A 55,161-nucleotide genomic window follows, 5' to 3' on the forward strand; every position below is an offset into this window, starting at 1 on the left:
GCCGGTCGCGCCGCCAGTCGCGGTCCCAGCGCGCGCGATCGTCGCGGCCGGCCCAGCCTCCGTCATAGCCGCGGTCGGCGCCGCCGCCCCAGGCATAAGCGCCGCGGTCGCGCCGCTGGCCCACGCCCTCGTCGCGCTCGCGCCGCTCCCAGGCGCCGTCGCGGCGCGCGCTGCGCCAGTCGCCGTCGGCGCGGGTGCGCTCGTCGTCGCGGCGATCCCAGCCCGGCGAACGGTCGCGCCCGCTGCGCCACTCCGCGCGCGACCGCTCGCCGTCGCCGCGGACCCGGCCCGGCACCGCGCCATAGCCCCAGCCGCCCGGTCGCGCGTCGGGGCGCGGCGCCGGCGGGGGTGGCGCGGGGACGCCGCGGTCGCCGCGGTCGCCGCGGTCGCCGCGGTCGGCGCGGTCGGCGCCGCGCCCGCCGTCGCCTCGATCACGTCGTGCCCATCCGCTCGTGTCGACATGCTCGGGCCGGTCGGGACGGTTCCAATCGCCGCGCGGCGGCTGCCCCGGCGCCGGGGCGGCCGGCGCGCGCGGTGCCTCACTGCGCGCCTCGACCCGCGCCTGCAGACGCGCGCGCATCGCGTCGCCCAGCGTGCCCTGCTGCGCCGACGCCGCCGGCACCAGCCCGGCGCCCGCCAGCAGTCCCACCACCAACGCCTTGATCATGACCATCACTCTCGCTCGCCGGCGCACCAGCCGGCCCCATCATGCGCACGGTCTAGCGCTGGATGGTAGAACGATCGCTGAACCGGCGAGTCAGCCGCGGGACAGCTCGGCGGGGGCGAGCAGCGCGGCGAGCCGCTCGATCAGCTGCGCGCGCGTGTACGGCTTGCGGATCACCTGCGGCGCGGGCACGCCGGCCAGCTCCTCGGCATCGGCATAGCCCGTCACGAACAGCACCGCCAGTCGCGGCCGGCGCTGGCGCGCGCGCCGCGCGAACTCCACCCCGGTCATCAGCGGCATCGCCACGTCCGCCACCACCGCCTCGATCGCGGGGTCGGCGTCGAGCGCCTCGAGCGCGGCGGCGCCGTCCGCCGCCTCGACCACGCGGCAGCCCGCGTCGCGCAGCGCGTCGGCGGTGATCTCGCGCACGCGGTCCTCGTCGTCGAGCACGAGCACGCGCCGCCCCGCGACCGAGCCGCCCCCGCCGCGCTCCTCGCCCTCCGCCGCCACGCTCGGCGCCGCCTCGGCGCGCGGGAGATAGACCGAGACCCGCGTCCCCTCGTTGGGCGCGGTGTCGATCCGCACGCCGCCGCCCGACTGTTTGGCGAAGCCGAACACCTGCGCCAGCCCCAGCCCCGAGCCCTTGCCCACCTCCTTGGTGGTGAAGAAGGGTTCGAACGCGCGCGCCAGCACCTCGGCGGTCATCCCCGTGCCGGTGTCGCTCACCGCGACTCGGACATAGTCGCCCGCGGACGGCTCCTCGGGCCGCACCGGCGCGCCGAGCGTGACGTTGGCGGTGCTCACCCGCAGCGTGCCGCCGCCGGGCATCGCGTCACGCGCGTTGATCGCCAGGTTGAGCAGGATGAGCTCGAGCTGGGTGGGATCGACCATCGCCGGCCAGGGCTGGTCGCACACCGCCGCCTCGATCGCGATCGAGCGCCCGAGCGTGCTCTCGAGCAGCGGGACCAGCCCGGTCACCGCGGCGTTGAGATCGACCACCTTGGCCTCGAGCCGCTGGCGGCGCGAGAAGGCCAGCAGCTGCGCGGTCAGCGTCGCGCCGCGCTCGGCCGCGGCGCGGACATGGTCGAGCTGCTCGAGCGCGCGCGGCGTCATCGCACCGCGCGCGGCGGCGCGCGACACCATCTCGACGTTGCCGAGCACCACGGTGAGCAGGTTGTTGAAGTCGTGCGCCACGCCCGAGGTGAGCTGGCCGATCGCCTCGAGCCGCTGGAGCTGGTGGAGCGTCTGCTCCACCTTCTCGCGCTCGGCGATCTGGCGGGTGAGCTCGGCGGTGCGCTCCTCCACCCGCGCCTCCAGCCGCTCGCCGGCGAGATGCGCCTCGGTGACGTCGATCGCGCAGCCGACATAGCCGAGGAACGTCTCGCCGAGGAAGCGCGGGCGCGCCTCGGCATGGACCCAGCGCTCGCCGCCCGCGCGCGTCAGCAGGCGATAGTCGCCGCTGAGCGGGTCGCGCGCGCGCTGCCGCTCGACCAGCCGCCGCGCGGCCGCCGCGCGCAGCTCGCTCGGCAGCAGCGAGAGCCAGCCCCCCGCCACCACGTCCTCGGGCGCGACGCCGAGGATCGCGCGGAAGCCCTCGCTGGCGAACGTCAGGTTCAGCTCCCCGTCGGTCAGCCACACCAGGGCGGGCAGGCTATCGGCGAGCATGCGGAAGCGCGCCTCGCTCTCGCGCAGCGCGTCGGCCTCGCGCTTCCTCGCGGTGACGTCGATCACCGTGCCGATCGCGCGGACGCAGCGCTCGCCCTCGAACAGTCCGCGCCCGCGCACCGCGAGCCAGCGCACCGAGCCGTCCGACGCGGGACAGGTGCGATACTCGATGTCGTAGCGCGCGCGCCGCGCCGGATCGATCGTCGCGAGGAAGGCCTGGCGCACCCGCGGCCGGTCTTCCGGGTGGAGCAGCGCGGCGAACTCGTTGAGCGACTGCGCCGGGCCGGGCGCGATCCCGTACATGCCCCAGGTCCGCGGCGAGCACGAGAAGCGGTCGGCGGCCAGGTCATAGTCCCAGGTGCCGATCTCGCCCGCCTCGGTGGCCAGCTCGAGCGAGTCGCGGCTCAGCGCCAGCGCGCTCTCGGCGCGGTGGCGCTCGGTGACGTCGGTGCCCTCGACGAACACCGCGGTGACCAGGCCGGCGGCGTCGGTGACCGGCTGGAGGATGAAGTCGAGGCGACGTTCCTCCATCATGCCGTCGTCGCGCGGCAGCAGCAGCGGCACCTCGGTGCCGCGATAGGGCCGGCCGGTCGCGACCACGCCGTCGAGCTTGTCGATCAGCCCGCGCTGCGCCACCTCGGGCACCGCCTCGGCGAGCGCGTGGCCGACCACGTCGCGCCCGCCGACCAGCCGGTGATACGAGGCGTTGGCGAGCTCGACGACATGGCCGGGCTGGCGCAGCACCGCGATGAAGCCGGGTGCCTGGTCGAACATCTCGCGCAGCCGCTCGCGGTCCTCCGCCATGGCGCGCGCGGCGCGAACCCGCGCGGTGGTGTCGGAGACGATGCACAGCACCCCGCCGACGCTGCCGTCGGCCAGCGGCACCGGCGAGTAGCTGACGTCGAAATAGACCGTCTCGCCCTGCCCGCCGCGCTCGATGTAGAAAGGACGGTCCTTCGCGGCGAAGGTCTCGCCGGTGGTGCGCACATGCGCCAGCAGCGGCTCGAGATCGTCCCACATCTCGCTCCACGCCACGCGACCGGGCTGGCCGAGCGCGCGCGGATGCTTGATGCCGATCGTCGGCGCATAAGCGTCGTTGTAGAGCGCGACATAGTCGGGCCCCCAGAACAGCACGATCTCGACCCGCGCGGGCAGCGCCAGCGCGAGCGCGTTGCGCAGCTCGGCGGGCCAGCCCGCGATCGCGCCGAGCGGCGAGGCCGACCAGTCGTGCGCCAGGATCCGCTGCCCCATCTCGCCGCCGTGGGCGAACAATAGCGTCGGGTCGCTCGCCGAGGTTAGCGGTGGGTTCATCGCGAGCGCCAGCCTAGCGCGCCGCGGCGACGGAGAGAAGTTACGATACGCCGGGTGGTGGCGCGGCGCGCGGGCGGCTAGTCCTGGGGCATGAACCCGGCCTTCCGCTCGATCCACCACCACGGCCTGCTGCGCGTCGCCGCGGCCACCCCGCCCGCCAGCGTCGGCGACCCGGCCTTCAACGCCGCGGCGGCGGTCGCGCTGGCGCGTCGCGCGCACGAGGGCGCGGTCGACCTCGTCGTCTTCCCCGAACTGAACCTCAGCAGCTACGCGATCGACGACCTCCACCTCCAGTCCGCGTCCCGCGGTGCCACGCTCGACGCGGTGGCGGCGGTGACCGCGGCCTCGGCCGAGCTGCGCCCGGTGCTGCTGGTCGGCGCCGCGCTGGAGCGCGCGGGGCGGCTCTACAATTGCGCGCTGGCGATCGCACGCGGCCGCGTGCTCGGCGTCGTGCCCAAGACCTTCCTGCCCAACTACCGCGAATATTACGAGAAGCGCTGGTTCGCCAGCGGCGCGGGTCTCGCCGGGCTGACGATCCGACTGGGCGACGCGGACGTGCCGTTCGGCACCGACCTGATCTTCGCCGCGGCCGACCTGCCGCGCTTCGTCTTCCACGCCGAGATCTGCGAGGATTACTGGTCCCCCACCCCGCCCTCGACGCTCGGCGCGCTCGCCGGCGCGCTGGTGTGCACCAACCTGTCCGCGTCGAACGTGGTGATCGGCAAGTCGCGCGAGCGGATGATGCTCTCGGCGTCGCAGTCGGCGCGCGCGATGTGCGCCTATGTCTATTCCGCCGCCGGCGCCGGCGAGAGCACCACCGACCTCGCCTGGGACGGCCAGGGCACGGTCCACGAGCTCGGCGAGCTGCTCGCCGAGTCGACGCGCTTCGCGCACGAGCCCGAGCTGGCGATCGCCGACGTCGACCTTGAGCGGCTCGCGCAGGAGCGGCTGCGCAACGGCACGTTCAACGACAGTGCGGCGCTTCTCGGACATCCGGAGACGCGCTTCCGCCGGGTCGCCTTCGAGCATCGGCCCGATCATGCCGACGTCGGACTGAGGCGCGAGCTGCGCCGCTTCCCGTTCGTCCCCAACGATCCCGCCAAGCTCGACGCCGACTGCTACGAGGCGTTCAATATCCAGGTCGAGGGCATCGCCAAGCGCCTCGTCGCGGCGAGAGCGAGGCGGCTGGTGATCGGCGTCTCGGGCGGGCTGGACAGCACGCACGCGCTGATCGTCGCGGCCAAGGCGCTGGACCGGCTCGGTCGCCCCCGCACCGACATCCTCGGCATCACGCTCCCCGGCTTCGCCACGAGCGAGGGCACCAGGAGCAATGCCTGGAAGCTGATGGACGCGCTCGGCGTCACCGCGGAGGAGATCGACATCCGGCCCGCCGCGACGCGCATGCTCGAGGACATGGGCCATCCGTTCGGACGCGGCGAGGAAGTGTATGACGTCACCTTCGAGAACGTCCAGGCGGGGCTGCGCACCGACTATCTGTTCCGCATCGCCAACCAGCGCGACGGGCTGGTCGTCGGCACCGGCGACCTGAGCGAGCTGGCGCTGGGCTGGTGCACCTACGGCGTCGGCGACCAGATGAGCCATTATGCCGTCAACGCCGGCGTGCCCAAGACGCTGATCCAGTTCCTGATCCGCTGGGCGATCGCGACCGACCAATATGACGCCGCGACCGACGCCGTGCTCGAGTCCGTCCTGGGGCAGGAGATCTCGCCCGAGCTGGTCCCGGGCGAGGAACTGCAGAGCACCGAGAGCCGGATCGGGCCATACGCGCTCAACGACTTCTTCGCGCATTACGTCATCCGCCACGGGCTGGCGCCCTCCAAGATCGCCTTCCTGGCGTGGCATGCCTGGAGCGACGCGGCACGCGGGCGCTGGCCGCTCGGCTATCCGGAGGCGGCACGCGCCGCCTACGACCTGGAGACGGTGCGGCTGTGGCTCGAGCGCTTCCTGGTGCGCTTCTTCCAGACGAGCCAGTTCAAGCGCTCGGCGATCCCCAACGGGCCGAAGGTGTCGGCGGGCGGCGCGCTGTCGCCCCGCGGCGACTGGCGCGCGCCGTCGGACGGGACGGCCGCGGCGTGGCTCGCGGAGCTGGCGGCGAACGGGCCGTGAGGGGTGAAAGCTAGGCCGGGCCGCCCCCGAGATCCTCCCCGCGGGCGGGGAGAGGGACCGCGTCGCGTAGCGGCGTGGTGGAGGGGGCTCTCCACGCAGCGCAGCGTCCGCCGAAGCCCCCCTCCACCACCGGCTTCGCCGGCGGTCCCCTCCCCGCCCGCGGGGAGGATCCGAGTCTGTCCTACACCGCGGTCGTCGCTCTATGCCGGCACGCTCTTTGACATGGTCGACCTCTCACCCATGCGGTCGCCCCCAGCTTCCTCAACGTTCGCGCCAGCGACTCAACATTCGCAACATTCGCGCCCGTCGTTCCCGCCAACCCATTGATCGCCCGTCACCAGCGCCTCACGCCCGGCCAGGCCGAGCCCGCGACCGACTCAACATTCGCGGGGTCCCGCCGCGCTCCCGCGCACGCAGCTCACTGAACCTCCGCCCATCTCACCCGTTCGGCGCGAATACCCTACGGAGATCAGCGACATGGACGATCAGGGCACGACGCGCCGCACCATCCTGGGCGGCGCCGCCGCCGGCCTCGCCTTCACCGCCACCGGCGCGGCGGCACAGGGCGCCGCCGGCGCGCCCGCCGGCCCGGTCAAGCTGAGCGACCCGCGTAGCAAATATACCAGCCAGCCTTTCCCCGAGCAGCGCCAGCCCTGGCCGGCGCTCCAGTCCAAGATGAACCCGCGCCCCGACAGCGGCGAGACCAGCTACCGCGGCTCGGGCCGGCTCACCGGGCGCAAGGCGCTGCTCACCGGCGCGGACAGCGGGATCGGGCGCGCCGCCGCGATCGCCTTCGCGCGCGAGGGCGCCGACGTCGCGATCAACTATCATCCGAGCGAGGAGCCCGACGCGCAGGAGGTCAAGGCGCTGATCGAGCAGGCCGGGCGCAGGGCGGTGCTGCTCCCCGCCGACATCCGCACCGAGCGCGCCTGCACCAAGCTGGTCGCCGACGCGGTGCGCGGGCTCGGCGGCCTTGACCTGCTCGTCAACAACGCCGCCTATCAGCAGAGCAAGGCGGACATCTCCGAGATCAGCGACGAGCAGATGGTGCGCACCTTCGAGACCAACATCTTCGCGATGTTCCGGATCGCCAGGGCCGCGATCCCGTCGATGCCGCCGGGCTCGGTGATCATCAACACCGGCTCGGTCAACAGCTACGACCCCGGCGAGGAGCTGCTCGACTATGCCTCCACCAAGGGCGCGATCCTCATCTTCACCAAGGGGCTAGCCAAGCAGCTCGCCAAGAAGGGCATCCGCGTCAACATGGTGGCGCCGGGGCCGATCTGGACCCCGCTCCAGGTCGCCGGCGGGCAGCTGCCCGGCAAGATGGGCGAGTTCGGCCAGGACACGCCGATGGGCCGCGCCGGCCAGCCGGCCGAGCTGGCGCCGCTCTACGTCGCGCTGGCGGAGGACGGGACCAGCTTCTCCACGGGCACCGCGGTGGGCGCGCACGGCGGCAAGGGGAGCCCGTGACAGAAGCCCATTGAGCCAGATTAAGCCGTTGATTTTGGCGAGGAACGGAAAGCGGTAGCGCGCGCTTGGTGGGGCAGTAGACAAGAAGGAGCCCGTGATGGCCGACCAGCCGCTCCACCAGCAGCACGACGACGCCCCTCTCGCCGCCTCCAAGCGGCGCGACTCGGTCCAGCGCGCCAAGGCCTCGATCCCCGAGGCGAGCGGCACGCAGATCACCGCGCGCGCGGTGACGATCAACCGGCCGGTCGCGGAGGTCTATGCCTACTTCCGCGACTTCGCCAACTTCCCCAGCTTCATGGAGAATGTCGAGCGGATCGAGGTGCTCGACCGGCAGCGCTCGCACTGGGTGGTGAAGGCGCCGGCGGGGGGCACGGTCGAGTGGGACGCGCGGCTCACCGCGGAAGAGGAGAACCGCCTCCTCGCCTGGACCAGCGAGGACGGCACCGAGGTGCCCAACTCGGGCCGGGTCGAGTTCCACGACGGCGGAGCGCGCGGCACCGTGCTGATCGCGACGATCCTCTACGACCCGCCCGGCGGGGTAGTCGGCAAGCTGATCGCCAAGATGTTCCAGCGTGAGCCCGCGATCCAGGCGCGCCGCGACCTGCGCCGGCTCAAGCAGCTGCTCGAGACCGGCGAGATCGCCACCCCCGCGATGAACCGCCAGCAATATGAGGAGATGGGGCTGTGAAGGCGATCGCCTGGCATGGCAAGCACGACGTCCGCGTCGACACGGTCGACGATCCTGGCATCGTCAACCCGCGCGACTGCGTGATCAAGGTGACCTCCACCGCGATCTGCGGCTCGGACCTCCACCTCTATGACGGCTATATCCCGACGATGCAGTCGGGCGATATCCTCGGTCATGAGTTCATGGGCGAGGTGGTCGAGGTCGGTCCCAAGTCGACGCTCGAGAAGGGGCAGCGCGTGGTGGTCCCCTTCACCATCTCGTGCGGCAGCTGCTATCACTGCTCGAAGCACCAATATTCCGCCTGCGACAACGGGCTGCCCGCCGACAACCAGGACATCGCGCAGGAGCTGTACGGCCAGCCGATGGCGGGGCTGTTCGGCTACAGCCACATGACCGGTGGTTATGCCGGCGGACAGGCGGAATATGTCCGCGTGCCGTTCAGCGACGTCGGCCCGATCGTCATCCCCGACGGCATCGAGGACGACAAGGTGCTGTTCCTCTCGGACATCCTCCCCACCGGCTGGATGGCCGCCGAGAACGCCGACATCGAGCCGGGCGACACGGTGGCGGTCTGGGGCTGCGGCCCGGTCGGGCTGTTCGCGGTGCAGTCGGCTTTCCTGATGGGGGCCGAGCGCGTGATCGCGATCGACCATTTCCCCAACCGCCTCGCGCTCGCCAAGCGCTTCGGCGCGGAGACGATCAACTTCGAGGAGACCGCGGTCTACGAGGCGCTGATGGTGATGACCGGCGGGATCGGCCCCGACGCGGTGATCGACTCCGTCGGGCTGGAGGCGCACGGTTTCTTCGTCGACAACGTGCTCGACCAGATCAAGGCCTCGACCTTCCTCGGCACCGACCGCGCCCACGCCAACCGCCAGGCGATCATCGCCTGCCGCAAGGGCGGTCGCGTGTCGATGCCGGCGGTCTACGGCGGGTTCGTCGACAAATGGCCGCTCGGCGCCTTCATGGAGAAGGGTCTGACGCTCAAGACCGGGCAGACCCATGTCCAGCATTACATGCCCGCGCTGCTCCAGGCGATCCTCGAGGACAAGATCGACACCGAGTTCCTCATCTCGCACCGCCTGCCGCTGAGCGAGGGGCCGAAGGGCTACAAGATGTTCCACGACCAGCAGAACGAGGTCACCAAGATCGTGCTCAAGCCCGGTCTGGACTGAGGAGAGAACGGACATGGCAGAGAAATTCGCGATCATCACCGGTGCCTCGACCGGGATCGGCTTCGAGCTGGCGACGCTCGCCGCGCGGAACGGCTATGACATCCTCGTCGTCGCCGACGAGCCGCTGATCGACGCGGCCGCGGCCGACTTCGAGCAGTTCGGCACGCAGGTCAGCTCGGTCGAGGCCGATCTCGCCACGATCGACGGCGTCGACCAGCTGCTCGCCGCGGCGGAGGGGCGCTCTATCGATTTGCTCTGCGCCAACGCGGGCGTCGGGCTCGGTCGCGCCTTCCTCGACCAGGACGTCGCCGACTGGCGCCGTGTGATCGACACCAACGTCACCGGCACCACCTACCTGCTCCATCAGGTGTTGCGCCAGATGGCCGCGCGCGGGGACGGCAAGGTGCTGGTCACCGGCTCGATCGCGGGCTTCATCCCCGGCAGCTTCCAGGCGGTCTACAACGGCACCAAGGCGTTCGTCGACCATTTCACCGACGCGCTGCGCGACGAACTCAAGGACCATGAGGGGATCACGCTCACCACGCTGATGCCGGGGCCGGTCGACACCGAGTTCTTCGACCGCGCCGACATGATGGACACCGCCGTCGGCACCTCGGACAGCAAGTCCGACCCTGCCAAGGTGGCGCGCGACGGCTGGGACGCGCTGATGGCGGGCAAACACTCGATCGTGTCGGGCTGGAAGAACAAGCTCCAGGCCGCGGCCGCTCACGTCCTCCCCGCCGAGGTGACTGCGCATATGCACCGCAACATGGCCGAGCCAGGCACGGCCAAGGAGTGAAGGGGTCCGGCGACCGCGGCGCGCGATCGCTGATCCTCATCGACCCGTCGCGTTTTGGGTCAGTTCAGAATTGCCTTTGCGGTCGCAGCATGGAAGACGGGCCGCTCCTCCCGGGGAGATTAGTAATGAAGCTTGGTAAGTATCTGGTCGCGGCCGCTGCCGCCTCGCTCTCGGTCGCTCCGGCGGTCGCGGCGCCGGCGAATCCGGCCGCCAGCCTGTCGGTCGCCAAGTCGTCGCGCGCCAGCGCGGCGACCGCGAAGGACAGCAAGGCGATCGCGGGTGGCGGGCTGATCGTGGCGGCCGTGGCTGCCGCGGCGGTCGTCGCCGGCATCATCATCATCGCCGACGACGGCAACGACGATTCGGACAGCAACTGAGCTGACCGATCATGCGTGTTGAGGAAGGGGGAGTGTCCATCCGGACGCTCCCCTTTTTCTTGGCGGGTCAGGCACCCCGATCGGTGACGCCGGTGAGGATCGGCAGTGGCTGCGGCTCGGGCACGCCGGCGTCGGTGAGGAACAGCCGACCTCCTGCGGCGCGCCGACCCCAGCGCTCGCTCGCCGTCCACTGCACGATCAGCGGCGACAGCAGCAGCCCGAGCGTCACCGGCGCGAGCCACAGGGCGGTGAGCGGCATCAGCGGCGTCAACGCGAGCAGCAGCACGCCCATCGCGAGATGCCAGCGGTAACGCGGGAGGATCGCCGCCATCGCCAATGAGTCACCGTGCCGGTTCTGCGGCTGCCACTCGGCACGGCGCTGCCGCGCGATGCCGATCAGGTCGATCGTCTGGGTCAGCGCGATCGCGGGCGCCGCGAGCGTCGACAGCGGCACGTCGAGCGCGACCGAGCGCAGGATCGCGCCCGTCCCGCCCATCGACCGGCGCAGCCGCACGTCCGCGACCGCGTTGAGCACGCCGAGCAACTTGGGCCCGAACAGCAGCGCCAGCGTGACGAACAGCACCGTGCCGGTCGAGTCACCCGACATCAGCCCGCGCTCGCCGCGCACCGCCTGCACCACGCTGACGGTGATCAGCAGCAGCCATAAAGGTGACGCGAGATAGCCCGCCGCGCCGAGCAGCAGTTGGAGCCGGTTGATCCAGTGGAAGCCCGAGGCGTGGAGGAGCGCGAGATGCTGGAGGTTGCCCTGCGCCCAGCGCCGGTCGCGCACCGCGGCGTCGATCAGCGTCGGCGGATATTCCTCGAACGTGTCCTCGGTCATCACCATGTGGACGCGCCAGCCGCGCCGCCGCAGCAGCGCCGCCTCGACCACGTCGTGGCTCATGATCGTGCCGCCGAACGGCGGCCTGCCGGGCAGCACCGGCAGACCGCAGCTCTCGGCGAAGGCGCGCACGCGGATCAGCGCGTTATGGCCCCAGAAGGTCGCCTCGGGCCCGGACCACCACACCAGCCCCGCGGTGGCGATCGGCCCGTAGATGCGGCTGGCGAACTGCATCCAGCGCTGGAACAGCGTTCGCGCGCCGATCACCTGCGGCACGGTCTGGAGCAGCCCCACCGCGGGGCGGCGGTCCATGATCTGCGCCATGCCCAGGATCGTCTCGCCGCCCATCAGGCTGTCGGCGTCCAGCATCAGCATGTAATCGTAGCCCGCGCCGAAGCGCCGCAGCCACTCCGCGACGTTGCCCGGCTTGCGCCCGACGTTCTCGGTGCGGCGGCGATAATAGATCGCGCAGGCGCTGCGGCGCGAGAGGATCTCCCAGGCGGCGAGCTCCTCACCCTCGTTGTCGGCGGCGGAGTCGCTCAGCACGAAGAAGTCGAACGATGCCGCCGCCCCGACGCGCTCGAGTGCCTCCGCCATATGCGCGAGCCGACCGAACACGTCGGCCACGTCCTCGTTGTGGACCGGCATCAGCACCGCGGTGCGGCCCTGCAGCGGCTCGGACCAGCGCGGCACCGGGCGGAAGCCGGGGTGCAGCCCGGTCGTGAGCACGACATAACCGACCGTCGCGTTGATGAAGCCGAAGGCGAGCAGCGCGAAGAGCGGGAAGAAGATCACCAGCAGCAACGCGTCGGTCACGCCGATACCGTCGCTCAGCACCGATTCCTTGAGCGAGGTGGAGGCGAACAGCGCCAGTACCAGCGTCAGCAGCACCAGGATGGCGCGGCGCGCGAGGATGTCGGTCGGCGAACCGATCGCGCCGACGATCGGCGGTGGCGCGGAGGGCAGCGGCGGGGGTCCGTCGAACCGCTGCTCGGGCATCGCGATCGGGGCCTCGGGGGGCAGCCGCGGCGGCAGCTCGCTCACGCGGGATAGATCGGCACGAGCAGCGTCTCGCTCAGCGCCGCCTCGCTGCGCTTGAGATACAGCCGTACGTCGATCGGCGCCGTGTTACCGCCCGCCGCCTCGGGGCGGATGTCGGCGGTGACCCGCCAGTGGTTCTGCTGACCGACGACCGGATAGACCGCGCTGCTCAACAGCGTGCCGCGCGTCACGCCGATCTCCGCGGTCACCTTGCTCTCTCGATCCAGGCCGGCGAGCGACTCGCCGACGAAGTCGACGACCAGCTTGCTCGCTCCCGCCAGCGCGGGCAGCCCCGGCCGACCGGCGGCACCGACCCAGACGTCGATCGCGTGCGCGGCGCGATCGAGGCTCGGATCGTCCGAGGTCCAGGTGAGGCGATAGTCGAACTGCAGCCGCTGCCCCGCGCGCACCGGTGCGCCCGGAGTCCAGAAGGCGACGACATTGTCGACGGTCTCGCTGTCGGTCGGGAAGGCGTAGAGCATCACCCGCCCCTTCCCCCAGGCACCGCGGGGCTCGACCCAGAGGTTGGGCCGCTTGTCGTAGAAGGCGCCGTCGTCCTGATAATGGTCGAAGCGGCGATCGCGCTGGAGCAGGCCGAAGCCGCGGACGTCGTCGGCGGCGAAGCTGTCGGTCGCGGGCTGCGGCGGGTTGCGCAGCGGGCGCCACACGCGCTCGCCCTCGCGGCTGATCAGCGCGAGCCCGTCCGAGTCATGGATCTCGGGGCGCCAGTCCGTCGCGCCGCGGCGCGTGCGGTCGTCGTACCAGAACATGCTGGTCACCGGCGCCACGCCGAGCCGCTCGACCGCGCGGCGCAGGAACAGCACCGAGGACACGTCCTGCACCACCGCCTTGGGATGGCGGCTGACGAAGCGATAGGCGCCGGTGAGGCTCTCGCCATCCATCAGCGCGTAGATGACGTAGCTCTGGTCGCCCTCGCGCTCGACCCAGAACTCGGTGAAATTGGGGAATTGCTCGCGCGCCAGGCCGGTGTCGACCGCGATGCCGCGCGCCGACAGGCCATATTGGTCCTGCGAACCGGCGCTGCGGAAATAGGACGCACCGAGGAAGGCGAGCCAGTCGCTCTCCCGCCCGGTTTCCATCGCGCGGAAGCCGGCGAAGCCCGGCGGGGGCGAGACCTTGCCGCCCTCGAACAGCTCGGGCGAGAAGACGATCGGGCGCGCGCGGCCGTTCTCGACGAGGTTGATCGCGACCGGGGTGACCGCGCCGTTGCCGAGGGGGAATAGCCGGATGCCGCCCGCCACGGTGCGGTCGGGCCTGAAGCGGATGTTGCCGACCGCGTCGAAGTCGAGCGCCTTGGCCGCGGCGCTCTCGCGCGGCGGCTGGTAGCGGCGCTTCGCCAGCGCGGCGGCGCGCTGCTGCAGGATCGCCCAGGAGAAGGGCGTCTCCCCGCCCGCCCCGCCTGCGCCCCCGCCCTGGGTCAGGCCGGGGACGGCCCAGGTGAGGCTGGAGACCAGCGACGCGCCGCCGGCCGTGCTGATCAGGTCGCGTCGGGAGAGGTTTCGCATGCGTAGCGAAACAGGCGACGTGCGGCTTTGTTGCAACGCCGCAGCGATGTGTCGACCCGGTGAGGTGACGAGCGGAGGCGTCGCGCTCCTGTCGGAGGAGCGCGACGCTCTGCCTCATCCCTGCCCGAGCGCCTCCGCCACCACGCGGTTGACGATCCGCCCGCCGCGGACGTTGACGCCCTCCATCAGCCCGGCCTCGCTCTCGGCGGCGGCGTAGCCACGATCCGCCAGCGCCAGGCCGTAGGGCAGCGTCGCGTTGTTGAGCGCGTGGCTCGAGGTGAGCGGCACCGCGCCGGGCATGTTGGCGACGCAGTAATGAATCACGCCGTCGACCTCATAGGTCGGCTCGGCGTGGGTCGTGGCGTGGCTGGTCTCGAAACAGCCGCCCTGGTCGATCGCGACGTCGACCAGCACCGCGCGCGGCTTCATCAGCGCGAGCATCGGGCGGGTCACCAACTTGGGCGCCGAGGCGCCGGGGATCAGCACCGCGCCGATCACCGCGTCGGCCTCGGCGACCTCGTGCTCGATCGCCTCCAGCGTCGAGACGCGCGTGCGCACCCGCCCGCCGAACAGCTCGTCGAGCTCGCGCAGCCGCGGGATCGAGCGGTCGATCACGGTCACCTCGGCGCCGAGCCCGACCGCCATGCGCGCCGCATGCGTGCCGACGACGCCCCCGCCCAGTACGACGATGCGCGCGGGCTGTACGCCGGGCACGCCGCCGATCAGCACGCCGCGGCCGCCGTTGACCGCCTTGAGCGCGGTGCCCGCCGCCTCGATCGAGAGCCGGCCCGCGACCTCGCTCATCGGCGCGAGCAGCGGCAGGTGCCCGCGCTGGTCGGTCACCGTCTCATAGGCCACCGCGGTGACGCCCGAGGCCATCAGGCCCTTGGCCTGATCGGGATCGGGTGCGAGGTGGAGATAGGTGAACAGGATCTGGTCCTCGCGCAGCTGCACCCACTCGCTCGGCTGCGGCTCCTTGACCTTCACGATCATCTGCGCGGTGGCGAACACCTCCTCGGCGGTGTCGACGATCGCGGCGCCGGCGGCACGATAGGCCTCGTCGTCGGCGGCGATGCCCGCGCCGGCGCCGGTCTGCACCACCACCTCGTGGCCGCGCGCGGCATATTCGCGCACCGCGCCGGGCGTGAGCCCGACCCGATACTCGTGGTTCTTGATCTCCTTGGGTACGCCGACGCGCATGTTCCAGGCTCCTCTATCCTGCGCGCAGGATAGCGCCGACGCCGCGCCGAGTCCGCGCGAACGAGCGCTAGGCAACGTGACTTTCCGCCGAGTTCATGCGTTAAGCAGAGGCATGGCGCAGGAATCCACCGCCCTCGATCGAATCGACCGCCGCCTGATCGCGCTGCTGCTCGGCAACGCGCGCGCGACCGCCTTCACGCTGGCCGAGGCGATCGGCCGCTCCGCCACCGCGGTGGCGCGGCGCCAGCGCGCGCTGGAGGAGGCCGGCGTGATCACCGGCTATGCCGCGCGGCTCGACCTCACGAAGCTGGGCTGCGCGACGATCGTCCACATCAAGGTGACGCTGGAGAGCCAGCGCAAGGACGTGCTCGACTCGTTCGAGCAGGCGATCGCGGTCAGCCCCTCGGTGGTGCGCTGCGACCTGATGTCGGGTAGCTACGACTATCTGGTGACGGTGCGGGCGCGCGATCTCGGCGACTTCGCCCGCATCCACCGCGAGGAATTGTCACGGCTGCCGGGCGTCACGCAGATGGAATCGGGCTTCGTGCTGCGCGAGGTGGTGGCACCGCGCCTGCCGTTGACTCTGCTGGAGTGAGGCGTGCGGCGGTGACGTTCGGGCCGCCCCGCCCCGCCGAAGGCATCCTTAGACGCGTCTCAGGATCCTCCGGCCCGCGAGGGCCGCGCGTTTCGGGCGAGCCGCACCGCCGATCCTGGAACGAGGTTGGCATGACGCCGATGTGGGACGGTGACCGCACCGATCACGGCTGAACGGGCATCTCACCCCTCCACCGCCATGATCCCCGACCGCCGCAGATAATCCGCGTGCGTCGGCAGCGTCGCCACCGCGGCGGCGCAGGCGGCGTGCATCTGGCGCAGCGCGGCGGCCACCTTGGCCTCGTCGAGCGCGTCGACCGCGGGCTCATAATCGGCGGGCGCCAGCCCCTGGCCGAGCCCGACCGCCACCCAGCTGGCGGTGGTGAACAGCTCGGCGGTGTCCCGGAAAATCCGCCCCTTGCCCGCGAACAGCGCCATCCGGCGCCGGAGCGTCTCGGGCACGTCCATCGTGCGCACCTGATCCCAGAACGGCGTGTCCGCGCGGCGCGTCGCTTTGTAGTGGAGGATGATGAAATCGCGCACGTCCTCGTACAGGTCGCGCATGTGGCGATTGTACTCGTCGCGCTCCTCGAGGTCGAAGCGGCGGTCGGGGAAGAGCGCGATCAGCTTGGCGATCCCGGCCTGGACGAGGTGGATCGAGGTCGACTCGAGCGGCTCGACGAAACCGCTGGCCAGCCCGAGAGACACGACGTTGGCGTTCCACGCCAGCGTCCGCCGCCCCGCGACGAACGACAGGCGCCGCGGCGCCGCGAGCGGCTCCCCCTCCAGCGACTCGAGCAGCGCCGCCTCGGCCGCGTCATCGTCGAGGTAGCGGCTGGCATAGACATAGCCATTGCCGAGCCGGTGCTGCAGCGGGATGCGCCACTGCCAGCCGAACGGCCGCGCGGTCGCGCGCGTGTACGGCTCGGGGTCGCCTGGCAGCGCGCATGGCACCGCCACCGCGCGGTCGCTCGGCAGCCAGTGGCGCCAGTCCTCGTAGCCGGTGGCGAGCGTCTCCTCGATCAGCAGCCCGCGGAAACCCGAGCAGTCGAGGAACAGCTCGCCCGCCACCTCGCGCCCGTCGGCGAGGCGCAACGCGGCGACGTGCCCGCTCGTCGCGTCGCGGCGCACCTCTACGACGCGCCCCTCCACCCGCGTCGCGCCCGCGTCCTCGGCGTAGCGTCGCAGGAAGGCGCCGTAGCGCACGGCGTCGAAGTGGAAGGCGTAGCGCAGGTCACGCAGCGGCGCGGGCGCGTCGGGCGCCGCGCGTGCGAAACGGTTGGCCGCCGCGGCCACCCCGCTCACCGCCCAGTCGGCGAGGTCGGGAACGCTACCGCCCGACTCGCGCGCGCGCCGCGCCGCGCGCAGCCAGAGCTGGTGGAAGTGGATCCCCTGCAGGTCGCGGCCGTGCGCGCCGAAGGGGTGGAGGTAACGCTCGCCGATCGCGCCCCAGTCGACGAACTCGATGCCGAGCTTGAACGTCCCCGCGGTCGCGCGGAGGAAGGCGTCCTCGTCGATCCCGAGCATCTGGTTGAAGGTGATCAGCGGCGGGATCGTCGCCTCGCCGACCCCGACGGTACCGATCTCCTCCGACTCGACCAGTGTGATCCGCGTGACGCCGTTGTCCAGGAAGCGCGACAGCGCCGCCGCGGCCATCCACCCCGCGGTCCCACCGCCGAGGATGACCACGTCGCGAATCGTATGCTCGTTGATCACCCGCTCTCTTCCTCCCGTGCGCGACGCGGCGCGACGCCACCTTTGGCGCAGCCACGTCGCGGCGGGAAGCGGCCGCGTACGAGGGCGGCCGGACCGCGCCTCGGCGGCACGCCCCGACCGCCCGGCCGCACGCGGCAGGGGCTCACTTCTTCTTGTCGGTCCCCGACGCGTCGGAGACGGCGGTGCCGGCCGACTTGAGGTCCTTGCCGGCGCCGTTGACGGTGTTGCAGGCGGTGAGCGCGAGTAGCGCGCCGAGGCCGATCCCGAGGCCAAGTGTCTTGGTCATGTCAGGCTCCTTCCAGGGAGAGGGTGCGGCGGACCGGGTACGCTGGCCCGCCGCGGGTGATCAGCGCGGCCGGCGGCGGGTCGCCGCCGTCGCGCCGAACGCGGCCGCGCCGGCGCCGGCGAGCAGCGCGAGCACGAGGATGAACGAGGTGCTGGCGGCAGCGCCCGCGGCGGCGTCGGTGGCGGACCTAGCGGTCTGCACCGCGTCGTTCTTCGCCTTGACGAAGTCCTGCTTGGCGCGAGTCACCTGCGCCTGCGCCTCGGTGCGGCTGACCTTGCGCTGCGCGGCGACGATGTCGACGATACGACTCTCCGCGCGCGTACCGTCGGTGCCGCCACGCGCCAGGGCGGGGAGCTGCCGGGCGATCTCCTTCTGCGCCTGCTCTGGCGTCATCTGCGCCGGGTCGTTGGGCGCGTCGGCGAGATAGGCCGAGGCCTCGTCGCGCACGTCCTCCTGATCCACGCCGGCGAGCTGCGCCACGCGTGGCGCCGCCGCGCCGACGGTCGAGCCGGCCGCACCCGCAACCGCGCCGACCGTGCGGAACGCGCCGCCGATGATGCCGCCCACCGCCGAGGTGAGCAGGTACAAGGTGAGGATCAGCGTCACGCCCCACACGACGAGCCCATGGACCAGGGCATCGAACCGCTCGGTCACGCCCGACAGCCGCGCCGCGGCATAGCCGCCCGCGCCGAGTGCGACCACGGTGGTGATCAGCCAATAGAGGCCGGCGCCGATGCCGAAGCCGGTCGCGCCGGGGGTCGTCCCTTCGACCGGGTCGACCATCGACAGGCCGATGCCGGTGCCGAGGATGCCGAGCAGCAGCTGCACCGCCACCGCCAGCACCACGCCCGCGAAGATCGCGCCCCACGACACGCGCTTGCCCGTGCGCGCGAGCGCCACCTCGTCCAGCGGCGCGTAGCCGCCCGTCACATTCGTCGCCATAGTCACTCCTGTTCTCTCTGTTTGCGGGCGGGGTCCGTCGTCCGCCCCGCCTCCTGCTGCTGCGCGTTCCCGTCGCGCACCGCGGCGTCGTCGCCGATCAGCTTGCCGATCGCCGCGCGCGCCGCTCCCTTGGCGCGGCGACGGTCGGCCGCCTCTCGCCGCCGGGTATCCTCCGTCATGCTGACACCTCCCGCGGCCCGACCGCGACCGCCTCGCTCTCGAACCCCCGCGCGCGCGCCCAGGCGGCCGCGGCGGTGCGACGGTTGACGCCGATCTTGGCGTAGATCCGCGCGACATGGTTGCGCACGGTGTTGCCGGAGACGCCCAGCGCGCGCGCGATCGATTTGTCGTCGAGCCCGCGGCAGATCAGCGCCAACACCTCGCGCTCGCGCGCGGTGAGATCGTCGATCCCCGGCCCGCCCGCGTCGGGCTGGGGCGCGCGAAGCCGCGCGAGCTTGTCCATGACCGACCGGCTGAACCAGCTCGTGTCCTTCATCACCGCCTCGATCGCCTCGACCAGCTCGAGCTCGGTCGCCTTGCGTCGGGTGATGTCCTGGAAGGCCCAGAGCAGGCAGGCGTCGTCGCCGAGCGTGATCGCCTCGGTGGAGACGAGGCAGTCGATCGCGCCGCCGTCCTTGACGGCGATGCGCGCCTCGTGCGCGCGCAGGTCGCGCCCGTGCTCGATCGCGGCGACGATCTCGGCCTGCACCTCGTCGCTCGACCACAGGCCGACGTCGGCGAGCGAGCGGCCGATGATCTCGGTCGCGGCATAGCCGGTCAGCGCGGTGAAACTGGCGTTGACCTCGCACAGCAGATGGCCGTCGCGCGCGCCGATCGCCATCGGTACCGGCGCCATCTGGAAGGTGCGGGTGAACCGCTCCTCGCTGTGGCGCAGCTGCGACTCCGCCTTCCGCCGCGGCTCGAGATCGGCGAAGGTGAACAGCATGCAGGGCTGGTCGCCCATGTCGATCGGCTGGCCGGCCACGATCGCCAGCTTCGTGCCCCCGCCCGGCAGCTCGAGCTCGGCCTCCATCTGCGGGATCGTGCGCCCCTCGGCGAGCCGCTCCTTCGCGAGCTCGCGCCGCTCCGCGCCGCGCAGCACGTCGATGTCATAGACGGTCTTGCACAGCACCTGGTCGCGCGCGTGGCCGGTCATCTCGAGGAAGCCCTGGTTCACCTTGACATAGCGCAGGTCGGCGAGGCGGCAGATCACGGCCGGCGCGGGGTTGGCGTTGAACGACTGTTCGAACCGGTCCTCCGCCTCGTAGCGCGCGGTGACGTCCTGGATCACCAGCACGACGCAGGAGGGCGCGTCGTCGTCGCCGTCGTTGAGCACGAGGCTGCGCACCTGATGGACCCAGCGCGGCTCGCTCTCGCCCGCCACGGTGACCTCGACCACCACCTCGGAGAAGGAATCGCCCGCCACCACCCGCTCGATGGGGTAATCGTCCGCCTCGAGCCGGTGGTTGTTGCGGTAGCGCAGCTGGAAGCGCGCGCGATACGCGTCGACCGTGTCGCCGAGCTCGTCGAGCCGCTCGACCCCGTGCATCGCCAGCGCCGCGGCATTGGCCCACAACAGCGTCTCGTCGGGATCGATCAGGATCACGCCCTCGTCGAGACCGGCGATGATCTGCCGCAGATGCCGCAGGTCGACGGTCTCTCGCAGCGATTTGAGCGACGGTGCCACGCGCGCTCCCGCGTCAGCCGCGCCGGTCGCTGACGAGCCAGCCCAGCGCGAAACCGCCGACCGCCGCCACCGCTGCCCACAGCAGCCGCGCGTCGCCACCGCTCACTGCCGAGCGTGCCTCGTGCGCGTCGCGCCGGGCCGCGTCTGACGCGCGTGCCGCGGCGTCACCCGCCTTCTCGCGGGCCTCCTCGATCAGCCCGGGTGCGGCGTCGGCGACGTCGTCCGCGATCGACTGGGCGCGACCGAACAGGTTCTCGGCGCCGCCGGCGACCTGATCCTTCACGCCGCTGACCTGCCAGTCGCGGCTGTCGACCGCGTCGCCGACCGCTTTCTCGACCTTGCCGCCCACATAGCGTGCGCCGCCGTGAAGCTCATGCTTGTTCATCACTCTTCTCCTGTCATCTGTGATCGGGGTTCACGGCAACACACCGCAGTCGGCGGCCGCCTTGCCCACCTCCAACGCGATCGTCGGATCCTTGATCTCGCCCGCCACGCGCAGGAGGTCGCCGACCGTCAGTCGGCCGGGATCGGGGTCGTCGCGTCCGTAGGCTGCCGCAGCCTTGCCGAGCTTCTGGAGCTGGCCGAGCGTGAGCGAGCGCTCGAGCCGGTCACCCACGCAGCGTGACCGCGCCGGATCGAGGCCGTAGCGCTGGAGCCCGTTCGCGATCCGCGTGGACGGGGCGGCGCAGGCCGTCACCGCGAGGGCCAGGCCGATGACGGCGGCGGTCTCTCTCACATCTACCCTCCCTCGCCGGCGTCACATCCATCCGGTTCGGGAGCTAAACCTATCGCAGATTAGGGTGTTCCTGGTAACTTTGCGCTCAGGGACTAGTCCTGTTGTACCAGGTGCTCGCCGTTGGCACGCGCGCGATACAGGTCGGCGAAGCGCTGGTGCAGCACGCGCGCGGCATCGTCGCTGGCGCGCGCGGCGCGGATCAGGTGCTGCTCGGAGCGGCGCAGGAGATATGCCCGGTCGATCGTCTTGGTCGCCATGTCCGCTCCGTCCCTGTTCGTGGCCGATCGGCCGCACGGATCAGGTAGGCGGGGCGCGGGACTGGTGAAATGAGCTTGAAGTACCAACGGCCTAGTAGGCGCGGCTGGTAGACGGGGCCGTCGCGGCTGCGCGTCGATCAGGGCTGGTGCGGGGGTCCGGCGCGGCTGGCGGACCGAGGGAATGGTGGAGCCGAGGGGGATCGAACCCCTGACCTTCGCAATGCCATTGCGACGCTCTCCCAGCTGAGCTACGGCCCCATTCCCTCCCGGGAGGCAGCCCCCTAGCCGGGGGCCGCCGGATTGGCAAGCGGCCTGAGCCGCCTGCCCTGTATTTTTTTTAGACCTCAGTTATTCTCGTCGTCGTCGTTGCTGGTCTCGACGCCGAGATCGTCGTCGCCGCCGAGGTCCACCTCGTCGTCGGCCGAGGGCTCCTCGTCCTCGTTGGTGTCCAGATCCTCGTCGTCACCGGCGAGGTCGGTGTCGGCCTCCTGCTTGTCCGGCTTCGCCTGCTCGAACGGCAGCGGCTGCTTGGACTTGAGGATCGGCTCGGGCTCCCACGCGTAACCGCAGTTGATGCAGGTGACGGGGTCGTCCTTCTCGAGGTCGTAGAAACGCGTCGCGCATTTCGGGCACGTACGCTTCGTGCCCCATTCCGGCTTGATCATGCCGTGAAAAGCCTTTCGGATGGGTGGATCGACGATGTGTGACCGTCGAAGTGGGGCGCGCCTTGCCATAGCACAACCCGGCTGGCAAGCACCGCGCACAATGGCGCATTCCCCTTACTCCTCCCCTTCCCCGCGCGTGATCCGCGCGCCCGCACGGCTCTCCGGCCGCATCCGAGTCCCCGGCGACAAGTCGATCAGCCACCGCTCGCTGATGCTCTCCGCGCTGGCGGTCGGCGAGAGCCGTATCGAGGGACTGCTCGAGGGCGAGGACGTGCTCGCCACCGCCGCAGCGATGCGCGCGATGGGCGCGACGATCACGCGCGGCGACGACGCGGTGTGGCGCGTCCGGGGCGTCGGCGTCGGTGGGCTGCTCCAGCCGTCGCAGGCGCTCGACATGGGCAATTCGGGGACCTCGACGCGGCTGCTGATGGGCCTGGTGGCGAGCCACGCGATCAGCGCCACCTTCGTCGGCGATGCCTCGCTCTCGGGTCGGCCGATGGGGCGGGTGATCACCCCGCTGGCGCAGATGGGCGCGGACATCACCTCCTCGCCGGGCGGTCGGCTGCCGCTGACGGTGCGCGGCCTCGTCCCCGCGGTGCCGATCGCGTACGAGCTGCCGGTCGCCTCGGCACAGGTGAAGTCGGCGGTGCTGCTCGCGGCGCTCAACACGCCGGGCATCACGCGCGTGATCGAGCCGGTGCCGACGCGTGACCATAGCGAGCGCATGCTCGCCGGCTTCGGCGCCCGCCTCTCGATCGAGCAGGGGCCGCGCGGCCGGGTCATCGCGATCGAGGGCGAGGCCGAGCTGCGACCGCAGTCGATCGTCGTGCCCGGGGATCCCTCGTCCGCGGCCTTCTGGATGGTCGCCGCCTCGGTGGTGCCGGGCAGCGACGTGGTGATCGAGAATGTCGGGCTCAACCCGACCCGCGCCGGGCTGGTCACCGCGCTGCGGCTGATGGGCGCCGACATCCAGGAGCTCGACCCGCGCACCGTCGGCGGCGAGCCCGTCGCCGACCTGCGCGTGCGCCACGCCGCGCTCCGCGGGATCGAGGTGCCGCCCGAACTCGCGCCGTCGATGATCGACGAGTATCCGGTGCTCTTCGTCGCCGCCGCCTTCGCCGACGGCGCGACCGTGGCGCGCGGCGCCGAGGAGCTGCGCGTCAAGGAGAGCGACCGTATCGCCGCGATGCGCGCCGCGCTCGAGGCCAACGGCGTCACGACCGAGGAGCATGAGGACGGGCTCACCGTTCGCGGCAGCGGCGGCGCGACGATCGCGGGCGGCGCCACGGTAGCGACCCAGCTCGACCATCGCATCGCCATGAGCATGACGGTGGCCGGATTGCACGCGCGCGACCCGATCACCCTCGACGACGCGAGCCCGGTATCCACCAGTTATCCCGCCTTCTACCAACAACTTGCACAGCTTTCCGGAGAAACGGCGTGATCATCGCGGTGGACGGCCCGGCGGCATCGGGCAAGGGCACGATCGCGCGCGCGCTGGCGCTTCACTATCGCCTGCCGCACCTCGACACCGGGCTATTGTACCGCGCGGTCGCGCTCACCGTGACGCGGCTCGAGCTCGACCCGGCGATCGAGGCGGACGCGGTGGCGGCGTGCGGCTTCGACGAGGCGCTGCTCGCCGATCCCGCGCTGCGCGACGACGCGACCGGACAGACCGCCTCGATCGTCTCGGCCCATCCACTGGTACGCGCGGCGCTGCTGCAGCGGCAGAGAAGGTTCGCGCATCAGCCCGGCGGCGCGGTGCTCGACGGGCGCGACATCGGCACGGTGATCGCACCCGACGCCGACGCCAAGCTCTTCGTCCGCGCCACGCCCATGATCCGCGCGCAGCGGCGGCACGCCGAGCTGCGCGCGCGCGGCGACGACACCAGCTACGACCAGGTGCTGGCCGACATCCGCTCGCGCGACGACCGCGACAGCTCGCGCGCCGCCGCGCCGCTGGTGCCCGCGATCGACGCGACGCAGCTGGACACCAGCTTCCTGTCGATCGAGGCCGCGGTGGCCAAGGCGGTCGCGCTGGTCGAGGCACGGCTCGCACGCGCCGCCGCGGCGACCGCGCCGACAGCGTGAGGGAGCGACGGCCGCGGGAGAGCTGTGCCATGCGCCTACCCGCCCACCGGCGTGGAGGTAGGGTGGCAGCACCCCGCCACCCACGCACCACCCGCTTGTCCGCCCTTCGCTAATCCGCTATATAGCCATGGTCCGGTGGGCTGGGGCTCGCGGAGGCATGGCGCGACAGGCAGGTCCTCTCGCGCCTTTTCGCTTATGGGCGGCGTCTCCTCGCACCTCGTGCCGACACGGATGTCGCGCGCGGCATGCGGCCGTCGCGGCAGTGATGGCCAAGACCAGCGGACACAACCGCTTGGCCGGAAACACGACTAGGACGAAGTATCTATGGCCTCTACGGCAACTCCCTCGCGCGACGAATTCGCGGCGCTGCTCGATGACATGTTCGGCGGCGCCGACAGCTTCGAGGGCCGCGTGGTGCTCGGCACCGTGACCGGCATCGAGAACGACCTGGCGGTGATCGACGTCGGGCTCAAGAGCGAGGGCCGCGTGCCGCTGCGCGAGTTCGCGCCGGCGCCGGGACAGAAGGCCGAGCTCAAGGTCGGGGACGAGGTCGAGGTCTATGTCGACCGCGTCGAGAACATGCACGGCGAGGCGATGCTCAGCCGCGACCGCGCGCGCCGCGAGGCCGCCTGGGACAAGCTCGAGCTCGAGTTCAGCAAGACCGCGCGCGTCGAGGGCGTGATCTTCGGCCGCGTCAAGGGCGGCTTCACCGTCGACCTCAACGGCGCGGTGGCGTTCCTCCCCGGCTCGCAGGTCGACATCCGCCCGGTGCGTGACGTCACCCCGCTGATGGACATCCCGCAGCCGTTCCAGATCCTCAAGATGGACCGCAAGCGCGGCAACATCGTGGTGTCGCGCCGCGCCGTGCTGGAAGAGACCCGCGCCGAGCAGCGCTCGGGCCTGATCCAGTCGCTCCACGAGGGCCAGATCATCGACGGCGTGGTGAAGAACATCACCGACTACGGCGCCTTCGTCGACCTCGGCGGGATCGACGGCCTGCTGCACGTCACCGATCTCAGCTACAAGCGCGTCGGCCACCCGAGCGAGATGATCAACATCGGCGACACCGTGAAGGTGCAGATCATCCGCATCAACAAGGACACGCAGCGCATCTCGCTGGGCATGAAGCAGCTCGAGAGCGATCCGTGGGACGGCGCCTCGTCCAAATATCCGGTCGGCGCCAAGCTGTCGGGCCGCGTCACCAACATCACCGAATATGGCGCGTTCGTCGAGCTCGAGCCGGGCATCGAGGGCCTCGTCCACGTGTCCGAGATGTCGTGGACCAAGAAGAACGTCCATCCGGGCAAGATCGTGTCGACCTCGCAGGAGGTGGACGTGGTGGTGCTCGAGGTCGACGAGGACAAGCGCCGCATCTCGCTGGGCCTGAAGCAGGCGCAGGCCAACCCGTGGGAGGCGTTCGCCGCCGCGCACCCGATCGGCTCGACCGTCGAGGGCGAGGTCAAGAACGCGACCGAGTTCGGCCTGTTCATCGGCCTGGACAACGACGTCGACGGCATGGTGCACATGTCCGACATCGCCTGGGGCGTGTCGGGTGAGGACGCGCTCAACCTTCACCGCAAGGGCGAGACCGTCCAGGCGGTGGTGCTCGACATCGATCCGGAGAAGGAGCGCATCTCGCTCGGCATGAAGCAGCTCGAGCGCGGCGGCCCCGTCGCGGCGGGCGCGGGCGATCGCCTGGGCAAGAACCAGGTCGTCACCGTCACCGTGCTCGAGGTCCGCGACGCGGGTCTCGAGGTCCAGCAGGGCGACGATGGCGCGACCGGCTTCATCAAGCGCACCGATCTCGGCCGCGACCGCGATGAGCAGCGCCCGGAGCGCTTCCAGGTCGGCCAGAAGTTCGACGCGATGGTGACGGGCTTCGATCGCTCCAAGAAGCCGACCTTCTCGATCAAGGCGATGCAGATCTCCGAGGAGAAGCAGGCGGTGGCGCAGTACGGCTCGTCCGACTCGGGCGCGTCGCTGGGCGACATCCTGGGCGAGGCGCTCAAGGCGCGCGAGACCAAGAAGTAAGCCACGTTCGCCGCCGCGAGGTGACATGGGAGGGGATCGGCCGCGAGGCCGGTCCCCTCTCTCGTTCGATGGTAGCGCTCAACCGTTCTGCGTTGACCCATAATGCGTAAAAGCGACCAGATCGGTGCTATCGCCCCGCGGGGCTTATCTGTATCAACCCGCCTCACTTGGTATACGGCGGAAGTGGACGCAGGATGATACGCTCTGAGTTGGTGCAGCAGTTGGCCGCCGGTAATCCGGAGCTGGCGCAGCGCGACGTGGAGGCGATCGTGACCACCTTCTTCGACGAGATCACCGCCCGGCTCGCCAACAACGGCCGGGTGGAGCTGCGCGGGTTCGGCGCTTTCTCGACGCGCGCGCGCGACGCGCGAGTCGGCCGCAACCCGCGCACCGGGGAGACCGTCGAGGTCGACGCCAAGCGAGTTCCCTTCTTCAAGCCCGGCAAGGAGATGCGCGTCCGGCTCAACGTCGGTGAGTGACGCGCCGGGTTGACGCGGTCCGTCGCAACCGCTTCGTGGTCGGCGATGGGCGGACGTGGCGGAATCGGTAGACGCTGGGGACTTAAAATCCTCTGCCATCGGCGTGCGGGTTCGAGTCCCGCCGTCCGCACCATCCTCGGGCGCACGATCGTGGCGACGCTGCTGTTCACCACCACCGGTTGCGGGCGACGCGCGGACGTCGGACCGGTCGTCGTCAGCGTCATCGGCGGCACGCCTCGGCTCGCCGGGCGCGACCGCGCTCAGCTCGGTGAGTCCGACCGGCTGCTCGCCGACTCGCTCGCCGAGGGGCTGGTGCGGCTCGACGCCGCGGGACAGGTCGAGGCGGGTGTCGCCGAGCGCTGGATCGTCACCGACGAGGGACGCAGCTATATCTTCCGCCTACGCGACGCGCATTGGCCCGACGGCGAGCCGGTGCGTGCGGCGCAGGTGGTGGCGCTCCTGCGGCGCGAGATCGCGGCGCGCTCGGCCAACCGGCTCGCGCCCTATCTCACCGCGGTGTCGTCGATCGTCGAGATGACCCCCGAGGTGATCGAGGTCGAGCTGGCACGCCCGCGCCCCGACCTGCTCAAGCTCTTCGCCCAGCCCGAGCTCGCGCTGGTGCGCGACCGCCCGCGCCCGCCGGGCGGCGCTGGCCCGTTCCGCCGGCGCACCGAGCGCGGCGGCGGGTTGCTGCTGACACCCGCGATCGACCCCGACCGTGATCCCGAGGAGCCCGGCCCCGCGCCCGAGGATGACGTGCTGCTGCGCGGGGAGCGCGCCGCGACCGCGATCCTGCGCTTCGTCGAGCGCCAGTCCGACCTCGTCTCGGGCGGGACGATCACCGACTGGCCGCTGCTGCGCGCCGCCAACCCGGCGCCGATCAACGTGAGGCTCGATCCCGCCGCCGGCCTGTTCGGTCTCGCGGTGGTGCGTCGCGACGGCTTCCTCGCCGACGCCGCCAACCGGGGAGCGGTGGCGATGGCGTTCGACCGCGGCGACCTGGTGACGAGCGTGTCCACCGATTGGGCGGCGCGCGAGACCCTGCTTCCCGAGCAGCTCGACTCCGCCGCGCCGCCCGCCAACCCGGGGTGGAGCACCGTCCTGCCCGAGCAGCGACAGGCGGCGGCGCGCGCGCGCGTCAGCGCGTGGCGGCTCGCGAGCGGGGTCGCGCCCGAGCTTCGCCTCGCGCTCCCCGGCGGCGCGGGCGGGACGCTGCTCTGGGCACGGCTCGCGCGCGATCTCTACGCGATCGGCGTGCGCCCGATCCGCGTCGCCGCCGACGCCGCCGAGGCGGACCTGCGCCTGGTCGACGCGGTCGCGCCCTATGACAGCGCGCGCTGGTATCTGGCGGAAGCGTGCGTCACCTGCTCGGACGAGGCGCATGACGCGGTCGAGGCGGCGCGGCTGGCCGACACGCTCGACGCGCGCGCCAGCGCCAGCGCCACTGCCGACCGCCTGCTCGCCGACGACGTCGCCTTCATCCCGCTGGCGCGCCCGTTCCGCTGGTCGCTCGTCGCGCTGCGGCTGCGTCAGTGGCAGCCCAACGCGCGCGCCTGGCACCCGTTGAACCGACTGCGCGCCGACACCAATTAGATCCCATGAACGCCCGCCCCACCCCGCTGACCTCGCCGCTGCTCGACTCGTTGCCGACCGGCACCGACCCCGCCTCGGTGCGCCGCCGCGTCGAGGCGATGGAGCAGTTGCTCGAGGGATTGTTCGTCATCCCCGGCATCAACCGCCGCGTCGGGCTCGACGCGATCGTCGGGCTGGTGCCCGTGGTCGGCGACCTGGTCACCGCGGCGATGGGCATGTGGATCGTGTGGGAGGCGCGCAACCTCGGCATGGGGCGCGCCGCGCTGCTCGGCATGACGGCGCGGATCGGCTTCGACACGCTGCTGGGCGCGATCCCGGTGATCGGTGACGCGGCCGACCTGATGTACCGCTCGAACACGCGCAACGTGAAGCGGATCAAGCGCTATCTCGACAAGCACCATCCCGCGACGGTGACGGTCACGCGCTGAGGCTCAGCGGGGTCGGGGCTGGAAGACGGTCCCGCCGCACAGCGCGCGCGGCGCGCCGGTCGTCCCCGGGAAGCTGATCGGCAGCGACCGCAGCGTGCGCACCGCCATGAAGGCGAAGCCCTCCGCCTCGAGCGAGTCGCCGTTCCAGCCGAGCGCGTCGACCGACTCGGCGGCCAGCCCGGTCTGCTCCGCGATCATCCGCATCAGCACCGGGTTGAGCCGCCCCCCGCCGCCCACCAGCAGCCGTCGCGGCGCGCGCGGCAGCAGCCGCAGCGCCACCGCGACGCTCGCCGCGGTGAACGCCGTCAGCGTCGCCGCGCCGTCCGCCAGGCTCAGCCCGCGCGCCGGCTGGATCGTGAAGTCGCTGCGATCGAGCGACTTGGGGTAAGGCGCGTCGAAGAACGGATGGTCGAGCATCGCGCCGAGCACGCTCTCGTCGATCCGGCCGGCCGCCGCGGCGGCACCGTCGCGGTCGAAGCGCTCGCCCGCCTCTTGCTCCATCCAGCTGTCGATCAGCCCGTTGGCGGGGCCGGTGTCGAAGGCGGCGAGCGGTGCGCCGTCGGCCACGAGGGTGATATTGGCGACCCCGCCCAGGTTGAGCACCGCCACGGGCTCGTCGAACGTCGCGGCGCGCGCGGCGTGATAGACCGGCAGCAGCGGCGCGCCCTGCCCTCCCGCGGCGACGTCGGCGGAACGGAAGTCGGCGACCGTGACGATGCCGGTGACGTCGGCGAGCGTCTGGCCGTCGCCGATCTGCCAGGTCCAGCCGCGGTCGGGCCGATGCGCCACGGTCTGGCCGTGAAAGCCGATGACGTCGACCTCGTTCGCGGTCACGCCCGCGTCGCGCAGCAGCTTCTGCACCGTTAGCGCGTGCGTGCGCGTGATCAGCTCGGCCGCGGCGACGATCGGCGGGCTGGCGCGGGGGCGCTGGAAGCCGAGCGCCAGCTGGGTCGCGGCGGCCAGCTGCGCGCGCGCCGGGTCCGAGTAAGGCTCGCCGCGGAACGCCAGCAGCCGCGCGGCGCGCTCGCCGTCGGTCTCGATCAGCGCCGCGTCGATGCCGTCGAGCGAGGTGCCCGACATCAGCCCGATCGCCAGCATGGTGTCTGTCTCCCGCCCGTTCACTCGCTGTTCCTATCGTCTCGTCGGCGGTGCTGGCAAATCCGGCCGTCGCGCATTATGTGCGCGGCGTCTCATGGCAACTCTACTCCCCTCCCCGCCGCGCGTCGGCATGGTCTCGCTCGGCTGCCCGAAGAATCTGGTCGACTCCGAGCGGATCCTGACCCAGCTGCGCGCCGACGGCTACCAGATGTCGCCTGATTATGCCGGCGCCGACGTTGTACTGGTCAACACCTGCGGCTTCCTCGACTCGGCGAAGGAGGAGAGCCTGGAGGCGATCGGCGAGGCGATCGCCGAGAACGGGCGCGTGATCGTCACCGGCTGTATGGGCAAGGAGGCCGAGGCGATCCGCCGGCGCTTCCCCGACGTGCTCGCGATCACCGGCGCGCACGAATATGAGCAGGTGGTGGAGGCGGTCCACGCCGCCGCCCCCGCCGCGATCAGCCCCTATGTCGACCTGATCCCCGACGCCGGACTCAAGCTGACCCCGCGGCATTACAGCTATCTCAAGATCTCCGAGGGCTGCAATCACCGCTGCTCCTTCTGCATCATCCCGTCGCTGCGCGGCGACCTGGTCAGCCGCCGCCCGGACGCGATCCTGCGCGAGGCGGAGAAGCTGGTCGCGGCGGGGACGCGCGAGCTGCTGGTGATCAGCCAGGACACCTCGGCCTATGGCATCGACATCCGCAACCAGCCGCGCCGCTGGAAGGACCGCGAGGTGCGCCCGCACATGACCGACCTGGCGCGCGAGCTCGGCCAGATCGCGCCCTGGGTGCGCCTCCACTACGTCTATCCCTACCCCCACGTCGATCAGGTCATCCCGCTGATGGCGGAGGGGCTGGTGCTGCCCTATCTGGACATCCCCTTCCAGCATGCCGCCCCCGCGGTGCTGCGCCGGATGAAACGTCCCGCCAACGACGCCAAGGTCCTCGGCCGGATCCGCGGCTGGCGCGAGGTGTGCCCCGACATCGCGATCCGCTCGACCTTCGTGGTCGGCTTCCCCGGCGAGACCGAGGCGGACTTCCAATATCTGCTCGACTGGCTCGACGAGGCGCAGCTCGACCGCGTCGGCGCGTTCCGCTTCGAGCCGGTCGCGGGCGCGTCGGCGAACGACCTGCCCGACCCGGTGCCCGAGGAGGTCAAGGAGGAGCGCTACGCCCGGATCATGGCGAAGACCGCGGCGATCTCCGCGGCCAAGCTCGGCGCCAAGGTGGGGCGCACGCTCGAGGTGATCGTCGACGCGGTGGACGCGGCGAGCGGCGGCGCCACCGCGCGCTCGCAGGCCGACGCCCCCGAGATCGACGGTGAGGTGCAGCTGCGCGACGCCGGCCATCTCGCGCCGGGCGACATCGTGCGCGCGGCGATCGAGGACGCCGACGAGCACGATCTGTACGGCGTGCCGGTTGCCGCTTGACGGCGTCGCGCGCACTGCTAAGAGGCGCCCTCGCTTCGGCGAATGCCCTTGGGGCGGAGTAGCTCAGCTGGTTAGAGCAGCGGAATCATAATCCGCGTGTCGGGGGTTCAAGTCCCTCCTCCGCTACCATTCGAGAAGCGCAGAGATCCGCCACTCTCGATGCGCCGAATGGCGGTCTCGCTCTATTCTTCGTACCGCCGATCCAGCGGCGCTACCTGCCGATCCGCTATTCACGATGCGCTGCCGAACACGGTGATGGCCGGCATGGCGCATCGATCAGGGCACGGCCATCCGCTCGACGTAACAACGGTCGCAGATGCCGTCCTCGGCGGGAGGCTCGGTGCCGCAATCCTCGCATAGCCCCGCCGCGCTCCGCGAGGCTCGGAGGGCAGCCGCTTCGCGGTCGCGCCTCGTCAGCCACGTCCACAACGACGACAGGAGCCCAGGCGCGCGCACCGGGGCAGCATGACTGATCGATCTCGCGTGATACACGGACGCACTTTCCGATGGAGGTAAGCCGAAGAAGAGCGCGCCGATACCCCAAACGGATACGGACAGGAACGACAAAGCGGGCCCACGGCGGGACTGAATGAGCCTGCCCCGCTGAGGTACGCGAGGGTCCAGGTCACGCCCCGCGCCCGCGTCGGCCTCGTCGTGGCGAGGGGCGCCCGACCGCGCCACCGCGCGGCGATCAGGTGCGCGCGTCGAACAGGTGGCGCGACAGCGGCTCCCACGGGCCGCCGCGATACCAATAGGCGCCGAGCCCCGCGATCGTGACCGGCCGCGCGACGAACTCGGCCGTGAGCCGTGCGAGCAGCGCGCGCGCCTCGCCCGGCTCCACCTTGTTCTGCACCGTCACGTGCGCGCGCCAGCCGGCCTGGTCCTGCGGCGTCAGCAGCCCGCGGAACGCCTCGGCGAGCCGCGCTCGGATCGCCTCCAGCGCCGCGCTCTCGACGCGATAGGCCACGCCGCGCCCGAGCGACACCAGGCCGGCGAGCCGCGCGCGCGGCGGCGGCACCCCGCGCGTCTCCGCCACCAGCCGCTGGCGCAGCTCGGCCGCGCCGCTCGGCGGCAGGTGGTGGAACATCGTCAGATGCGCGGCGAGCTGGTTGCGCTCGGGCGGGAAGAAGGCGCGGCGCTGGGCATCGAGGAACGCCTGGTCCGCCGCGCCGAACAGCGCGGTGACGATGATGGGCGCGAGGCTCGGGGCGTCGGGGTCGCTCAAATCTCGATCTGGCTGCCCAGCTCGACCACGCGGTTGGTGGGCAGGCGGAAGAACTCCATCGCGCTCTCGGCGTTGCGCAGCATCCAGCTGAACAGTTTCTCGCGCCAGATCGCCATCCCCGGCCGGTCCGAGGCGAGCAAGGTCTGGCGGCTGAGGAAGAAGCTGGTGTCCATCATGCGGAACTCGGCGCCGCAGCCGTCATAGGAGCGCAGGTGCGCGGGCACGTCGGGCTCTTCCATGAAGCCGTAGCGCAGCACCACGCGGTGGAAGCCCTGCCCCAGGTCCTCGTGGAGGAAGCGGTCCTCCTCGGGGAAATAGGGCATGTCGGTGACCCGCACGGTCAGCAGGATCACGCGCTCGTGGAGCACGCGATTGTGCTTGAGGTTGTGGAGCAAGGCGTGGGGCACGCCCTCCGGCGTCGAGGTCATGAACACCGCCGTGCCGGGCACGCGCGTCGCCGAGGTCGCGGCCGAGTCGATGAAGATCTTGATCGGCATCGCCGCCTCGCGCATCCGCTCGAGCATCAGCTTGCGCCCCTGCGACCAGGTGGTGAGCAGCACGAAGACGATCACCGCCACCAGCAGCGGGAACCAGCCGCCGTCGGGCACCTTGGTCAGGTTCGAGGCGAAATAGAGCCCGTCGATCGACAGGAAGGTGATCTCGAACAGCGCGGTCGCCCAGATCGGCCAGTGCCACACGCGGCGGATCAGCACGCCGACCATGCAGGTCGAGATGAACATCGTCCCCGTCACCGCGATGCCATAGGCGGCGGCGAGGTTGGAGGATTCACCGAAGCCGAACACCAGCAGCAGCACCATCACCATCAGCGCCCAGTTGACCGCGGGGATGTAGATCTGGCCGGCCTCCGAGGCGCTGGTATGGGTGATGCGGATCCGCGGCATCAGCCCCAGCTGCACCGCCTGCTGCACCACCGAATAGGCGCCGGTGATCACCGCCTGGCTGGCGATCACCGTGGCCATGGTGGCGAGGATCACCAGCCACAGCCGCCAGCTCTCGGGCGCCATCAGGAAGAAGGGGTTCTCCGCCGCGGACGGCTGCTCCAGCAGCAGCGCCCCCTGGCCGAGATAGTTGATCATCAGCGCGGGCAGCACGAAGCCGAGCCAGGCGTAGGAGATCGGCTTGCGCCCGAAATGCCCCATGTCGGCGTAGAGCGCCTCGGCGCCGGTCACCGCCAGCACCACCGAGCCGAGCGCCAGGAAGGCGAGTGTGCCGTCGTTGGCGGCGAAGCGCACCGCGTAGACCGGGTTGAGCGCGTAGAGGATGTCGGGCCGCGCGACGATATGGATCCCGCCCATCACCGCGAGCACGACGAAATAGACTGCCATGATCGGGCCGAACAGCCGCCCCACCTTCTCCGTCCCGATCGACTGGAGGTAGAAGAGCGCGATCAGGATCGTCACCGCGATCGGCAGCACGAACGAGTCGAAACCCTGCTCCACCGTCGCCAGCCCCTCCACCGCGGACAGCACCGAGATCGCGGGCGTGATCATGCAGTCGCCGAAGAACAGCGCGGTGGCGAGCACGCCGAGGATGACGAGGCTCGGCCCCCAGCGCTTGCCCGCGCCCGAGCGGCGCTGGATCAACGCGAGCAGCGCGAGGCTGCCGCCCTCGCCGTTATTGTCGGCGCGCAGGACGATCAGCACGTATTTGAGGGTGACGATCAGCATCAGCGACCAGAAGACGAGGCTGATCACGCCGAAGATGTGGAGCTGGTCGACCGCGAGCGGATGGTGCCCGACGAACACCTCCTTGAGCGCGTAGAGCGGGCTGGTGCCGATGTCGCCGTACACCACGCCGATCGCGCCGAGCGCGAGCCGCGCCAGGCCGTCGCCGGTGCCGTGATGATGCCCCGCCTGGGCCTGCGCGCGGACCGCCGGGTCGTCGGTGTTCACGCTCATGCGTTGCCGACCGTGCTCGAGGCGTCGCCCGCGTGTGTTGCCATGGTGCCAGCGCGCCTAGCACGCGCGCCATGGGGCGGCAACGCGGAACAGATATCGAACGTCAGGGTTATCCACACACTACAGGAGATGGTGATGAGCGACGACAATCCCAAGAGCCACCCCTACTCCAACGCGGAGAAGGATCCCGACGACTGGACCACGGGGGACGAGCCGATGACCGGCGCGCAGGCGAGCTACCTCAAGACGCTGAGCGAGGAAGCGGGCGAGGCTTTCGACGACACGCTCACCAAGGCCGACGCGTCGAAGAAGATCGACTCGCTGCAGGAGCAGACCGGGCGCGGCAAGACCGACTGACCCGATCGCGCGGGCGTCACCCTCCGAGCGAGGGATCGACGCCCGCGGCGATGAACTGGTCGAGCACCAGCACGCGGCGCGCCAACTCGCGTCGGTAGTCGGTGCCCGGCGCGGAGAGTGCCACCGCGCGCAGCCACAGCGCGCGCGCCTGGGTGAGCTGGCCCGCCTTGAGATACGCCATGCCGAGATAATAGGGCGGCGCGGGATGCTCCGGCGCGAGCCGCGCGGCCTGGCGAAAGGCGAGCAGCGCGGGGGGCGAGAGCCGGTCGCCCGCGTCGGCCGCGAGCGTGACCCCCGCCCAGGTCCATAGGATGAAGCTCTTCGGGAGCTTTGACACCCCGCCCAGTACGACCCAGGCCGCGGCGCGACTGTTGCCGCTGCGGGTCATCGCGTCGGCGGCGACGAGATAGGCGGTGTCGGCGGTGTAGCGCCCCAGCAGGCTGTCACGCAGCGCGATCTCGTCGGGGTCGATCGGCGCGCTCTCGACCCGCGGCGTCGCGGGCGCCGCGGCGAGGAGCGGTGATCCCTGCCACGCATAGCCCGCACCGCCGAGGCACAATGCCGCCGCGAGCAACGTCCATAGCGCGCGATCGGCGCGCAACAGCGCCAGTGCGGCGAACGCGCCCGCCCCGAGCAGCAGCAGCGCGGCGAATCCCATCACCGCGTCTCCAGCGTGCGAGTCTCGTGCATCTTGCCCGCCATCTGCGGCGGCATGTATTTCTCGTCGTGCTTGGCGAGCAGGTTGGTCGCGGTGAACGAGCCGTCGGGGTTGAAATGCCCCTCCGCCACCACGCCGGAGCCCTCGCGGAACAGATCGGGCGCGATCCCGCTGAAGCGGACCGGGGTCGTCGCCTGCCCGTCGGTGACGGTGAAGGCGATCGAGACGCCGTCGCCCGCGCGCCGGAGTGAGCCGCGCGCGACCATGCCGCCCAGCCGGACCGCCTTGTTCGATGACGGGAGCGCGCCGCGCACGTCGCTCGGCGCGTAGAAGAAAGCGGCCTGGTTCCGCAGTCCCGACAGCGCCAGCAGCGCCGCGGCGGCGAGCGCCAGCGCGCCGAGCGCCACCAGCGTCATCCGCTGCGACTTGGGCGTCACTTCTCGTGCTTCCGCATCGCGCGGTAGCTCAGCCAGCCGACCAGGGCGCCCGCGCCGAGCACCAGCGCATAGGCTACGAGCACGAAGGGCCAGGGGTTCATGCCAGCGCCCTCCGCCGCAGCCGCGCCTCGGCCTTCGCGACGGCGAGGATCGTGCGCATCCGCATCAGGACGATCGCGCCGAACAGGCAGGAGAAGCCGAGCAGCATGATCGGCAGCGGCCACAGCAGCGAGCGGTCGATCGTCGACGAGGTCAGCCCGATGCTCGGCCCCTGGTGGAGCGTGTTCCACCACACCACCGAGTAGCGGATGATCGGCAGCAGCACGGTGCCCGCGATGCCGTAGATCGCGGGCACGCGCCCGTCGCCGCCGCGCTCGCGATCGGCGTTGGAAAGCGCGATGAAGCCGAGATAGACGAAGAACAGCAGCAGCATCGACGTCAGCCGCCCGTCCCATTGCCACCACGTCCCCCAGGTCGGCCGCCCCCAGATCGCGCCGGTGACGAGGCACAGCGCCGCGAAGGTGGCGCCGGGCACCGCGACCGCGCGCGCGGCGACCTCGGCCAGCGGGTGGCGCCATACCAGGAAGGCGGTGCTCGCGATCGCGATCGCGCTCCACCCGCCCATGCCGAGCCAGGCGGCGGGGACGTGGACGTAGAGGATTCGCACCGTCTCGCCCTGCAGATAGTCCGGCGGCGTCTGGGTCAGCCCGGCCCAGCTGCCGAACGCGACCAGCACCACCCCCAGCCACCACAGCCAGGGCGTGAGCGGGCGCGCGATCCGAAGGAAGCGGGCGGGGTTGGCGAGGGCGTGGAGCGTCGGCAAGGGGCTGGGCGATCGATCGGTCAGGCGAGCAGTGAGGCGAGGCGATGCACCAGCTTAGCGACTCTGGTCGGGGGACGCGAGCGCGTCAGTCGCGCGATGAGGACGGCGCCACGGGCGGCACGGTGCTGGGCGCGCTGACCTGCGCGGTGGTGACCGGCGGACCCTTGGCGATCGCGGCGGCGAGCTCGGTCGCCTGGGTGCACTGGCCCTGGCACAGGGTGCGGACGCGCGCGAGATTCTGCTTGGCGCGCTCGACCGCGCCTTTCGCCACCATCGCCTCGCCCTGCCCGGTCAGCGCGGCGACGTCGTTGGGCTCGAGCAGCAGCGCCTCGCGATAGAGTCGGATCGCCTTGCCCGGCAGCTGTCGCGTCTCCGCCACCTGGGCGAGCGCGATGAAGGCCTGACGGTTGCGCGGATCGACCGTCACCGCGCTCTCGAACAGGTCGGTCGCGCCGTCGAGGTTGCCCGCGGCACGTGCCGCCTTGCCCTGCTGCAGCAGCGCCATGCTGCGCGCGTCGATCTGGTCGTCCGGGCGCTGGCCGTGCAGCGAGGTCGAGATCGACACCAGCGCCAGCGCCGCGGCAGTGGCGACCGAGGTGAAACGCATGAACGGCTCCAGCTTCGACACGATCGCCAGCGCCTAGCATGGTGCCCGCAGCCGCGCGACGAAAAAACCGTCGGTGCCGTCGTGCGCGGGGGTGAGCCGGACGCCCCGTCCGCGCGCGCGCCCGAACGGCAGCGCGAGCGGCTCGGCGCTCCAGCCGGGATGATCGGCGAGGAACAGTTCGACCTGGTCGGCGCCCTCGGCGTCGAGCAGCGAGCAGGTCACGAACACCAGCGCGCCGCCGGGGCGCACCGCGGGGGCACCGAGCGCGAGTACGTGGCGCTGCATCGCGGCGTAGCGCTCGAGCCGCTCGGGGGTGAGCCGCCAGCGCGCCTCGGGGTTGCGCCGCCACGTCCCGCTGCCCGAGCAGGGCGCGTCGACGAACACGATGTCGGCGCGGACGCCGGCGAGCGCCGCCGCCTCGCGCCCGCCGTCGAGCAGCAGCGGCTCGATGATCCTCGCGGCCGCCCTCTCGGCGCGGGGCGCCAGCCGCGCCAGTCGCGCGCGGTCGACGTCGCTGGCGATGATCCGACCCTGGTTCGCCATCGCGGCGGCGAGCGCGAGGCTCTTGCCTCCGGCGCCCGCGCAGAGGTCGAGGACGGTCATCCCCGGCGCGGCACCCGCGGCGAGCGTCACCGCCTGGCTGCCAGCGTCCTGCGCCTCGACCAGCCCGGCGTAGGGGGCGAGATCGGTGCCGGCGGGGAGACGCCGCGCGTCGGGGAGGCCGGCGATCGGTGCGGCACCCTCGATCACGGGCAGCTCGCCGCGGAGCGGGTTGACGCGAACGTCGAGCGGAGCGCGTTCGACCAGCGCCGCCTGCTCGGCCGGATCCAGTCCCGAGGCCGCGAGGCGCTCCGCCAGCCAGCGCGGCAGCACGCCGGGCGCGGCCGCGGGCTCGTCCGCGATCGGCGCGGGCCCGTGCGCCGAGCCGTCGAACGTGGCGGCGAGCGCCGCGTCCTGGCGGGCGATCGTGACCAGCGCGGCGCGCCCGCTCGCGGGCCGCTCGCCGAGCGCGCGGATCGCGGCATAGACCAACTCGCGCACCGCGCGCCGATCCTTCGAGCCGGCGTAGCGCCGCGCCGCGAAATAGCGCGCGATCAGCGTGTCGGCGGCGGCGCCGCCCTGCTCGGCCGCGGCGACGATCGAGTCGAGCAGCTCGATCGCCGCCTGGGTGCGCGCCGCGGGGGTCACTCAGCGCGTCGGATAGTTGGGCGCCTCGCGCGTGATCGTGACGTCGTGGACATGGCTCTCCTTGAGCCCAGCGCCGGTGATCTGGACGAAGCGGGCGCGCTCCTGGAGGGCACGGATCGTCGCGGAACCGGTATAGCCCATCGCCGCCTTGATGCCGCCGACCAGCTGGTGGATCACGTCGCGCGCGGGGCCCTTGTACGGCACCTGGCCCTCGATCCCCTCGGGGACGAGCTTGAGCTGGTCGCGCACCTCGCCCTGGAAATAGCGGTCGGCCGAGCCGCGGCCCATCGCGCCCACGCTTCCCATCCCACGATAGGATTTGTACGCACGTCCTTGATAAAGGAACGTTTCCCCCGGCGCCTCCTCGGTCCCGGCGAGTAGCGAACCGACCATGCAGGTCGACGCGCCCGCGGCCAGCGCCTTGGCGAGATCGCCCGAGGTGCGCAGTCCGCCGTCGGCGATCACCGGCACGCCCGCGGCGGCGCCGGCCTCGGCGCAGTCCATCACCGCGGTGAGCTGGGGTACGCCCACGCCGGCCACCACGCGTGTGGTGCAGATCGAGCCGGGCCCGATGCCGACCTTGATCCCGTCCGCACCCGCGTCGATCAGCGCGCGCGTCGCCTCGGCGGTGGCGACGTTGCCGGCGACGACCTGGACCGAGTTGGACAGCTTCTTCACGCGCTCGACCGCGCGCGCGACGTCGCGGTTGTGGCCGTGCGCGGTGTCGATCACGATGAGGTCGCACTCGGCGTCGACCAGCGCCTCGGTGCGCGCGAAGCCCTTGTCGCCCACGGTGGTGGCGGCGGCGACGCGGAGCCGGCCGGCGGCGTCCTTGGTCGCCTCCGGGTACATGACCGCTTTCTCGATGTCCTTCACGGTGATCAGCCCGACGCAGCGATAGGCGTCGTCGACCACCAGCAGCTTCTCGATGCGGCGTTGGTGGAGCAGCCGGCGCGCCTCGTCCTGCTTCACGCCGACCGAGACGGTGGCGAGATGCTCGCGCGTCATCAGCTCGGCGACCGGCTGGTCCGGGTTCTCGGCGAAGCGGACGTCGCGGTTGGTGAGGATGCCGACCAGCTTGCCGTCGCGCTCCACCACCGGGATGCCGCTGATCCGATTGGCCTTCATCAGCGCCTGCGCCTGCGCCAGCGTCGCCTCGGGCGCGATCGTGATCGGATTGACCACCATGCCGCTCTCGAAGCGCTTGACCTGGCGCACCGCGGCGACCTGCTCGTCGACGGTGAGATTGCGGTGCAGCACCCCCATGCCGCCCAGCTGCGCCATCACGATCGCCATGTCGGCCTCGGTGACGGTGTCCATCGCCGAGGACAGGATCGGGATGTTGAGCGCGATGTCGCGCGTCAGCCGCGTGCGCGTGTCCGCCTCGCCGGGGAGCACCGCGGACTCGGCGGGCGTGAGCAGCACGTCGTCGAAGGTGAGGCCGAGGCGGATGTCCATGGGGCGCCGAATCCTTGGGAGCGAGGAGTGGCGCGCCATGTAACCGCGTTCCCCGCATCTCGCTAGGCCCCCCGCCCCGCAGCGGCTATGATCGCGCGCGAGTGCGGTGAGACCGAGGGGGAAAGAGACGGTGACGGTGACGCTGGCCCTGTTGTTCCTGGCGCTGGTCGTCTTCTACCTGCTGACGAGCATCAAGATCGTCCGCCAGGGCTATCAGTACACGATCGAGCATTTCGGCCGCTACACCGGCACCGCGGCGCCGGGCTTCAACTTCTACCCCGCCTTCTTCTACCGCGTCGGCCGGCGCGTGAACATGATGGAGCAGGTGATCGACATCCCCGGGCAGGAGATCATCACCAAGGACAACGCGATCGTCTCCACCGACGGGGTCGTGTTCTTCCAGGTGCTCGATGCCGCCAAGGCCGCCTATGAGGTCTCGGACCTCTATGTCGCGCTGCTCCAGCTCACCACCACCAACCTGCGCACGGTGATGGGCTCGATGGACCTCGACGAGACTCTGTCGAAGCGCGACGAGATCAACGCGCGGCTGCTCTCGGTGGTGGACCACGCCACCGTGCCCTGGGGCGTCAAGATCACCCGCGTCGAGATCAAGGACATCCGCCCGCCCGCAGACATCGTCGCCGCGATGGGCCGGCAGATGAAGGCCGAGCGCGAGAAGCGCGCCAACATCCTCGACGCCGAGGGCTCGCGCGCCTCCGAGATCCTGCGCGCCGAGGGGCAGAAGCAGGCGCGCATCCTCGAGGCGGAGGGCCGCCGCGAGTCGGCCTATCGCGACGCCGAGGCGCGCGAGCGCGCCGCCGAGGCCGAGGCCAAGGCGACGCAGGTGGTGTCGGACGCGATCGCCGCCGGCGGCACGCAGGCGATCAACTATTTCGTCGCGCAGAAATATGTCGAGGCGCTCGGCAAGTTCGCCACCAGTCCCAACGCCAAGACGATCCTCTTCCCGGTGGAGGCGACCCAGCTGATCGGTACGCTGGGCGGGATCGGCGAGCTGACCAAGAGCGTGCTCGCGCCCAACGACTCGTCCGAGCCGCCGATCGACCTGCCGCGCTCGGCGCTCGACCCGCGGCGATGACGCTCGACTGGCTGAGCGAGCCGGGCGCGGCATGGCTGGCCGCGGCGCTGCTGCTGGGGCTCGCCGAGCTGGCGGTGCCCGGCGTGTTCCTCGTCTTCCTCGCGCTGGCGGCGGCGGCGACCGCGGCGATCAGCTACGCGATCGCGCCGCTGCCGCTCGCCGCGCAACTGGTCTGCTTCGCGCTGTGGAGCGCGGTCGCGGTGGTCGTCGGCCGCCGCTGGTACCGCGACTATCCGGTGGCGGGCGGCGACTCGCACCTCAACGACCGCGCCGCGCGGCTGGTCGGCGAGGTCACGCGGCTGGAGCGCGCGATCGTCGACGGCCGCGGGCGAGTCGCGGTGGGGGACGGCAGCTGGCCCGCGCGCGGCCCCGACCTGCCCGCGGGCGCGCGCGTCCGCATCGTCGCGGTGCGCGACGGCGTGGTCAGCGTGGAGGCGGTGTGAGGGCGTCAGCGGATCAGCGCGAGGCGGTGTCGCGGAGGAGCCAGCACCCACCCCGGCGTCACATCCCGAAGTTGTTTCAGCTTCCACGGTGCCGCCGACCCAGCGACGGGAGGGGGCTGGCGACCGGTGGGTCCTTGAACGCGTTCAGGAAGACGCCAGAGGAAGGCGTCGCGTCGGACTCGTCGCCGCCCGCCTGCCCGCGCCCACCTCGCCTCGCACCTCAGTGCGGCAGGCCGTAGCGCAGCAAGAGCGACTCGAGCGTCTCGTCGCTCAGCGGGGAGAGGAACTGGCAGCCTGCCACGAGCTCGTCCGCCCACACCACGATCGCGGCGACCACGCCGAGCCCGGGGATAGTGAGCCAGATCGACTCGTCGCGCGCCATCGCGGAGAAGGTCAGCAGCCGGCAGCCGTGGAGCGACAGGTCCATGACCTTGCACAAGGTGCGCGCCATGCCGCTCTGCTCGACCGGAGCCTCGACGGCGACGGGGGCGCGGCGTCCGCGGCGGACGGGGCGCTCGGCGGGGGCATATTCGGCGGCGAACATGGCGGCGATGCTACGCCGCCATGCCTAACAACAGGTTTACTTACGCAGCGTGAGACCGCCGCCGAAGCGCTTGTTGAAGCGCGCGACCTGGCCACCCTGGTCGAGCATCTGACCCTTGCCGCCCGTCCACGCCGGGTGCGCGAGCGGATCGATCTCCAGCGTCATCACGTCGCCTTCCTTGCCCCAGGTGGAGCGAGTCTCGTAGACGGTGCCGTCGGTCATCTGCACCTTGATCATGTGATAGTCGGGGTGGGTGTCTTTCTTCACGGTCACGCTCCTGAGCGGCTGGTTCCGACCAGCCTGGTAAAGCAAGCCGCGCGCCCTACAGCGCACGTGCGGTAAAGTCAAAGTATGCGGCGAAGCGGGCTCATGCCGCGGCGGGCGGGTCGGCGATCATCGCGGTGAAGTTCGCCTCGGCAGCGACCGCGCCGTCGATCCGGGCGACGCCGGCGAACTTGCACACCGCGCTGCGCTTCTGGACGAACTCGACCTCAAGCGACAGCAGCACGCCGGGCTCGACCGGCTTGCGGAACTTCGCGCCCTCGATCGCCATGAAATAGACCAGCTTGCCCGATCCGGCGAGGCCGAGGCTCTCCACCGCGAGCACGCCCGCGGCCTGCGCCAGCGCCTCGATGATCAGCACGCCCGGCATGATCGGACGGCCCGGGAAATGGCCCTGGAAGAAGCCTTCGTTGATCGTCACCGCCTTGGTGGCGCGGATCGAGCGGTCGCGCACGAGCGTCTCGACGCGGTCGACCAGCAGCATCGGGTAGCGATGCGGCAGCAGCGCCATCACGCGGGTGACGTCGAGCGGGCCGATCGGCCCGCCCGACTCACCTACCGCCCCGCCGGGCGACTGACCGAGCGGGGCGTCGCTCATCGACCGGTCGGCGCGCGGTTGTTGGCGGCCGGGGCGGCGGCCGGGGCGGCGGCGCCCTCCTGCTGCTGGCCCGGCTGCCAGTTGGCCGGCGGCGTGATGCCGACGGTCGGCACGGTGCGGTCCAGCTCGGCGGTGATCGCCGAGGTGATGTCCGCCGTCGGGTTGGCGAACAGCGCGGCGTTCGGGCGCAGCAGCAGGCTGACGTTCTTGGCGCGCGCCGCGGCGCTCACCGCGTCCTGGAGCTTGGTCGAGATCTGCTCGATCGCGTAAGACTGCGCGCGCGAGGCCGGCGCGGTGAGACGCTGCAGCTCGGCGTTGGCGGTCTGCTCGCGCGTCTGGATCGCCTGCGCCTGGGTGCGCAGCGACGCCTCGGTCGCGCCCGGTGCGGCGGCCGCCTTCTGATAGGCGGCGACGAGCGGCTGCAGCTCGGTCTGGATCGCCTGGCGACGCGTGTTCGCCTGGTCGAGCTGCGCCTTATACTGGGTCTGGATCTGCGTGCGCGCGGTCGCCCAGGCCTTGGAATTGGCGACCGCGGCCTCGGGGTCGGCTACAGCTACGCCGCCGACCTGCGCCGTGGCGGCCGGAGCGGTCAGCGTCGCCGGCGCGACGAGCGCGGCGGCGAGCAGGAGGTGCTTGAAGGTGGTCATCAGAACTGAGTCCCTACGTTGAAGGTGATGAGCTTCTTGTCGTCGCCGGGCTGGGTCAGCAGCGCCTTGGCCAGATCGATGCGGAGCGGCCCGAACGGCGAGTTCCAGTTGACGCCGATACCCACCGACAGGCGCGGTCGCGCCGAGTCGCCGAGGAAGGTCTCCTGGAACGGCTGCGACGCGATCTGCGCGGTGTTGGGCACCACGCCGTTGCAGCCGCCGTTGGCGCCCGGGATGCCGGCGGCGCAGGTGGTGGAGACGCTGAGGCCGTCGGCATTGGTGTAATAATAGAGCGGTTGCTTGGCATCGTTGTACACCGGCAGCGGGAGCACGACGGTGTTGCCGTTGGCGTCGGTCGTCGTCGGGAACACCGCGGTGGGCAGCGGGCGGGTGATGTTGAACAGGCTGCCGACCTGGGCGTAGATCGACGGACGCAGCCCGAGCTCGCGCGCGCCCGAGCCGAGCGGGATCTCGATCTCGAACCGGCCGAGATAATAGGCCGTGCCGCCGAGCGCGTCGTCGATCACCTGGTCGCGGTCGGTGACGAGCACCTGCGCGCCGTTGGCGTCGGTCGTGTAATATTGCCGCTTCACGCGCGGGCCGACGCCGCGGATGTCGAAACCGCGGAACTGCGGCTCGCCGAGGTAGAAGCGGTCGGTGATGCGGACGCGGTCGACGCCCTCGCCGCGGGACCGCTCGAGCGAGCGGATGTAGCCTCCCTCGCCGACGACCGAGGCGATGAACCCGCCGCCGATGTTCCAGAACTTCGACCCCTCGACGCGGGTGCGGACGTATTTGACCGAACCGCCCAGCCCGGCGAAGTCCTGGCTGAAGACGAAGCGCTGCCCCGCGGTCGGACGCAGGCGGCTGTTGAGGCTGTCGTAGATCAGCGAGTAGCCGACCATCGAGGTCAGGCGGTTGCCCAGCGCCTCGCAGAGATAGCGCCCGGCCTTGAGCGGGTCGCACGAGCCGTTGGTGAAGAAGGAATTCTCGTCCAGCCCGACCTTGTCGTAGGAGAAGGTGTAGCGGCCGGCGAGCTGCCAATATTCGGTGAGCGGCACGCCGGTCCGGATCTGGAACCCGGTCGAGACCTGGCTGTAGGTGGTGCGGCGATCCGTACCGTAGAAATTGAACGAGTTGTAATCGCGACGGAACAGGTCGACGCCCAGCGCGATGTTCTTGTCGAACACGTAGGGCTCGGTGAACCCCAGCTCGATCGACTTGGAATAGCTGGAGTAGTTCACGCCGGCGCGGAGCGTCTGCCCCTTGCCGCGGAAGTTGTTCTGCGTGATGTTCGCCTGGATGATGAAGCGCTCCAGGCTCGAGAAACCCGCCGAGAGCTGGAGCTCACCGGTGGATTTCTCTTCCACGTTGGCCTCGAGCACGACGCGGTCGGTCGAGCTGCCCGGCGTCTGCTTGATCTCGAACTTGTCCTGGAAATAGCCCAGGCTGTTGATGCGGTCCTGCGAGCGCTTGACCTGGAAGCTGTTGAACGCGTCGCCCTCGGCGAGCCGGACCTCGCGGCGAACCACCTTGTCCTGCGTCTGCGTGTTGCCGACGATATCGATCCGCTCGACATAGGTGCGCTGCGCCTGGCCGATGTGGAAGTTGATCGTCATCGTGTGCGCTTCGGAGTCGCGCTGATACTCGGGCTGCACCTCGGTGAAGGCATAGCCGAACAGCCCGGCGGTCTCGCTGAGATGATCGAGCGTGTCCTCGACCAGCTTGGCGTTGTACCAGTCGCCCTTCTTGATCCCGAGCGTGGTCGCCATCTTCTTGCCGTCGAAGTCGCGGATGTCGCTGTCGACGGTGACGTCGCCGAACTTGTAGCGCTCCCCCTCCTCCACCACGTAGGTGATGATGAAGTCCTTGCGGTCGGGCGTCAGCTCGGCCACCGCCGAGGTGACGCGGAAGTCGGCATAACCCTCGGTGAGGTAGAATTGCCGCAGCTTCTGCTGGTCATAGGCCAGCCGGTCCTGGTCGTAGGAGGTGCCCGACGACAGGATGCGGAAGAAGCGTGCCTCCTTGGTGGCCATCTGCGCGCGCAGCTTGCCGTCGTCGAACACCTTGTTGCCGATGATGTTGATCTGGCGGACCTTGGACTTGGGGCCCTCGCTCACCTCGAAGATCACGTCGACGCGGTTCTGATCGAGGCTGACCATCTTGGGCTGCACCGTCGCGGCGAAGCGGCCCTGGCGGCGGTACAGCTCGATGATCCGCGCGACGTCGGCGCGCACCGCCGAGCGGGTGAAGATCTGGCGCGGCTTGAGCCGGACCTCCTTGCCGATCTTGTCTTCCTTGAGGCGCTTGTTGCCCTCGAAGATGACACGGTTGATGATCGGGTTCTCGCGCACCCGGATCACGATGTTGCCGGTCGAGGCGCCGTCGATCGTGACGTCGTTGAACAGGTCGCTGGCGTAGAGGTCCTTGATCGCCTGGTCGAGCGACTCATTGGTGTAGGGCTGGCCCTGACGCAGCTTGGTGTAGCTGAGCGCGGTCTCGGGCTCGATCCGCTGCGTGCCCTCGACGCGCAGCGAGGTGATCGTGCGCGCGGCCTGGGGCGCGGACGCGGCGGCCGCCGGCGTGGCGGCGGGCGGCTGCGCCGCTGGGGTCGCGGCGGGGCGCGGCTGCGCCGCTGGGGTCGCGGCGGGCGCGGGGCGGGTCTGCGCCGCGGCGGCGAGCGGCACGCCGGCCAGCATCGTGCAGCCCAGCAAGGTCGCCGAGGCACGCGCCCGCGAAGTTGAAACGTTCAGCACCGTCACCTAAATCCCACCCGAGAGTAACCGCCACGCATGCGGGCCGCGCCGCCCTGCCCCACCTTGCTCACCCGATCAAGCCGGCCAGGTGCTGCCACAGCCCGCGGTTGCTGAGGTCGTTGAAGGTGACCAGCACCATCAGCGCGAGCACCGCCGCCAGCCCGCCGCGGAACGCCCATTCGACCAGCTGCGGCGGCGCCGGCTTCCGCCGCACCGCCTCGATCGCGTAGAAGAGCAGGTGACCGCCATCGAGCATCGGCACTGGCAAAAGGTTGATGAACCCGAGATTGATCGACACGAGCGCGATCAGGAAGACGAACTCGTCCGGCCCCAGCGTGAGCTGCTCGCCCGAGGCCTTGGCGATCGACAGCGGCCCGCCCAACTCCTTCACCGAGCGGCGCCCGGTGACGATCTGGCCGATCGTCTCGACCATCATGCCGACGATCTGGCCGGTGCGCCGCACCGCGACGACCGGTGCCTCGAACACGCCGACTTCGGTGACGACCGGCGCGGTCGGCGCGATGCCGAGCAGGCCGACGCGATAATCGTTGCCGAACCGGTCGCGCTGCTGCTGCGTGCCGATGGTCGCGTCGATCGCGGCGGCGCGACCATCGCGGACATAATCGACGCGGATGCGCTCACCGGCGCGGATCTTCACGTAGCGGACCATGTCCTCGAACGTGTCCATCTCGCGACCGCCGAGCGCTGTCACGCGATCGCCCGCGCGCAGCCCCGCGGCCGCCGCGGCGGTGCCCGGCAGCGCCTCGCCGACCACCGCGGGGGTGCGGGCGTCGCCGTACGCCAGCGCGAACCCCGCGAGGATCAGCACCGCCAGGACGAAGTTCACGACCGGGCCGGCGGCGACGACGATCGCGCGCTGCCACACCGGCTTGGCCTGGAAGGTGCGGGCGCGCTCCTCGGCGGGCAGCGCGAGCCACTCGGGCCCGGGCTGGCTCGCCGGGTTCATGTCGCCGGCGAAGCGGACATAGCCGCCGAGCGGCAGCCAGGCGAGCTTCCAGCGCGTGCCGCGGCGGTCGGTCCAGCCGGCGACCTCGCGCCCGAAGCCGATCGAGAAGGCCTCGGCATGCACCCCGAACCAGCGGCCGGCGAGATAATGGCCCATCTCGTGGACGAAGACGAGCGGCCCGATCACCAGGATGAAGGCCAGTGCGGTGATCAATACGCCAGGGGTCTGGATCAAGCGACGCAATCCTTCACGCGCTCGCCGGCTCTCCTTCGCGCCTCCGCGTCGATCGCGAGCACCGCGTCGAGCGTCTCCGGCGCGGCCGGGTCGTAGCGCTGTAGCGTATCGTCGACGATTGCGGCGATTTCAAGAAAGCCGATCGCGCCGGCGAGGAAAGCGGCCACCGCCACCTCGTTCGCGGCGTTGAGGATCGCGGGGCGCGCGCCGCCCGCCTCGGCGGCGTCGCGCGCCAGCGTCAGCGCGTGGAAGCGCGGCGCGTCGGGTGCCTCGAAATCGAGCCGACCCAGCTTGACGAGGTCGAGCGGCGCCATCGGGGTCGCCATCCGCTCGGGCCAGGCGAGGCAGTGCGCGATCGGCACGCGCATGTCGCTGGGGCCGAGCTGCGCCAGCATCGAGCCGTCGACATAGTCGACCATCGAGTGGATCACCGACTGGCGGTGGATCACGATCTCAATCCGCTCGGGCGGCACCGGGAACAGCCGCGCCGCCTCGATCAGCTCGAGCCCTTTGTTCATCATCGTCGCGCTGTCGACCGAGATCTTCGCGCCCATCGACCAGTTCGGGTGCGCCACCGCCTGCGCCGGGGTCACCGCCGCCATCTGCTCGAGCGTCCAGTCGCGGAACGGCCCGCCGCTCGCGGTCAGGATGATCCGGCGCACGCTCTCGGGCCGGGTGGGGTCGAGGCATTGGAACACCGCGTTGTGCTCGCTGTCGGCGGGCAGCAGCGTGGCGCCGTGCGCCGCCGCGGCGGCGACGATGATGTCGCCGGCGGAGACCAATGGCTCCTTGTTGGCGAGCACCACCGTGCCGCCGCGCTCGATCGCGGCCAGCGTCGGCCGCAGCCCCGCGCAGCCGACGATCGCGCCCATCGTCCAGTCGGCCCCCGCGGCGGCGGCATCGCACACCGCCTGCGCCCCCCCGGCGGCCGCGGTGGGGGTGCCGGCGAGCGCGGCGCGCAGCGCGGGCAGGCACGCCTCGTCCGCCACCACCGCCAGTTCGGCGCTGGTGCGCCGGGCCGCGGCGGCGAGCCGCTCGACGTCGCAGTTGGCGGTGAGCGCGACGACGCGGAAGCGGTCGGGCTCACGCTCGATCAGGTCGAGCGTCGAGGTACCGACCGAGCCGGTCGCCCCCAGGATCGAGACCGTCCTCACCCGAAGGCGCCCAGCGAGACGACCAGCAGCGCCGCGACCGGCGCCACCGGCACCAGCCCGTCGAGCCGGTCGAGCACGCCGCCGTGGCCGGGCAGGATGTTGCCCGAGTCCTTCACACCGGCGCGGCGCTTGAGCCAGCTCTCGTAGAGATCGCCCCCCTGCGCCAGCACCGCGAGCAGCGGCGAGGCGAGCGCCAGCACCAGCGGCAGCCCGGCGACCGCGTGCAGCAGCGCACCCAGCAGCGTCGCCGCCGCGGCGCCGCCGATCAGCCCCGCCCAGGTCTTGTTCGGGCTCAGCCGAGGCGCCAGCTTGGGACCGCCGATCGAGCGACCCGCGAAGAAGGCGCCGATGTCGCAGGCCCATACCAGCGACATCGCCCAGAAGGTCTCGAGCAGCCCCTCGCCCTGGCGCCGCAGCACCACCAGCGCGAGCACCGGCAGCGCACAATAGACCACGCCGAGCGCGAGCTGGGGCAGCCGCGTGACGATCGCGACGAAGAAGGCCGCGCCCGCGATCAGCCCGAGCGTGAAGAAGGGCCGCGGCTCGATGATCAGCCACGCCGGCGCCATCGTCGCGAGCGGCACGCTCATCGCGAACTGCGCGAGCCGCTTGGTCTTGGGCGCGACCTTCTGCAGGTCCGACCATTCCGCCATCATGAACAGCGAGATCACCACAGCGAGCAGCCAGAAGGCGATGTCGCCCAGCACCAGCGCGACGCTCGCCACCGCGATCATCGCGACGCTGGCGATCATCCGCAGCCGCAGGTTGGACGGGGTACGCAGCTTGGCGTCGGGCGTCGGCTCGATCATGCGGGACGGGTCACAGCCCGCCGTAGCGGCGCTGGCGCTTGCCGAACGAGTCGAGCGCGGCGCCGAGCGCGGCGGCGTCGAAGTCGGGCCACAGCGTGTCGACGAACAGCAGCTCGGCATAGGCCGCCTGCCACAGCAGGAAGTTGGAGAGGCGCTGCTCGCCCGAGGTGCGGATCAGCAGGTCGAGCGGGGGCAGGTCGCGCGTCTCGAGCTCGGCCTCGATCGCGGCGGCGTCGATCGCCTCGGGCGCGAGCCCGTCGCGCGCCGCCCGCTCGGCGAGCCGCCGCGCCGCCGCGACCAACTCGGCCTGCGCGCCATAGTTGAGCGCGATCGCCAGGATCGGGCCGGTATTGGTCGCGGTGCGCGCGAGCGCGTCGTCGACCAGCTCGACCACGTCGGCGGGGAAGCGGCGATAGTCGCCGAGCACGCGTAGCCGCACGTTCTCGCGGACCAGCTCGGCGAGGTCATTGCGGATGAAGAATTTGAGGAGCTTCATCAGCGCGCCGACCTCGTCCTCCGGGCGGCGCCAGTTCTCCGACGAGAAGGCGTAGAGCGTCAGCGCCTCCAGTCCCATCGCGCGTGCGGCGCGGGTGACCGCGCGCACCGCCTCGACGCCCGCGCGGTGCCCGGCGGCGCGCGGCAGGTGGCGCTGCGCCGCCCAGCGGCCGTTGCCGTCCATGATGATGGCGACGTGGCGCGGCAGCACCGCGGGCGCCTCGCGCGGCATCGCGGCGGTCGCCATCACCCCTCCCCCCCAGGCGCGCGCGACGTCACTTGTTGAGGATTTCCTTCTCCTTGGCGGCCGAGACCGAGTCGATGTCGGCGATCGTCGCGTCGGTCAGCTTCTGCACCTCGGTCTCGAGCCGCTTGCGCTCGTCCTCGGAGATCACGCCCTTCTTCTCGTCGGTCTTGAGCGCGTCCATGCCGTCGCGGCGGACGTTGCGCACCGCGATCTTGGCCTTCTCCGAATATTGGCCCGCGAGCTTGGCGAGTTCCTTGCGCCGCTCCTCGGTGAGATCGGGGATCGGCAGACGCAGCGTCTGGCCGTCGTTGATCGGGTTGAGCCCGAGCCCGGCGGAGCGGATCGCCTTCTCCACCGGGCCGACGTTGGTCTTGTCCCATACCTGCACCGACAGCATGCGCGACTCCGGCACCGACACCGTGGCGACCTGGTTGAGCGGCATGTGCGCGCCATAGACCTCGACCGTCACCGGATCGAGCAGCGAGGTCGAGGCGCGGCCGGTGCGAAGGCCGCCGAGGTCCCCCCTGAGCGACTCTACCGCGCCGTGCATGCGGCGCTCGAGGTCGGTCTTGTCATACGCGGGCATCGGTCGTCTCCACTTGCTTCTGCACCACCGTCGAGACGCCCTCACCGCGCAGCACGGCGGCGAAATTGCCGTGCTCGCGGATGTTGAACACGACGATGGGAATGTTCGAATCCCGGCACAGCGCCACCGCGCTGGCGTCCATCACCTTGAGGTTCTTGGCCAGCACCATGTCGTAGCTGACCGTCTCGTAGCGGGTCGCCCCGGCCACCTTCTTCGGGTCGGCGTCGTACACGCCGTCGACCGAGGTGCCCTTGAACAGCGCGTCGCAGTTCATCTCCGCGGCGCGCAGCGCGGCGCCCGAGTCGGTCGTGAAGAAGGGCGAGCCGACGCCCGCGGCGAAGATCACGATGCGCCCCTTCTCGAGGTGGCGCTCGGCGCGACGGCGGATGAACGGCTCGCACACCGAGTGCATCGGGATCGCCGACTGGACGCGGGTGTCGACGCCGATCTGCTCGAGCGCGTTCTGTACCGCCAGCGCGTTCATCACCGTGGCGAGCATGCCCATGTAATCGGCGGTGCCGCGCTCGAAGCCCTTGGCCGCGGCGGCGAGCCCGCGGAAGATATTGCCCCCGCCCACGACGATGCACAGCTCATAGCCCTGCGCCTTCACGTCCGCGATCTCCTCCGCGACGCGCGCGGTGACCGCGGGATCGATCGCGAGACCGCCCTCGCCCATCAGCACTTCGCCGGAGAGTTTCAGCAGGATACGTTTGTAGCGGGGCTGGGTCATCGGGTCTCGTCGGGCAGGGAGCGGAGCGGCGCGGACCCTAGGCGGCGGGTCGGCGGCTGGCAATGGGTTGACACAGTCGCGCGAGGCGGGGGTGAGCTCCCAGATCCTCCCCGCTCGCGGGGAGGGGGACCATGCGCAGCATGGTGGAGGGGGCCCTCCACGCGGGCTGCGCTGCGTGAAGAGCCCCCCTCCACCACGCCGCTTCGCGTCGCGGTCCCCCTCCCCATACGGGGGAGGATCTCACCACCCCCGAAACGCGAACCGCCGCCCCGGCACGATGGCCGGGGCGGCGGCGGGTCGTCCTCGCAGGTCGCCCAGGCGTCAGGCCGGCTGCGGCACGCCCGAGGCGGCGGCGACCTCGGCGGCGAAGTCGGAGACCTCCTTCTCGATCCCCTCGCCCAGCTGGAAGCGGACATAGTCCACCAGCTTGATCTCGGCGCCGGCATCCTTGCCCGCCTTGGCGACGACGTCGCTGATCTTGGTCTTGCCGTCCATCACGAACAGCTGGCTGACCAGAGCGTGCTCCTTGCGGTACTTGGCGATCGAACCCTCGACCATCTTGGCGATGATGTCGGCCGGCTTGCCCGACTCACCCGCCTTCTCGGCCGCGATCGCGCGCTCGCGCTCGATCTCGCCCTCGTCGAGGTCCTCCTCGTTGAGCGCCTTGGGGAAAGCCGCGGCGATGTGCATCGCCAGCTGCTTGCCCAGACCCTGCAACACCTCGTCCGACGCCGCGCTCTCGAGCGCGACGAGCACGCCGATCTTGCCGAGGCCCGGCGCCTGCTGGTTGTGGACATAAGCGACGACCGCGCCCTGGCTCACCGACAGCGAGCGCGCGCGGCGGATCGACTGGTTCTCGCCGATCGTCGCGATGTTGTTGGTCAGCGCCTCGGCGACGGTGGTGCCCGACGGCATCTGCGCCGCCTTGATCGACTCGACGTCGCCGCCGGTGGCGAGCGCGATCTGGGTCACCTCGCGGACGAAGTTCTGGAACTGCTCGTTCTTGGCGACGAAGTCGGTCTCCGAGTTGACCTCGACCGCGGCGCCCTTGGTGCCGCTGACCGCGACGCCGACCAGGCCCTCGGCCGCGGTGCGGCTCGACTTCTTCTGCGCGGCCGCGAGGCCCTTGGTGCGCAGCCAGTCCAGCGCGGCGTCCATGTCGCCCGAGGTCTCGCTGAGCGCCTTCTTGCAGTCCATCATGCCCGCGCCGCTCTTCTCGCGCAGGTCCTTGACCATCGCTGCCGTGATGTCGGCCATCTTCTTGTCCTCAGCTGGTGATTGCGTCGACGCGCGACGATCGGTGAATCGCCGCGCGCCGAGGGGAATGAGGGAGGCCGCGGCTTAGGCAGCCTCCGTGACAATCGTGCGTCCGCGCCGGCGCGCCCGCGCGGACACGCGGGTCAGGCCGCGGCGGTCTCGGCCGCCGGGGTCTCGACCGTGAGCGCCTCCTCGGCGGGCGGCTCGCTCATCGCGCCCAGGTCGACGCCACGCCCGGCCTGCTGCTGCTGGCTGCCGCGAGTCGCCGCGATCGCGATCGCCTCGCAGTACAGCCGGATGGCGCGGGCCGCGTCGTCGTTCGCCGGCACCGGGAAAGCGATGCCGTCGGGCGACACGTTCGAGTCGAGGATCGCGACGACCGGGATGCCGAGCGTGTTGGCCTCCTTGATCGCGAGCTCCTCCTTGTTGGCGTCGATCACGAACATCACGTCCGGGATGCCGCCCATGTCGCGGATGCCGCCAAGCGACAGCTCGAGCTTGTCGCGCTCGCGGGTGAGCTGCAGCACTTCCTTCTTGGTGAGGCCGGCGGTGTTGCCCGACAGCTGCTCCTCGAGCGCCTTCAGACGCTTGATCGAGTTGCTGATCGTCTTCCAGTTGGTCAGCATGCCGCCGAGCCAGCGGTGGTTGACGAAATGCTGGCCGGCGCGGCGCGCCGCCTCGGCGACCGGCTCCTGCGCCTGGCGCTTGGTGCCGACGAACAGCACCTTGCCGCCCGACGAGACCGACGAGCTGACGAAGTCGAGCGCGCGCGCGAAGAGCGGCACGGTCTGCGACAGGTCGATGATGTGGACGCCGTTGCGCTCGCCGAAGATGTAGGGCTTCATCTTCGGGTTCCAGCGATGGGTCTGGTGGCCGAAGTGAGCGCCGGTCTCGATAAGCTGCTGCATCGTGACGACAGGTGCCGCCATAATCATGTTCCTTCCGGTTGAGCCTCTGGGAAGCGAGTGACGCGGCCTGGAAGGCGGCGCACCGGTAGATGATGCTTCCCATGTGGGGTTGAGGGGCGCGCCTTAGCCGATCGCCCGCGCGATCGCAACCCGGGGAACAAACGCTTGACAGGAGTGAACATAGCTGGAACAAGGCGGCGGAACACAGGGTGAACGACGACATGAGGCCAGGGTTGTTTCGGTGCCGGTGCGGACCAGTACCGTTATGACATTGATCTCGGAACCCTCTGGAGTCGCAGAGGTTCTACTGGCCACGTCGCGGAACGGGAGTCGAACGATGATGGAAGTGATGACCCTCGCGATCTTCGGCGGCGGGCTCTCGACCGCGGCCTACGCGCTATATGCGACGTTGGCGCCCAGCCTCGACAAGATCGCCGGCGCGCTGCGCGGCGAGACGGCGCCCGGTCGCCCCTCCCCGCTCGCGTCGCTGGTGCGCGCCGAGCGGCGGATCGCGGTCAGGCGCTGGGCGGGCTCGGCGGTGCCGGCGGGGTCGCCGCTCCGCCAGCGCGGAGCCGCCTGACCCGCGCGTAGCTGGCGACGCTGAACGGCATCGCCAGCAGATAGGCGATCCCCGCCGCGGCGGCGGTCTGCCACGGTGCGCTCACCGCCGCCGCCCCCACCGCCACCACCACCGCGATCGCCTCGAAGCGGATGTTGGGGCGCAGGCGCAGCGAGGTCCAGGAGAAGGTCGCCAGGCTCGACACCATCAGCAGCGCGATCAGCACCGTCCACGGTGCCACCAGCCGCGGGTCGCGCAGCAGCGGCGCATCGGTGACGAACCATAGGAACAGCGGCAGCATTGCCAGGCCGGCCCCCGCGGGCGCGGGCACGCCGGTGAGGAAGCCGGCCGATTTGTGCGGCTGGTCGTCGGCGTCGATGTTGGCGTTGAAGCGCGCTAGCCGCAGCGCGCAGAACACCGCGAGCACCAGCGCCGCCATCCAGCCGAAGCGCGGCAGCGCGTGCAGCGACCAGAGATACAGGATCAGCGCGGGCGACACGCCGAAGGAGATCGCGTCGGAGAGCGAGTCGAGCTCGGCGCCGAAGCGGCTCTCGCCGTGGAGCATCCGCGCGACGCGTCCGTCGAGCCCGTCGAGCACGCCCGCGAGCAGCACCATCGTCACCGCGAGCTCCCAATGGCCCGAGATCGCGAAACGGATCCCCGACAGGCCGGAGCACAGCGCCAGCGCGGTGACCGCGTTGGGCGCGACCGCGCGGAGCGGCAGTCCGCCGGGCGGGCGACGCAGCGGGCGGCGGACGGGGCGTCTCATGACTATTGCGCGACGCCGCTGACGCGCTCGGCACCGAGGCGCGCCAGCACCGTCTCGCCCGCGATCGCGCGCTGGCCGAGCGCCACCTGCGGGGCGTACCCCTCGGGCAGGTAGACGTCGACGCGGCTGCCGAAGCGGATCAGCCCGACGCGCTGGCCGGCCGCGACGATGTCGCCGATCTTGGCGAAACCGACGATCCGCCGCGCCACGAGGCCAGCGATCTGTGTGAAGCCGACGCGGCGCCCGTCGAAGCCCTCGACGACGAAATGCTGGCGCTCATTCTCCTCAGACGCCTTGTCGAGGTCGGCGTTGAGGAACTTGCCCGAGATATAGACGACCTGGCGGATCGTCCCCGCGATCGGCGAGCGGTTGATGTGGACGTCGAACACCGACATGAACACCGACACGCGCACCATCGGCATCTCGCCCAGGTCGCCGATCAGCTCGCGCGGGACCGGCACGCGCTCGATCATCGTGATCAACCCG

The 55,161-nt window shown here is 71.1% G+C and carries 56 protein-coding genes and 3 tRNA genes (2 of these 59 running past the window's edge); 20 read left to right on the forward strand and 39 right to left on the reverse strand.

What is annotated here, in order from left to right; genetic code table 11:
* Positions 1-667: the 5' portion of an RcnB family protein gene (locus KZ813_RS02775; protein ID WP_258046369.1), read on the reverse strand. Its footprint begins 281 nt before the window's first position; the window shows 667 of its 948 coding nt (coding positions 1-667); the start codon lies at positions 665-667; its stop codon lies beyond the left edge, outside the window.
* 90 nt (positions 668-757) lie between these two features.
* On the reverse strand, positions 758-3,640 hold the full coding sequence (locus KZ813_RS02780) for a PAS domain S-box protein (protein ID WP_219753466.1): 2,883 nt from the start codon (positions 3,638-3,640) through the stop codon (positions 758-760).
* 90 nt (positions 3,641-3,730) lie between these two features.
* Here KZ813_RS02780 and KZ813_RS02785 point away from each other — a divergent pair, with 90 nt between their 5' ends.
* The 6 genes from KZ813_RS02785 (at position 3,731) to KZ813_RS02810 (ending at position 10,279) form a co-directional block, all read left to right on the forward strand.
* Positions 3,731-5,767, forward strand: coding sequence for an NAD(+) synthase (locus tag KZ813_RS02785; protein WP_219753467.1), 2,037 nt, complete (start codon positions 3,731-3,733; stop codon positions 5,765-5,767).
* Between the two features lie 477 nt (positions 5,768-6,244).
* Positions 6,245-7,240 carry an SDR family oxidoreductase gene (locus KZ813_RS02790; protein WP_219753468.1) on the forward strand — a complete coding sequence of 332 codons (996 nt, stop codon included), beginning with the start codon at positions 6,245-6,247 and terminating at the stop codon, positions 7,238-7,240.
* Between the two features lie 97 nt (positions 7,241-7,337).
* Complete coding sequence (locus KZ813_RS02795) at positions 7,338-7,928, forward strand: SRPBCC family protein (protein ID WP_219753469.1); 591 nt, start codon at positions 7,338-7,340, stop codon at positions 7,926-7,928.
* Complete coding sequence (locus tag KZ813_RS02800; RefSeq protein ID WP_219753470.1) at positions 7,925-9,103, forward strand: zinc-dependent alcohol dehydrogenase; 1,179 nt, start codon at positions 7,925-7,927, stop codon at positions 9,101-9,103. Before KZ813_RS02795 ends, KZ813_RS02800 begins: the two co-directional genes overlap by 4 nt.
* Positions 9,104-9,116: 13 nt before the next feature.
* Positions 9,117-9,902 carry an SDR family NAD(P)-dependent oxidoreductase gene (locus tag KZ813_RS02805; protein WP_219753471.1) on the forward strand — a complete coding sequence of 262 codons (786 nt, stop codon included), beginning with the start codon at positions 9,117-9,119 and terminating at the stop codon, positions 9,900-9,902.
* An 89-nt stretch (positions 9,903-9,991) separates the two neighbouring features.
* A complete protein-coding gene (locus tag KZ813_RS02810) occupies positions 9,992-10,279 on the forward strand; it encodes a hypothetical protein (RefSeq protein ID WP_258046370.1) in 288 nt (95 codons plus the stop codon).
* 67 nt (positions 10,280-10,346) lie between these two features.
* Here KZ813_RS02810 and mdoH read toward each other — a convergent pair whose 3' ends face one another.
* The 3 genes from mdoH to ald form a co-directional block, all read right to left on the reverse strand.
* Positions 10,347-12,164: a glucans biosynthesis glucosyltransferase MdoH gene (mdoH, locus tag KZ813_RS02815; RefSeq protein WP_308461768.1), complete on the reverse strand. Its 1,818-nt coding sequence runs from the start codon at positions 12,162-12,164 to the stop codon at positions 10,347-10,349.
* Complete coding sequence (locus KZ813_RS02820) at positions 12,161-13,687, reverse strand: OpgD/OpgG family glucan biosynthesis protein (RefSeq protein ID WP_219753472.1); 1,527 nt, start codon at positions 13,685-13,687, stop codon at positions 12,161-12,163. The genes mdoH and KZ813_RS02820 overlap by 4 nt, the downstream gene beginning before the upstream one ends.
* Positions 13,688-13,801: 114 nt before the next feature.
* Positions 13,802-14,887 carry an alanine dehydrogenase gene (gene ald, locus KZ813_RS02825; RefSeq protein ID WP_219753473.1) on the reverse strand — a complete coding sequence of 362 codons (1,086 nt, stop codon included), beginning with the start codon at positions 14,885-14,887 and terminating at the stop codon, positions 13,802-13,804.
* 112 nt (positions 14,888-14,999) lie between these two features.
* Between ald and KZ813_RS02830 the strand changes: the two genes are divergently transcribed.
* Positions 15,000-15,482, forward strand: a complete 483-nt coding sequence (locus tag KZ813_RS02830; RefSeq protein ID WP_219753474.1) for an Lrp/AsnC family transcriptional regulator — start codon at positions 15,000-15,002, stop codon at positions 15,480-15,482.
* Between the two features lie 182 nt (positions 15,483-15,664).
* On the opposite strand, the gene KZ813_RS02835 is transcribed toward KZ813_RS02830, so the two are convergent.
* The 10 genes from KZ813_RS02835 to KZ813_RS02880 all read right to left on the reverse strand — a co-directional run bounded on the left by KZ813_RS02835 (position 15,665) and on the right by KZ813_RS02880 (position 21,770).
* The gene (locus KZ813_RS02835; RefSeq protein ID WP_219753827.1) at positions 15,665-17,194 is read right to left on the reverse strand and encodes a tryptophan halogenase family protein; all 1,530 of its coding nucleotides are present in this window, start codon (positions 17,192-17,194) and stop codon (positions 15,665-15,667) included.
* Between the two features lie 145 nt (positions 17,195-17,339).
* On the reverse strand, positions 17,340-17,483 hold the full coding sequence (locus KZ813_RS02840; RefSeq protein ID WP_219753475.1) for an entericidin A/B family lipoprotein: 144 nt from the start codon (positions 17,481-17,483) through the stop codon (positions 17,340-17,342).
* A gap of 60 nt (positions 17,484-17,543) precedes the next feature.
* On the reverse strand, positions 17,544-18,425 hold the full coding sequence (locus KZ813_RS02845) for a hypothetical protein (RefSeq protein WP_219753476.1): 882 nt from the start codon (positions 18,423-18,425) through the stop codon (positions 17,544-17,546).
* Positions 18,426-18,427: 2 nt separating this feature from the next.
* The gene (locus tag KZ813_RS02850; protein WP_219753477.1) at positions 18,428-18,604 is read right to left on the reverse strand and encodes a hypothetical protein; all 177 of its coding nucleotides are present in this window, start codon (positions 18,602-18,604) and stop codon (positions 18,428-18,430) included.
* The gene (locus KZ813_RS02855) at positions 18,601-20,112 is read right to left on the reverse strand and encodes a PAS domain S-box protein (RefSeq protein WP_219753478.1); all 1,512 of its coding nucleotides are present in this window, start codon (positions 20,110-20,112) and stop codon (positions 18,601-18,603) included. Before KZ813_RS02855 ends, KZ813_RS02850 begins: the two co-directional genes overlap by 4 nt.
* A gap of 13 nt (positions 20,113-20,125) precedes the next feature.
* Positions 20,126-20,497 (reverse strand): CsbD family protein, encoded by a 372-nt coding sequence (locus KZ813_RS02860; protein ID WP_219753479.1) that lies wholly within the window; start codon positions 20,495-20,497, stop codon positions 20,126-20,128.
* A 30-nt stretch (positions 20,498-20,527) separates the two neighbouring features.
* Entirely contained in the window at positions 20,528-20,848 is a 321-nt protein-coding gene (locus KZ813_RS02865; RefSeq protein ID WP_219753480.1) for a hypothetical protein, read from the reverse strand.
* Positions 20,849-20,940: 92 nt separating this feature from the next.
* Complete coding sequence (locus KZ813_RS02870; protein WP_219753481.1) at positions 20,941-21,105, reverse strand: hypothetical protein; 165 nt, start codon at positions 21,103-21,105, stop codon at positions 20,941-20,943.
* 182 nt (positions 21,106-21,287) lie between these two features.
* Positions 21,288-21,363: transfer RNA gene (locus KZ813_RS02875), tRNA-Ala, on the reverse strand.
* An 86-nt stretch (positions 21,364-21,449) separates the two neighbouring features.
* Positions 21,450-21,770 (reverse strand): TIGR02300 family protein, encoded by a 321-nt coding sequence (locus KZ813_RS02880; protein WP_219753482.1) that lies wholly within the window; start codon positions 21,768-21,770, stop codon positions 21,450-21,452.
* Between the two features lie 100 nt (positions 21,771-21,870).
* Between KZ813_RS02880 and aroA the strand changes: the two genes are divergently transcribed.
* The 7 genes from aroA to KZ813_RS02915 all read left to right on the forward strand — a co-directional run bounded on the left by aroA (position 21,871) and on the right by KZ813_RS02915 (position 28,392).
* Entirely contained in the window at positions 21,871-23,214 is a 1,344-nt protein-coding gene (aroA, locus tag KZ813_RS02885) for a 3-phosphoshikimate 1-carboxyvinyltransferase (RefSeq protein WP_219753483.1), read from the forward strand.
* Positions 23,211-23,861 (forward strand): (d)CMP kinase, encoded by a 651-nt coding sequence (locus KZ813_RS02890; protein ID WP_219753484.1) that lies wholly within the window; start codon positions 23,211-23,213, stop codon positions 23,859-23,861. Before aroA ends, KZ813_RS02890 begins: the two co-directional genes overlap by 4 nt.
* Positions 23,862-24,185: 324 nt before the next feature.
* Entirely contained in the window at positions 24,186-25,892 is a 1,707-nt protein-coding gene (gene rpsA / locus KZ813_RS02895) for a 30S ribosomal protein S1 (RefSeq protein WP_219753485.1), read from the forward strand.
* A 194-nt stretch (positions 25,893-26,086) separates the two neighbouring features.
* Positions 26,087-26,371, forward strand: coding sequence for an integration host factor subunit beta (locus tag KZ813_RS02900; RefSeq protein WP_219753486.1), 285 nt, complete (start codon positions 26,087-26,089; stop codon positions 26,369-26,371).
* Positions 26,372-26,420: 49 nt separating this feature from the next.
* Positions 26,421-26,504: transfer RNA gene (locus KZ813_RS02905), tRNA-Leu, on the forward strand.
* 17 nt (positions 26,505-26,521) lie between these two features.
* Entirely contained in the window at positions 26,522-27,964 is a 1,443-nt protein-coding gene (locus tag KZ813_RS02910; RefSeq protein ID WP_308461769.1) for an ABC transporter substrate-binding protein, read from the forward strand.
* A 5-nt stretch (positions 27,965-27,969) separates the two neighbouring features.
* On the forward strand, positions 27,970-28,392 hold the full coding sequence (locus KZ813_RS02915; protein WP_219753487.1) for a DUF4112 domain-containing protein: 423 nt from the start codon (positions 27,970-27,972) through the stop codon (positions 28,390-28,392).
* Positions 28,393-28,395: 3 nt separating this feature from the next.
* On the opposite strand, the gene KZ813_RS02920 is transcribed toward KZ813_RS02915, so the two are convergent.
* Positions 28,396-29,490 carry an anhydro-N-acetylmuramic acid kinase gene (locus KZ813_RS02920; RefSeq protein ID WP_219753488.1) on the reverse strand — a complete coding sequence of 365 codons (1,095 nt, stop codon included), beginning with the start codon at positions 29,488-29,490 and terminating at the stop codon, positions 28,396-28,398.
* A gap of 94 nt (positions 29,491-29,584) precedes the next feature.
* Between KZ813_RS02920 and rimO the strand changes: the two genes are divergently transcribed.
* Both rimO and KZ813_RS02930 read left to right on the forward strand, forming a co-directional pair.
* Positions 29,585-30,922: a 30S ribosomal protein S12 methylthiotransferase RimO gene (gene rimO / locus KZ813_RS02925; protein WP_219753489.1), complete on the forward strand. Its 1,338-nt coding sequence runs from the start codon at positions 29,585-29,587 to the stop codon at positions 30,920-30,922.
* 52 nt (positions 30,923-30,974) lie between these two features.
* Positions 30,975-31,051 (forward strand) — tRNA-Met (locus KZ813_RS02930).
* A gap of 562 nt (positions 31,052-31,613) precedes the next feature.
* On the opposite strand, the gene KZ813_RS02935 is transcribed toward KZ813_RS02930, so the two are convergent.
* Together KZ813_RS02935 and KZ813_RS02940 are read right to left on the reverse strand one after the other, a co-directional pair.
* Complete coding sequence (locus KZ813_RS02935; RefSeq protein ID WP_219753490.1) at positions 31,614-32,147, reverse strand: 2'-5' RNA ligase family protein; 534 nt, start codon at positions 32,145-32,147, stop codon at positions 31,614-31,616.
* A complete protein-coding gene (locus KZ813_RS02940) occupies positions 32,144-34,060 on the reverse strand; it encodes a potassium transporter Kup (protein WP_373369249.1) in 1,917 nt (638 codons plus the stop codon). The genes KZ813_RS02935 and KZ813_RS02940 overlap by 4 nt, the downstream gene beginning before the upstream one ends.
* A gap of 141 nt (positions 34,061-34,201) precedes the next feature.
* Between KZ813_RS02940 and KZ813_RS02945 the strand changes: the two genes are divergently transcribed.
* Positions 34,202-34,423, forward strand: coding sequence for a DUF3072 domain-containing protein (locus KZ813_RS02945; protein WP_219753492.1), 222 nt, complete (start codon positions 34,202-34,204; stop codon positions 34,421-34,423).
* 16 nt (positions 34,424-34,439) lie between these two features.
* Here the strand turns inward: KZ813_RS02945 and KZ813_RS02950 are convergent, their stop codons facing one another.
* The 6 genes from KZ813_RS02950 to guaB all read right to left on the reverse strand — a co-directional run bounded on the left by KZ813_RS02950 (position 34,440) and on the right by guaB (position 39,594).
* Positions 34,440-35,081, reverse strand: a complete 642-nt coding sequence (locus KZ813_RS02950; protein ID WP_219753829.1) for a tetratricopeptide repeat protein — start codon at positions 35,079-35,081, stop codon at positions 34,440-34,442.
* A complete protein-coding gene (ccmE, locus tag KZ813_RS02955; RefSeq protein WP_219753493.1) occupies positions 35,081-35,518 on the reverse strand; it encodes a cytochrome c maturation protein CcmE in 438 nt (145 codons plus the stop codon). Before ccmE ends, KZ813_RS02950 begins: the two co-directional genes overlap by 1 nt.
* Before the next feature lie 97 nt (positions 35,519-35,615).
* Complete coding sequence (ccmC, locus tag KZ813_RS02960) at positions 35,616-36,341, reverse strand: heme ABC transporter permease CcmC (RefSeq protein WP_219753494.1); 726 nt, start codon at positions 36,339-36,341, stop codon at positions 35,616-35,618.
* 85 nt (positions 36,342-36,426) lie between these two features.
* The gene (locus KZ813_RS02965; RefSeq protein ID WP_219753495.1) at positions 36,427-36,948 is read right to left on the reverse strand and encodes a tetratricopeptide repeat protein; all 522 of its coding nucleotides are present in this window, start codon (positions 36,946-36,948) and stop codon (positions 36,427-36,429) included.
* A 33-nt stretch (positions 36,949-36,981) separates the two neighbouring features.
* A complete protein-coding gene (locus KZ813_RS02970) occupies positions 36,982-38,136 on the reverse strand; it encodes an RsmB/NOP family class I SAM-dependent RNA methyltransferase (RefSeq protein WP_219753496.1) in 1,155 nt (384 codons plus the stop codon).
* A complete protein-coding gene (gene guaB, locus KZ813_RS02975) occupies positions 38,137-39,594 on the reverse strand; it encodes an IMP dehydrogenase (RefSeq protein WP_219753497.1) in 1,458 nt (485 codons plus the stop codon). It abuts the gene before it with no gap.
* A 130-nt stretch (positions 39,595-39,724) separates the two neighbouring features.
* Between guaB and KZ813_RS02980 the strand changes: the two genes are divergently transcribed.
* A complete protein-coding gene (locus KZ813_RS02980) occupies positions 39,725-40,690 on the forward strand; it encodes an SPFH domain-containing protein (RefSeq protein ID WP_219753498.1) in 966 nt (321 codons plus the stop codon).
* Positions 40,687-41,133 (forward strand): NfeD family protein, encoded by a 447-nt coding sequence (locus KZ813_RS02985; RefSeq protein ID WP_219753499.1) that lies wholly within the window; start codon positions 40,687-40,689, stop codon positions 41,131-41,133. Before KZ813_RS02980 ends, KZ813_RS02985 begins: the two co-directional genes overlap by 4 nt.
* A gap of 220 nt (positions 41,134-41,353) precedes the next feature.
* Here the strand turns inward: KZ813_RS02985 and KZ813_RS02990 are convergent, their stop codons facing one another.
* The 13 genes from KZ813_RS02990 to rpsB all read right to left on the reverse strand — a co-directional run bounded on the left by KZ813_RS02990 (position 41,354) and on the right by rpsB (position 53,368).
* A complete protein-coding gene (locus tag KZ813_RS02990; protein WP_219753500.1) occupies positions 41,354-41,677 on the reverse strand; it encodes a PilZ domain-containing protein in 324 nt (107 codons plus the stop codon).
* A gap of 36 nt (positions 41,678-41,713) precedes the next feature.
* Positions 41,714-41,944: a 50S ribosomal protein L31 gene (gene rpmE / locus KZ813_RS02995; RefSeq protein ID WP_183943387.1), complete on the reverse strand. Its 231-nt coding sequence runs from the start codon at positions 41,942-41,944 to the stop codon at positions 41,714-41,716.
* A 100-nt stretch (positions 41,945-42,044) separates the two neighbouring features.
* Entirely contained in the window at positions 42,045-42,557 is a 513-nt protein-coding gene (gene fabZ, locus KZ813_RS03000; RefSeq protein ID WP_219753501.1) for a 3-hydroxyacyl-ACP dehydratase FabZ, read from the reverse strand.
* Positions 42,554-43,204, reverse strand: a complete 651-nt coding sequence (locus KZ813_RS03005; RefSeq protein WP_219753502.1) for an OmpH family outer membrane protein — start codon at positions 43,202-43,204, stop codon at positions 42,554-42,556. The genes fabZ and KZ813_RS03005 overlap by 4 nt, the downstream gene beginning before the upstream one ends.
* On the reverse strand, positions 43,204-45,966 hold the full coding sequence (gene bamA, locus KZ813_RS03010; protein WP_373369238.1) for an outer membrane protein assembly factor BamA: 2,763 nt from the start codon (positions 45,964-45,966) through the stop codon (positions 43,204-43,206). The genes KZ813_RS03005 and bamA overlap by 1 nt, the downstream gene beginning before the upstream one ends.
* 61 nt (positions 45,967-46,027) lie before the next feature.
* Positions 46,028-47,161 carry a M50 family metallopeptidase gene (locus KZ813_RS03015; RefSeq protein ID WP_219753503.1) on the reverse strand — a complete coding sequence of 378 codons (1,134 nt, stop codon included), beginning with the start codon at positions 47,159-47,161 and terminating at the stop codon, positions 46,028-46,030.
* The gene (locus KZ813_RS03020; RefSeq protein WP_219753504.1) at positions 47,158-48,315 is read right to left on the reverse strand and encodes a 1-deoxy-D-xylulose-5-phosphate reductoisomerase; all 1,158 of its coding nucleotides are present in this window, start codon (positions 48,313-48,315) and stop codon (positions 47,158-47,160) included. Before KZ813_RS03020 ends, KZ813_RS03015 begins: the two co-directional genes overlap by 4 nt.
* Positions 48,312-49,124, reverse strand: coding sequence for a phosphatidate cytidylyltransferase (locus tag KZ813_RS03025; RefSeq protein ID WP_219753505.1), 813 nt, complete (start codon positions 49,122-49,124; stop codon positions 48,312-48,314). Before KZ813_RS03025 ends, KZ813_RS03020 begins: the two co-directional genes overlap by 4 nt.
* Positions 49,125-49,134: 10 nt before the next feature.
* Complete coding sequence (locus tag KZ813_RS03030; protein ID WP_219753506.1) at positions 49,135-49,866, reverse strand: isoprenyl transferase; 732 nt, start codon at positions 49,864-49,866, stop codon at positions 49,135-49,137.
* A 28-nt stretch (positions 49,867-49,894) separates the two neighbouring features.
* Positions 49,895-50,452 (reverse strand): ribosome recycling factor, encoded by a 558-nt coding sequence (gene frr, locus KZ813_RS03035; protein WP_219753507.1) that lies wholly within the window; start codon positions 50,450-50,452, stop codon positions 49,895-49,897.
* Positions 50,439-51,182: a UMP kinase gene (gene pyrH, locus KZ813_RS03040; RefSeq protein WP_219753508.1), complete on the reverse strand. Its 744-nt coding sequence runs from the start codon at positions 51,180-51,182 to the stop codon at positions 50,439-50,441. Before pyrH ends, frr begins: the two co-directional genes overlap by 14 nt.
* A gap of 321 nt (positions 51,183-51,503) precedes the next feature.
* Positions 51,504-52,439 carry a translation elongation factor Ts gene (gene tsf / locus KZ813_RS03045; protein WP_219753509.1) on the reverse strand — a complete coding sequence of 312 codons (936 nt, stop codon included), beginning with the start codon at positions 52,437-52,439 and terminating at the stop codon, positions 51,504-51,506.
* A gap of 143 nt (positions 52,440-52,582) precedes the next feature.
* Entirely contained in the window at positions 52,583-53,368 is a 786-nt protein-coding gene (gene rpsB / locus KZ813_RS03050; protein ID WP_219753510.1) for a 30S ribosomal protein S2, read from the reverse strand.
* Positions 53,369-53,696: 328 nt separating this feature from the next.
* Here rpsB and KZ813_RS03055 point away from each other — a divergent pair, with 328 nt between their 5' ends.
* The gene (locus tag KZ813_RS03055) at positions 53,697-53,927 is read left to right on the forward strand and encodes a hypothetical protein (protein ID WP_219753511.1); all 231 of its coding nucleotides are present in this window, start codon (positions 53,697-53,699) and stop codon (positions 53,925-53,927) included.
* On the opposite strand, the gene KZ813_RS03060 is transcribed toward KZ813_RS03055, so the two are convergent.
* Both KZ813_RS03060 and KZ813_RS03065 read right to left on the reverse strand, forming a co-directional pair.
* Positions 53,863-54,675 (reverse strand): CDP-alcohol phosphatidyltransferase family protein, encoded by an 813-nt coding sequence (locus KZ813_RS03060; protein ID WP_219753512.1) that lies wholly within the window; start codon positions 54,673-54,675, stop codon positions 53,863-53,865. The genes KZ813_RS03055 and KZ813_RS03060 overlap by 65 nt on opposite strands.
* 2 nt (positions 54,676-54,677) lie before the next feature.
* A protein-coding gene (locus KZ813_RS03065; protein WP_219753513.1) for a phosphatidylserine decarboxylase crosses the window boundary here: on the reverse strand, positions 54,678-55,161 show its 3' portion. Its footprint extends 239 nt past the window's final position; the window shows 484 of its 723 coding nt (coding positions 240-723); its start codon lies beyond the right edge, outside the window — the gene reads right to left on this strand; its stop codon occupies positions 54,678-54,680.

Source organism: Sphingomonas folli, assembly GCF_019429525.1.
GTDB classification, from domain to species: Bacteria; Pseudomonadota; Alphaproteobacteria; order Sphingomonadales; family Sphingomonadaceae; genus Sphingomonas; species Sphingomonas folii.

What these genes read in the sequence shown, in the direction of transcription:
- KZ813_RS02780 (WP_219753466.1), bottom strand. Translation starts at nt 3,640, where the DNA reads ATGAACCCACCGCTAACCTCGGCGAGCGACCCGACGCTATTGTTCGCC.
- KZ813_RS02785 (WP_219753467.1), top strand. Translation starts at nt 3,731, where the DNA reads ATGAACCCGGCCTTCCGCTCGATCCACCACCACGGCCTGCTGCGCGTC.
- KZ813_RS02790 (WP_219753468.1), top strand. Translation starts at nt 6,245, where the DNA reads ATGGACGATCAGGGCACGACGCGCCGCACCATCCTGGGCGGCGCCGCC.
- KZ813_RS02795 (WP_219753469.1), top strand. Translation starts at nt 7,338, where the DNA reads ATGGCCGACCAGCCGCTCCACCAGCAGCACGACGACGCCCCTCTCGCC.
- KZ813_RS02805 (WP_219753471.1), top strand. Translation starts at nt 9,117, where the DNA reads ATGGCAGAGAAATTCGCGATCATCACCGGTGCCTCGACCGGGATCGGC.
- KZ813_RS02810 (WP_258046370.1), top strand. Translation starts at nt 9,992, where the DNA reads ATGGAAGACGGGCCGCTCCTCCCGGGGAGATTAGTAATGAAGCTTGGT.
- KZ813_RS02820 (WP_219753472.1), bottom strand. Translation starts at nt 13,687, where the DNA reads ATGCGAAACCTCTCCCGACGCGACCTGATCAGCACGGCCGGCGGCGCG.
- ald (WP_219753473.1), bottom strand. Translation starts at nt 14,887, where the DNA reads ATGCGCGTCGGCGTACCCAAGGAGATCAAGAACCACGAGTATCGGGTC.
- KZ813_RS02830 (WP_219753474.1), top strand. Translation starts at nt 15,000, where the DNA reads ATGGCGCAGGAATCCACCGCCCTCGATCGAATCGACCGCCGCCTGATC.
- KZ813_RS02840 (WP_219753475.1), bottom strand. Translation starts at nt 17,483, where the DNA reads ATGACCAAGACACTTGGCCTCGGGATCGGCCTCGGCGCGCTACTCGCG.
- KZ813_RS02845 (WP_219753476.1), bottom strand. Translation starts at nt 18,425, where the DNA reads ATGGCGACGAATGTGACGGGCGGCTACGCGCCGCTGGACGAGGTGGCG.
- KZ813_RS02850 (WP_219753477.1), bottom strand. Translation starts at nt 18,604, where the DNA reads ATGACGGAGGATACCCGGCGGCGAGAGGCGGCCGACCGTCGCCGCGCC.
- KZ813_RS02860 (WP_219753479.1), bottom strand. Translation starts at nt 20,497, where the DNA reads ATGAACAAGCATGAGCTTCACGGCGGCGCACGCTATGTGGGCGGCAAG.
- KZ813_RS02870 (WP_219753481.1), bottom strand. Translation starts at nt 21,105, where the DNA reads ATGGCGACCAAGACGATCGACCGGGCATATCTCCTGCGCCGCTCCGAG.
- KZ813_RS02880 (WP_219753482.1), bottom strand. Translation starts at nt 21,770, where the DNA reads ATGATCAAGCCGGAATGGGGCACGAAGCGTACGTGCCCGAAATGCGCG.
- aroA (WP_219753483.1), top strand. Translation starts at nt 21,871, where the DNA reads ATGGCGCATTCCCCTTACTCCTCCCCTTCCCCGCGCGTGATCCGCGCG.
- rpsA (WP_219753485.1), top strand. Translation starts at nt 24,186, where the DNA reads ATGGCCTCTACGGCAACTCCCTCGCGCGACGAATTCGCGGCGCTGCTC.
- KZ813_RS02900 (WP_219753486.1), top strand. Translation starts at nt 26,087, where the DNA reads ATGATACGCTCTGAGTTGGTGCAGCAGTTGGCCGCCGGTAATCCGGAG.
- KZ813_RS02915 (WP_219753487.1), top strand. Translation starts at nt 27,970, where the DNA reads ATGAACGCCCGCCCCACCCCGCTGACCTCGCCGCTGCTCGACTCGTTG.
- KZ813_RS02920 (WP_219753488.1), bottom strand. Translation starts at nt 29,490, where the DNA reads ATGCTGGCGATCGGGCTGATGTCGGGCACCTCGCTCGACGGCATCGAC.
- rimO (WP_219753489.1), top strand. Translation starts at nt 29,585, where the DNA reads ATGGCAACTCTACTCCCCTCCCCGCCGCGCGTCGGCATGGTCTCGCTC.
- KZ813_RS02945 (WP_219753492.1), top strand. Translation starts at nt 34,202, where the DNA reads ATGAGCGACGACAATCCCAAGAGCCACCCCTACTCCAACGCGGAGAAG.
- KZ813_RS02950 (WP_219753829.1), bottom strand. Translation starts at nt 35,081, where the DNA reads ATGGGATTCGCCGCGCTGCTGCTGCTCGGGGCGGGCGCGTTCGCCGCA.
- KZ813_RS02965 (WP_219753495.1), bottom strand. Translation starts at nt 36,948, where the DNA reads ATGCGTTTCACCTCGGTCGCCACTGCCGCGGCGCTGGCGCTGGTGTCG.
- guaB (WP_219753497.1), bottom strand. Translation starts at nt 39,594, where the DNA reads ATGGACATCCGCCTCGGCCTCACCTTCGACGACGTGCTGCTCACGCCC.
- KZ813_RS02985 (WP_219753499.1), top strand. Translation starts at nt 40,687, where the DNA reads ATGACGCTCGACTGGCTGAGCGAGCCGGGCGCGGCATGGCTGGCCGCG.
- KZ813_RS02990 (WP_219753500.1), bottom strand. Translation starts at nt 41,677, where the DNA reads ATGTTCGCCGCCGAATATGCCCCCGCCGAGCGCCCCGTCCGCCGCGGA.
- fabZ (WP_219753501.1), bottom strand. Translation starts at nt 42,557, where the DNA reads ATGAGCGACGCCCCGCTCGGTCAGTCGCCCGGCGGGGCGGTAGGTGAG.
- KZ813_RS03005 (WP_219753502.1), bottom strand. Translation starts at nt 43,204, where the DNA reads ATGACCACCTTCAAGCACCTCCTGCTCGCCGCCGCGCTCGTCGCGCCG.
- KZ813_RS03025 (WP_219753505.1), bottom strand. Translation starts at nt 49,124, where the DNA reads ATGATCGAGCCGACGCCCGACGCCAAGCTGCGTACCCCGTCCAACCTG.
- KZ813_RS03030 (WP_219753506.1), bottom strand. Translation starts at nt 49,866, where the DNA reads ATGGCGACCGCCGCGATGCCGCGCGAGGCGCCCGCGGTGCTGCCGCGC.
- frr (WP_219753507.1), bottom strand. Translation starts at nt 50,452, where the DNA reads ATGCCCGCGTATGACAAGACCGACCTCGAGCGCCGCATGCACGGCGCG.
- pyrH (WP_219753508.1), bottom strand. Translation starts at nt 51,182, where the DNA reads ATGACCCAGCCCCGCTACAAACGTATCCTGCTGAAACTCTCCGGCGAA.
- tsf (WP_219753509.1), bottom strand. Translation starts at nt 52,439, where the DNA reads ATGGCCGACATCACGGCAGCGATGGTCAAGGACCTGCGCGAGAAGAGC.
- rpsB (WP_219753510.1), bottom strand. Translation starts at nt 53,368, where the DNA reads ATGGCGGCACCTGTCGTCACGATGCAGCAGCTTATCGAGACCGGCGCT.
- KZ813_RS03055 (WP_219753511.1), top strand. Translation starts at nt 53,697, where the DNA reads ATGACCCTCGCGATCTTCGGCGGCGGGCTCTCGACCGCGGCCTACGCG.
- KZ813_RS03060 (WP_219753512.1), bottom strand. Translation starts at nt 54,675, where the DNA reads ATGAGACGCCCCGTCCGCCGCCCGCTGCGTCGCCCGCCCGGCGGACTG.